This is a genomic window from Variovorax ginsengisoli (assembly GCF_030486595.1).
Taxonomy (GTDB): Bacteria; Pseudomonadota; Gammaproteobacteria; order Burkholderiales; family Burkholderiaceae_C; genus Variovorax; species Variovorax ginsengisoli_B.
In genome coordinates, this window is the sequence record NZ_JAUJZH010000002.1 from 55,375 (window position 1) to 112,276 (window position 56,902).

Sequence of the window (56,902 nt, forward strand, 5' to 3'; positions counted from 1 at the left end):
CGGGGTCCGCTAAGGCGCGAGACCTCGCGAAAGCTTGACGCCACAGGGTGGCGCCGGGGCAGGCTTTGTTCGATCATCGGCCATGCCGAGCGCCTTCGATTTCGAGCATTCGCCCTTTGACTGCCTCACGTCCGAGGAGCGCGATCGGGTGCGTGCCCAGGTCGACATCGCCTACTTTCGCGAAGGCGAGGCGATCCTCGAGGCCGGGATGGCGCCGACCCACCTGTTCGTCGTCATCAAGGGCTTCGTGCAGCAGTTCGAACAAGGTGGCAGCGAAGCGGTGGCGAGCTTCGGCCCGCACGACACCTTCGACGGCCGCAGCCTGCTGTCGGGCCAGGTCGGCGGGCGCTTCGTGGCCGCCGAGGAAGTGCTGGCCTACCAGCTCGCGCGGCAGGTCGTGACCGAGCTGATCGCGCGCAACGCGACCTTCGGCGCCCTGCTGTTCTCCGACCTGTCGAACAAGCTGGCCGCCATCGCCGGCCGCGTCGGCCAGCACGAGCTGCAGTCGCTGGCGCTGGCGCGGGTCGACGCGATCCCGGTGCGGGCGCCGCATTTCGTCGATGCCGACCGCGACGTGCTGTCGGTGGTGCGGCTCTTGCAGGCCGAGCGCAGCACCAACGTGCTGGTGCGCGACCTGTCCGGACCCGCACCGCGGCTGGGCATCTTCACCGTGACGGCCCTGCAGCGTGCGGTGCTGCACGGCACGCCGCTGGACCGGCTGCCGGTGCGCGAGGTCAGCAGCTTCGGCCTGATCACGGTCGACGCGGCGGCCCCGGTCGGCGACGCACTGATCGTCATGGTGCGGCATCGGGTGCACCGCGTGGTCGTGATGGCCGACGACGGAGGCGGCGACGGCGGCCGGGTCGTGGGCGTGCTGGAGGCGCTCGACCTGTTCAGCTTCCTGTCCAATCACTCCTACCTCATCAACCGCGAGATCGTCGAAGCCCAGGACCTGCAGGCACTGGCCCGCGCGAGCGCCCACGTCACGCAGCTGGTGGGCCTGCTGCACGGCGGCGGCACCCGGGTCGGGCAGATCGCCACGCTGGTGCAGGCGCTCAACGGCCAGCTGTTCCAGCGGGCCTGGGAACTGATCGCGCCGCCCGAGCTGGTCGCCAACAGCTGCCTGTTCGTGATGGGCAGCGAGGGCCGCGGCGAGCAGCTGCAGAAGACCGACCAGGACAACGGCCTGCTGCTGCGCGACGGCTACGTGGCGCCGGCCGACCTGGACGCGATCTGCAAGCGCCTGACGCGCGCGCTGATCGAGTTCGGCTGGCCGGAATGCCCCGGCGCCATCATGGTCTCGAACCCGCAGTGGCGCGCCGGCCAGGCCGAATTCGCCGAACGCGCCTGCCAGTGGCTGCTGCAGCCCGACGGCGAGCGGCTGATGGCGCTGGCGATCTTCCTCGATGCCCACGCGGTGGCCGGCGATGCGACGCTGCTGGCCGGCGTGCGGGCCCGGCTGTTCTCGCTGGCCACCGACAACGACGCGATGCTGGCGCGCTTCGCCGCGGCCATCGACGCCTTCGCCGAGGACTCGCATTGGTGGCAGCGCCTGCTGGCCTTCGGCGAACCCGCGGCGCCGCGCCTCGACGTCAAGAAGCAGGGCCTGTTCCCGATCGTGCACGGCGTGCGCAGCCTGGCGCTGCGCGCCGGCCTGGACGCGACCTCCACCGCGGAACGCCTCAACGCCCTGGTCGCGGCCGGCCGGATCGAGCGCGAGTTCGCCGCCGACCTGCTCGAGAGCCTCTACTTCTTCATGGGGCTGCGGCTCAAGGCCGGCCTGGCGGAACAGGCGGCCGGGCATGAAGTGTCGGGGCAGGTCGATCCGGCCCGCATGAGCAGCCTCGAGCGGGACCTGCTCAAGGACACGCTCGAGGTGGTGAAGCGCTTTCGCCGCATGCTGCGCCTGAGCTTCCGGCTGGATGCGCTGTGACCGGCTGGCTCTCCGCGCTCAAGCGCTGGTGGCTGCTGCAGCACCTGGCCGATCCTCGCTTTCGCTTCATGTGGGACCCGCCGCCCGCCGACGAGTGGGTGGCGATCGACTGCGAGACCACCGGCCTCGACACGCGGCGCGACGAGATCGTGGCGATTGCCGCGGTCCGCATCCGTGGCAACTGCGTGGTGTGCAGCGAGCGGCTCGAACTGCTGGTGCGGCCCGAGCGCCGCAGCGTCGCGACCGGCAGCGCGCGCGTGCATCAGCTGCGCGAGCGCGACCTGGCCCAGGGACTGGCGGCCGAGGCCGCCGTGCAGGCGCTGCTGCATTTCATCGGCAGCCGGCCGCTGGTGGGCTACTACCTGGAGTTCGACGTCGCGATGATCGACCGCGTGCTGTTCCCGATGCTGGGCATGGGGCTGCCGCAACCGAAGATCGAGGTCTCGGCGCTCTACTACGACTACGTGAACCGGCGCCGCTCGCCGCACCTGCGCCATGGCGACATCGACCTGCGCTTTGCGGCCATCATGACCGCGCTGGACCTGCCGCAGCGCCCCGCGCACGATGCGCTGGACGATGCGGTGATGGCGGCGCTGGCCTTCGTCAAGCTGCACGCCCTCAGTGCCCCGACGCGCCCGAGGCCCCCAGCCCGGTCTCCGAGCGCACCTGCTGCGCCGGAAACGCCGCCCGCTCCTGCTGCGCCTGGCGGCTTCGGTCGGTGATCGAGAACAGCCAGATGCCGACGAAAGCCAGCGTCATCGAGAACAGCGCCGGCGAGGCATAGGGGAACCAGGCCGAGCCCGCGGGGTGGCCCAGCGTGGCTTCCCAGACCGACGGCGAGACGATGGTCAGCGCCACCGACGACACCAGCCCGAGCGAGCCGCCGACGACCGCGCCGCGCGTCGTGCAATCCTTCCAGAGCACCGACATGAACAGCACCGGGAAATTGGCCGAGGCCGCCACCGCGAAGGCCAGCGACACCATGAACGCGATGTTCTGCTTTTCGAAGGCGATGCCGAGCAGCACCGCGACCACGCCGAGCGCGATCGTGGTGATGCGCGACACCCTGAGTTCGGCGCGGCTGTCGGCCTTGCCCTTCTTGATCAGGGTGGCGTAGAGGTCGTGCGACACCGCCGAGGCACCCGACAGCGTGAGCCCGGCCACCACCGCGAGGATGGTCGCGAAGGCCACCGCCGAGATGAAGCCGTAGAAGACATTGCCGCCGACCGACTTCGCCACCAGCACCGCCGCCATGTTGGCCGCGCCGCCGCCGCCCTTGATGGTGCCGGTCGCGACGTCGGCGAACTCGGGATTGGTCAGCACCAGCGTGATGGCGCCGAAGCCGATGATGAAGATCAGCAGGTAGAAGTAGCCGATCCAGGTGGTGGCCCAGAACACCGACTTGCGCGCCTGCTTGGCATCGGGCACAGTGAAGAAGCGCATCAGGATGTGCGGCAGCCCGGCGGTGCCGAACATCAGCGCGATGCCGAAGGAGATCGCCGAGATCGGGTCCTTCACGAAGCCGCCCGGGCCCATGATGCTGCGTCCGATAGCCGAGGCCTCGAGCGGGCTCTTGCCGCCGTTGGCCGCGATCTGGGTGCGCACCTCGACCGACTTGGCGAACAGCGCCTCGGGGCTGAAGCTGAAGGCCGCCAGCACCATCAGGGCCATGAAGGTCACGCCGGCCAGCAGCAGCACGGCCTTGATGATCTGCACCCAGGTGGTGGCCGTCATGCCGCCGAACAGCACGTAGATCATCATCAGCGCGCCGACGATCACCACCGCGACCCAGTAGTCGAGCCCGAACAGCAGCTTGATGAGCTGGCCGGCGCCGACCATCTGCGCAATCAGGTAGAAGGCCACCACCACCAGCGTGCCCGAAGCCGCGAAGGCGCGGATCGGGCCCGGCTGGAAGCGGTAGCCGGCGACGTCGGCGAAGGTGAACTTGCCGAGGTTGCGCAGGCGCTCGGCCATCAGGAAGGTGATCACCGGCCAGCCGACCAGGAAGCCGATCGAATAGATCAGGCCGTCGTAGCCGGTGGCCATCACGGCGGCCGAGATGCCGAGGAACGAGGCCGCCGACATGTAGTCGCCGGCGATCGCCAGGCCATTCTGGAAGCCCGTGATGCCGCCGCCGGCGGTGTAGAAGTCGGCCGCCGACTTGGTCTTGGAGGCGGCCCACTTGGTGATCCACAAGGTCAGCAGCACGAAGCCCGAGAACATCGCGATCGCGATCCAGTTGGTCGGCTGCTTGGCGGCCTGCCCGACGTCGGCGCCGGCGGCTGCGGCCCAGCCGGAGGCGCTAGCCAGCAGCGCGGCAAGAGCGGCGTGACGCGCTTTCATCGCGTGGCCTCCTGGATGATCTCGGCCGTGAGCCGGTCGAACTCGCCATTGGCACGGCGGATGTAGAAGGCCGTGATCAGGATCGTGAATACGATCACGCCGAGCCCGATCGGGATGCCGATGGTGGTCACGCCGCCACCGATCGGCTGCGCCAGGAAAGGCTTGTTGAACGCGATCAGCGCGATGTAGCCGTAGTACACGACCATCATCAGCGCCGTGAGCCACCAGCCGAAGCGGTTGCGCTTTCGTCGAAGCTCGAGGTACTTGGGGTTGGACTGGATCTTCGTCACCACGGGGTCGCTCATGATTCGTCTCCTGGACTACGGTTCGGCGGATTCTGGGATGCGGCCGGCTTGTGCGGGGTGCGATGCAATGATTCGTCACATTGCGATGCAATGCAGGACGCGAAGGGCGGCGCTATTCCCAGCTGACGTTGGCGGCGAACATGTAGCCGGCGCCATAGACGGTCTTGATGATCGCCGGCTCGTGCGGGTCGCGCTCTATCTTCCGTCGCAGGCGCGAGATGCGCACGTCGATGCTGCGGTCGGTGGGCAGCAGGTCGCGTGCGCCCATCAGCTGCTCGCGCGTGAGGATCTGGTGCGGGCGCTCGACGAAGCAGCGCAGCACCTGAGTCTCTGCCGTGCCCAGCAGGTGCTCGTCGCCGTCGGGCGCGCGCAGCACGTTGGCCGCGCAGTCGATGCGCCAGCCCAGGAAGGTGGCGTAGCGACGCTGGCCGGCGGCCTGGCCCGGCGCCAGGCTGCGCCGGCGCAGGATGCTGCGCACCCGCGCCACCAGCTCGCGCGCCTCGAAGGGCTTGGTGACGTAGTCGTCGCCGCCGAGTTCGAGTCCCATCACGCGGTCGGCCGGATGGCCCCGGCCGGTGAGTATCAGCACGCCCGCGTTCGATGCCGCCTGGATGCGCCGCATGAGATCGATGCCGTCCATGTCGGGCAGGCCGAGATCGACGATGCAGAGGTCGGGCTTCTCGACCTGCAGCCGCCGCAGCACGCTCGCACCGGTGCTGAACCCTTCGCCGTTGAAGCCGAACTCGGCCAGCGTGGCGAGCACCAGCCGCGCCACGGCCGGGTCGTCCTCGATCACGTAGACCAGCGATGGCGGGTTCGCCTCGTCGGCGCCGGCGCGGTGGGTCAGTCCTGCGCCATGGTGTTCGTTCGTCATCGGCCCTCCTCGATCGCTTGCGCGAGCTGTGCGGTGCTGAAAGGCTTGGTGAGCATCGGAAAGTCGACCTGCCGCGAGAGATCTCCTGGCGCATAGCCGCTCATCAGGACCACGGCGCGGGCGCGGCCGCCCTCGCGCGCCGCCCGCGCCACGGCGAGGCCGTCGACACCGCCTCCCATCACCACGTCGGACAGAAGCAGCACGATGTCCGGCGTGTGCTCGAGCAGGCTCAGCGCGTCGGCGCCGCCGTCGGCTTCGAGCACCGAATAGCCCAGCTCCAGCAGGCTGCGCCGGATCACGCGCCGCACCTGGGCGTCGTCGTCCACCAGCAGCGCCAGGCCCATCGACGCGGCCGGTGGCCGGCCGGTCGCGCGGCCGCTGTCGGCTGCGCCGTCCGCCGGCGCGGGCTCGGCCGCCGGCAGCCATACCGACACCGTGGTGCCGCGCCCCGGTGCGCTGCGCACGTCGATGGCGCCGCCCGACTGCTTCACGAAGCCGTAGACCACGGCCATGCCGAGCCCGGTGCCGCTGCCCGGCTGCTTGGTGGTGAAGAAGGGATCGAACAGGTGGGCCAGGGTGTCGGCGTCCATGCCGCTGCCGTCGTCCTCGACTTCGATGCGCACGCAGTCGCCCGCGGACAGCTGCAGCGGCGCCGCCTCCGAGGCGTCGATGCGAACGCGCCGGGCCCGCAGCACGATGTGTCCGTCGGGACCGGTCGCGTCGCGCGCATTCAGCACCAGGTTCACCAGCGCCTGCTCGAGCAAGGTGGCATCGATCCAGGTCCACAGCGGCAGTTCGCCGACATCGACGTCGATGTCGAGCCGCAGGGTCTCGGGCAGCGAGCGCCGCACCAGCCGGGCCACGGTGTCGACCAGCGCGCCAACATGCACCGCCGCCGCCTGCAGCGGTTGGCGCCGGGCGAAGCTCAACAGGCCGCGCACCAGATCGGCCCCGCGGCGCGCGGCGTCGAGCGCCGGATGCACATAGTCGTCCAGCGCCGGATCGCCAGTCCGGGCTTCGGCCAGCGCCGCCAGGTTGCCGATCACGACCGTGAGGATGTTGTTGAAATCGTGCGCCAGGCCCCCGGTGAGACGGCCCAGCGAGTCGAGCTTCTGGGCCCGCGCCAGCAGCGCCTGCGAGCGCCGCTCCTGCGTGATGTCGAAGGTCAGTTCGAAGCAGCCGACGACCCGGCCCTCGGCGCTGCGCTGCGGCACCAGCGAGGTCCGCACCCAGAGGCGGCGCGCGTCGCAGGTCTGGAGCTCGTATTCGAGGCTTTGCGTTTCGCCGGCGAGGGCCCGCAGCACCTGCGGCTTGACCATCGCGTAGACCGCGTCCCCCAGGAAGGCCTTGGCGCTGACGGCCTCCGGGCGCGAGGTGTCGACGCAGAACCAGTCGTGGTAGCCGCGGTTGAGGTAGCGGTAGACCCGCCGGTGGTCGAAGTAGGCCACCAGCGCGGGGATCGAATCCATGATCAGCCGCACCCGCTCCTCGCTGTGCTGCAATTCGGCGGTGCGCGCGGCCACCCGGCCTTCGAGCTCGGCGTTGTGGCGACGGATGATCTGCTCGGCGCGGCGCTGCTCGGTGACATCGGAATAGAGCGTGACGAAGCCGTGGCCCGGCACCGGCTCGCCGCGGATGAGCAGCACCCGCCCGTCGGGGCGCACCCGCTCGATCTGGTGCGGTGCGAAGTGGCGCGCCGCCGCGACGCGTTCGGCCACCAGCTGCTGCGGGTCGCCGGGGCCGTACTCGCCGCGCCGGGCATTGAAGCCGATGAAGCTCTCGAACGGCGCCCCCATGTAGGCCATCTCGTCGGGGAAGCCGAGCAGGCGGACGTAGGCGCGGTTCCAGGCCACCAGGCGCAGGTCGGCGTCGAAGATCGACAGGCCCTGGTCGAGCAGGTCGAGCCCCGCCTGCAGCGTCAGGTAGCGCTCCAGCGTGCGGATCACCCCGGCCACCTTCCCGGGCTGCAAACATTCGTCATTTTTGAGTGTGTCTCCTGCAATGTTCGTCGGACATCCTATGGCTGTTCATTGTTGATGACCTCGCCGGAGGCGCACTTGACAGCCGTCAAATGGGCGGCGCAGTCGAGTGCCGCGGCCGTACATCCCTCGCCACGCACCAGGAGCCCGCCATGGAACAGACCCTTTCCCCCGCCCTTCCCGCCACGCTGTACCCGCCGTCCGAGGCCACCGTGCAACGCGCCCGGATCTCCGGCCGCGCCGCCTACGACCGGCTGGTCGCCGAGGCCGAAGCCGACCCCGACGCGTACTGGGGCCGCCTGGCGCGCGAGCTGATCGCCTGGAAGCAGCCCTTCACGCAGGTGCTCGACCAGCGCCGGGCGCCCTTCTTCGAATGGTTCGCCGACGGCACGCTCAACGCGTCGTACAACTGCCTGGACCGCCAGGTCGAGAACGGCCTGGGCGAGAAGACCGCGATCGTCTTCGAGGCCGACGACGGCGCCGTCACGCGGATCAGCTACCAGGACCTGCTGGCGCGCGTCTGCCGCACAGCCAATGTGCTGAAGTCGCTGGGCGTCGGCCGCGGCGACCGGGTCGTGATCTACATGGCGATGTCGATCGACGGCGTGGTCGCGATGCAGGCCTGCGCGCGCATCGGCGCCATCCATTCGGTGGTCTTCGGCGGCTTCTCGGCGCAATCCCTGCGCGACCGCATCGCCGACACCGGGGCCGTGATGGTGCTCACCGCCGACCAGCAGGTGCGCGGCGGCAAGCAGCTGCCGCTGAAGGCGATCGTCGACGAGGCGCTGGTCCTCGGCGGCTGCGACAGCGTGCGCCATGTGCTCGTCACGCGGCGCACCGGCGGCGCCGTGCCGTTCCAGGCACCGCGCGACCAGTGGATGGCCGATCTCGCGGCCGCGCAGCCCCCGACGTGCGAGCCCGAATGGGTGAACGCCGAGCATCCGCTCTTCCTCTTGTACACCTCGGGCTCGACCGGCAAGCCCAAGGGCGTGCAGCACGCCACCGGCGGCTACCTGCTGCATGCGGCGCTGACCTGCCAGTGGACCTTCGACCTCGGCCCCGAGGACGTCTTCTGGTGCACGGCCGACATCGGCTGGGTCACCGGCCACACCTACATCGCCTACGGCCCGCTGGCGATCGGCGCGACCCAGGTGGTGTTCGAGGGCGTGCCCACCTACCCCGATGCCGGCCGCTTCTGGAAGATGATCCAGGACCACAAGGTCAGCGTGTTCTACACCGCGCCGACCGCGATCCGCTCGCTGATCAAGATGGCCGAGGGCAACGACGCGGTGCACCCGCGCCACTACGACCTGTCGAGCCTGCGCATCCTCGGATCGGTCGGCGAGCCGATCAACCCGGCGGCCTGGGAGTGGTACCACCGCCACGTGGGCGGCGGCCGCTGCCCGGTGCTCGACACCTTCTGGCAGACCGAGACCGGCGGCCACATGATCACGCCGCTGCCGGGTGTCACGCCGCTGGTGCCGGGCTCCTGCACCCTGCCGTTCCCGGGCATCGACGCGGCCGTGGTGGACGAGGCCGGCAACGAGCTGCCCTGGGGCCAGGGCGGCATCCTGGTCGTGCGCAAGCCCTGGCCGTCGATGATCCGCACCATCTGGAACGACCCGGAGCGCTTCAAGGCCAGCTACTACCCCGAGGAGTTCCAGGGCCGCTACTACCTGGCCGGCGACGGCGCGATACGCGACAAGACGACCGGCTACTTCACCATCACCGGGCGCATCGACGACGTGCTCAACGTCAGCGGCCATCGGATGGGCACGATGGAGATCGAATCCGCCCTGGTGGCGATGACCGACCTGGTGGCCGAGGCCGCGGTGGTGGGACGGCCCGACGACACCACGGGCGAGGCGGTGTGCGCCTTCGTGGTGCTGAAGCGGCCGCTGCCCAGCGGCGACGAGGCCCGGCGCATCGCCGACCAGCTGCGCAACTGGGTCGGCAAGGAGATCGGCCCGATCGCCAAGCCGCGCGACATCCGCTTCGGCGACAACCTGCCGAAGACCCGCAGCGGCAAGATCATGCGCCGGCTGCTGCGCACGCTGGCCAAGGGCGAAGCGGTGACACAGGACGTGAGCACGCTCGAAAACCCCGCCGTGCTCGAGCAGCTCGGCCAGCCCTATTGAGCAGGCAGGTACATCGTCGCCTCGACCTCGACCAGCACCTCGTCCCCGGGCAGGAAGCGCGACACCTCGACCACCGTGCTGACCGGCGGCTGGCCCGGGTAGAACAGGCCGCGCACCCGGTTGTAGGGCGCGTAGTCGGGCAGGCGCCGGAAGTACTGCACCAGCTTCACGACGTCGTCCATCGTGCCGCCGTGCTCGGTCGCGATCTGGCGGATGCGCTCGAGCACGAACCAGCTCTGGGCCACGATCGGCGCCTCGAACACGTCGACCGACATCTGGCCGGTGGCGTAGCCGAGCGTTCGCAGGGCGGCGCGCGCCGCGTCGGGGATGTCGTCGTAGCCGGCCACCGCGCGGCGGGTCGACGGGTCGACCGCGACCACGCCGCTCATGAAGACGAAATCCCCGACGCGTTTCGCGGCGGCGTAGTTGGCCATCGGCTTGCCCATGCTCATGGGATGTTCTCCAGGGTACGGCCCGCGCGGATGACGGTGCGGAGTCGGCCATGCGGGTCCAGCAGTTCGTATTCGTCGGTGGCCGCCAGCAGCACCAGGTCGGCCGGGCACCCCGGCGCGATGCGCCCGTCCCAGGGCAGGCCCAAGGCGCGGGCCGGGCTCACGGTGATGGCGTCGAGCCAGTCGGCGGCCGGCGCCAGGTGCGCCATCTGCACGCCGAGGCCGAAGGTCTCGACCAGGTCGTAGCCGCCATAGGGATAGAAGGCGTCCTGCACGTTGTCGGTGGCGAGGCTTGGCCGCAGGCCGTGCGCCGCGGCTTCGCGCAGCCGCGTGATGCCGCGCTGAACCGGCGTGCGGTCCCAGGCGCCCTGCAGGTAGAGGTTGGTGCTCGGCAAGGCGATCAGGTGGATGCCTGCCTGGGCGCACAGCGCGAGCGTGTCGTTGGCGGCGGCGTCGTCCTGCACCGACAGCGAGCAAGCATGGCCGCAGGCGACGCGCCCCTGCAGGCCGCGTGCGATCGTGAGCTGGGCGATGGTGCGCAGGCCGGTCGCTTCGACATCGAGGCCTTCGTCGACGTGGAAGTCCAGCGTCAGTCGATGCTGCTGCGCGAGGTCGAAAACCCGCCCCAGCTTGTGGACGATGCCGTCGTTGCGATACACGAAGGCGCCGAGCACCCCGTCCGCCCGTCGCACCGCCTGCGCGATGCGTTCGCCCGCGTCGGCCTCGGCGAACAGGTCGAGCGGCACCAGCGCGACGAACTGCAGCTCGATGCGGCCACGCCATTCGTCGCGCAGCTGCTCCAACACAGCGAGCGACACCGGCGCCTCGACGCTGCCCCAGTCGAGATGGGTGCGCAGGGCCCGGGTGCCGGCGCGCCAGGCTTCGTCCAGCGCCCGCAGCATGCGGGTGCGCAGCGACTGCGCCGTCCAGCGCGCGCGATGCGCCGCCATGCGCTCGATCGCCGCGAACAGGTTGCCTTCGGCCGCGCCGGCCTCGCGCACCGTGTAGTTCTTGTCGATGTGGGCATGTGCATCGACCATCGCGCTCAATAAGGTGCCGCGCGCCGGCTGGCGGGACGGCACGATGGCCTCGACCTGCGCGCCGGAGAGCGTGACATCGAACACCTCGGCTTCGCCCGCCTGAAACCCCCGCAGGCGCGCCGGGATGCGAACGGCTTCCAGCCTCGAGGGCGCCGTCATCCGCGCGCCGCGCGCGGCAGGCCGCGCAGCCAGCCGAGCCCGGCCGAGGTTCCATCGGCCACGGCGCCGCGGCGCGGCCGGTACTCGCAGCCGACCCAGCCTTGCCAGCCGCATTGCGCCGACACCTCGTCGATGACCTCGAACAGGTAAGGATGATTCAGCTCGCCGATGTCGGGCTCGTTGCGATCGGGCACGCCGGCGATCTGGAAATGGCCGACCCGGCCGGTCGGCAGGTACTTCCGGATCTTCATGGCCACGTCGCCCTCGACGATCTGGCAGTGGTAGAGGTCCATCTGGACCTGCACGTTGAGCGCGCCCACCGCCTCGACGAGCTCGTGCGCGTGGTCCTGCCGGTTCAGGAAGAAGCGCGGGATGTCGCGCGTGTTGATCGGCTCTATCAGCACGTCGCGACCGGCCTTGGCCGCCTCGACGGCAGCCCAGCGCAGGTTCTCGAGGTAGGTCGGCTGCACGGTCTCGCGCTCGACGCCCTCGGGCACCAGCCCGGCCATGACGTGGATGCGCGGGCAGTCGAGCGCCGCCGCGTAGTCGATCGCCTTCAGGATGCCGTCGCGGAACTCGGCCTCGCGCCCGGGCAGGCAGGCCAGGCCGCGCTCGCCGCGCTCCCAGTCGCCGGGCGGGCCGTTGAACAGCACCTGCTTCAGACCGTTGGCGGCCAGCCGCGAGGCCAGCTCCCGCGCTTCGTAGGCATAGGGGAACAGGTACTCCACGGCGGCGAAGCCATCCTTGGCGGCGGCCTCGAAGCGGTCGAGGAAATCGAGCTCCGGATAGAGCATGGAAAGGTTGGCGGCGAAGCGTGGCATGGTTCGATGATAGGGACGGTCAGTGGGACGGCGGCAGTTCGATGCCCGGGAAGATCTTGATCACCGCGCTGTCGTCTTCCTTCGCGAAGCCGGCGGTCGAGGCCTGCATGAACATCTGGTGCGCGGTCGAGGCCAGCGGCAGCGGGAACTTGCTGGCACGCGCCGTGTCGAGCACCAGCCCGAGGTCCTTGACGAAGATGTCGACCGCCGACAGCGGCGTGTAGTCGCCGGCCAGCACGTGGGCCATGCGGTTCTCGAACATCCAGCTGTTGCCGGCGCTGTGGGTGATGACCTCGTACAGCGCGTCCGGGGCCACGCCTTCGCGCAGGCCCAGGGCCATCGCCTCCGCCGCCGCCGCGATGTGCACCCCGGCCAGCAGCTGGTTGATGATCTTGACCTTGCTGCCCGCGCCGGCGCGGTCGCCGAGCCGGTAGACCTTGCCGGCCATGGCGTCGAGCACCGCGTCGGCGCGCGCGTAGGCCTCGGGCCGGGCCGCGCTCATCACGGTCATCTGGCCGCTCGCCGCCTTGGCGGCGCCGCCCGAGATCGGCGCGTCGATGTAGAGGATGCCCAGCGCGCCCAGCCGCTCCTCGAGCGCCATCGACCAGTTGGGGTCGACCGTCGAGCACATCACGAACACGCTGCCGGGTTTCATCGAGGCGGCGGCGCCGCCCTCGCCGAACAGCACCTCCTCGGTCTGCGCGGCGTTGACCACGACCGAGATCACGACCTCGCAGCGGTGCGCGACCTGTGCCGGCGTGGCCCAGGCGACGCCGCCGGCCTCGGCGAAGCGCACCGCCGCGCCGGGACGCGCGTCGCACACGTGCATCTCGTAGCCGCGGTCGCGCAAGGTGGCGGCAATGCCAGCGCCCATGGCGCCCAGGCCGATGAGTCCTGCTCTGTTCATGAGGTGTCCTAGATGGGTTCGCGCAACGCGCGCGCCATCATAGGCGCCCTCCCCGGCCGCTTCAACGCGATCCGAGCGCGTGCCGGGCCGCGCGCACGATGCTCTGCGCATCGACGCCGAAGAACTGCCGCAGGGCCGCGCGGGTGTCGCTGCGGCCGAAGCCGTCGGTGCCGAGCGTGAGGAAGCGCCGGCCCTGGGGCAGGAAGGCGCGGACGCTCTCGGGCACGCTGCGCACGTAGTCGGTCGCGGCGATGATCGGCCCGCTGCCGCCCGCCAGCTGCCGCGCGATGAACGGCGCGCCCGGCTCGGCCTCGCCCGCCAGCGCGCGTTGTTCGCAGACCCGCCCGTCGCGCGCGAGCTCGCTCCAGCTCGTGACACTGAACACCTCGGCGGCAATGCCCTCTTCGGCCAGCATCTGCGCCGCCTTGACGACTTCGGTGAGGATCGCGCCGGAACCGAGCAGCGTGACCTTCGCCTCGGTGGATGCCGGCTGCGCGCCCTTCCATCCATCGAAGCGATAGCAGCCGCGCAGCACATCGGCTTCCGCGCCGGCCGGCAAGTCGGGCTGGGCGTAGTTTTCGTTCATCAGGGTGACGTAGTAGAAGACGTCCTTCTGCTCGACCATCATCTCGCGGATGCCGGCATCGACGATCACCGCCATCTCGCCCGCGAAGGCCGGGTCGTAGGCCTTGCAGTTCGGGATGGTGGCGGCAATGAGATGGCTCGATCCGTCCTGGTGCTGCAAGCCTTCGCCGCCGAGCGTGGTGCGCCCGGAGGTGGCGCCGAGCAGGAAGCCGCGCGGCCGCTGGTCGGCGGCGGCCCAGATCTGGTCGCCGACGCGCTGGAAGCCGAACATCGAGTAGTAGATGTAGAAGGGCAGCATCGCCAGCCCGTGCACGCTGTAGCTGGTGGCGGCGGCGGTCCAGCTGGCGATGGCGCCGGCCTCGCTGATGCCTTCCTCGAGGATCTGGCCGTCGGTCGCCTCGCGGTACGACAGCACCGAGCCGATGTCTTCCGGCGCATAGCGCTGGCCCACGCTCGAATAGATGCCGACCTGCTTGAACAGGTTGGCCATGCCGAAGGTGCGCGCCTCGTCGGCCACGATCGGCACCACGCGCGGGCCGAGCACCTTGTCCTTCATGAGGTTGCCCAGCATGCGCACGAAGGCCATGGTGGTGCTCATCTCCTTGCCGGCGGCCGCGACCGCGAACTGCGCATAGGCCCCGATGTCGGGCTTGGCGACGGTGTCGCAGTCGGTGACGCGGCGCGGCATGCTGCCGCCGAGCGCGGCCCGCTTGGCCAGCAGGTAGCGCATCTCGGCGCTGTCGTCGGCCGGCTTGTAGAAGGCGGCGGTGGTGGCCTGTTCGTCGGTCAGCGGCAGCTTGAAGCGGTCGCGGAAGGCGATCAGGTCGGTGTCGTCGAACTTCTTCTGCGAGTGCGTCGTCATCTTGCCCTGGCCGGCGCTGCCCATGCCGTAGCCCTTCTTGGTGTGGGCCAGGATCACGGTCGGCCGGCCGCGGTGCGCGGCCGCCGCGGCATAGGCGGCGTGGATCTTCACCAGGTCGTGGCCGCCGCGCTTCAGGTGGTCGATCTGCTCGTCGGTCATGCCCTCGGCGAGCCGCGCCAGTTCCGGGTCCTGGCCGAAGAAGGTGTCGCGGTTGTAGCGGCCGTCCTTGGCGGCGAAGGTCTGCATCTGGCCGTCGACCGTGTTCGAGAAGGCCCGCACCAGCGCGCCCGTGAGGTCGCGGGCGAACAGGCCGTCCCAGTCGCTGCCCCAGACCAGCTTGATGACGTTCCAGCCGGCGCCGGCGAACAGCTTCTCGAGTTCGTCGATGATGCGGCCGTTGCCGCGCACCGGGCCGTCCAGGCGCTGCAGGTTGCAGTTGACCACCCAGACCAGGTTGTCGAGCCTCTCGCGGGCGGCGAGCGTCAGCGCGCTCATCGATTCGGGCTCGTCCATCTCGCCGTCGCCGAACACGCCCCAGACTTTCCGCCCCTCGCAATCCAGCAGGTTGCGGTGCGTGAGGTAGCGCATGAAGCGCGCGTGGTAGATCGAGCTGATCGGCCCGATGCCCATCGAGCCGGTCGGAAACTGCCAGAAGTCCGGCATCAGGTACGGGTGCGGGTAGCTGCTGAGGCCGCGTGCGCCCTGGCCTTCGGTGAACGCGGGCGCGGTGAGCTCCTGCCGGTAGTGGCGCAGGTCCTCTTCGCCGAGCCGGCCTTCGAGGAAGGCGCGCGCATACACGCCCGGTGCGCTGTGCGGCTGGAAGAACACGAGGTCGCCACGGTGGGCATCCGTGCGTGCATGGAAGAAATGATTGAAGCCGGTCTCGAACAGGTCCGCCGCGCTGGCGTAGCTGGCGATGTGGCCGCCGAGCTCGCCGTAGGCCTGGTTGGCGCGCACCACCATCGCGAGCGCATTCCAGCGCATCAGCGAGGCCAGCCGCTCCTCCATCGCGAGGTCGCCGGGGAACGCCGGCTGGGCGTCGACCGCGATGGAGTTGACGTAGGGCGTCGACAGGTCCGGCTCCCAGCCGATGCGCTGGGCCCGCGCCAGCCGTGCGAGTTCGTCCAGCATCCAGCGCGCCCGCTCCGGCCCGTGGGCGTCGGCCAGGGCGACGAAGGCGGCCCGCCACTCGGCGGTTTCGACGGGATCGGGATCGTGCAGGGGCATGTCGATCAGGGCGCGCAAGGGGTCGAAGGGGATCGGGGCGTTCATGAACCGCAATCTAGGCCGTTCGCGATGGCATGGGGTGCCGATTCCGTGCCTTTCCGGCCCAGTCCACCGCATAGAATTCTGCATTTTTGCCGCTTGGCAGCATTTCATGCAACTGGACACGATCGACCTGCGCATTCTCGACGAGCTGCAGCGCGACGGCGGCCTGTCCAACGTCGAACTGGCGCGCCGCATCCACCTGTCGCCCTCGCCCTGCCTGGCGCGGGTGAAGGCGCTCGAGGCCGGCGGCGTGATCCAGCGCTACGTGGCCCTGGTCAACGCGGGCGCGCTGGGCCTCGGCCTCAACGTCTTCATCTCGATCAGCCTGAAGACACAAAGCAAGCAGTCGCTGGCCGATTTCGAGCAGCGCATCGCGGAGCACGACGAGGTGATGGAGTGCTACCTCATGACCGGCGACAGCGACTACCTGATCCGGGTCGCCGTGGCCGATATCGCGGCGCTGGAGAAGTTCATCCTCGAACAGCTGACGCCGATCGCCGGCATCGAGAAGATCCGCTCGAGCTTCGCGCTCAAGCAGGTGCGCTACAAGACCGCGCTGCCGCTGCCCCGGCCGCAGGAGCCCGTGCGCGCTCACTGATAATCCGTGCTCGTGCAGGCCCGTGTGACAGCAAGGACGGCGGTTTGGTGGATATCTCTTTCGATCTCATGTTCGGGGCCCTGACGCTGGTCGTGGCGGGCGCCGCCCTCCTCATCGCACCCCGGGAGCGGCGGCTCGAGTTCCTGATGCACATCGCGATGGTCACCGCGCTCACGATCTTCGTGGTGAAGATGAACGCCTGACTATTTCGGCCAGAGCGCCCAGAGCCGCAGGGGCTGGTTGACCCGCGCAGCGACCCGGCCCGCATCGGCGCCGGTGCCGGCGAAATAGTCGGCTCGCACCGCGCCGACGATGGCGCTGCCGGTGTCCTGCGCGACCACCAGCTTGGCCAGCGGCACGGCCGGCCCCGGCGAGGCGAGCCAGACCGGCGTGCCGTACGGGATGCTGTCCCGGTCGACCGCGATCGAGCGGCCGGCCGTGAGCGGCACGCCCTGCGCGCCCACCGGCCCCGAGGCCGCGTCGACTTCATTGAGCGGCTCCTCGCGGAAGAACACGTAGCGGGGATTGCTCCACAGCAGCTGCGACACGCGCTGAGGGTTCTGCGCCACCCACTGCTTGGTGTCGTCCGGCCACAGGCTGACCTTGGTCGCTCCCTGGCTCGACAGCCATTGCTGGACGCTGCGATAGGGTTGCTCGTTGGTGGCCGCGAAGGCCACGCGCACCATGCGCTGCGAACCGTCGGCCTCGGTGATGCGCAGCCGACCCGAGCCCTGGATGTGCAGCATCAGCGCGTCGATGGGATCGGCCAGCCAGGCGATCTCGCGGCCGCGCAGCGCGGCCTGGGCCTGCGGCAGCGTGTCGATCTCCTGGCGGGTGTACCAGGGGCGCTTGGGGACCAGGCCCGCCGGCGCCTGGTAGAGCGGCACCGTGTGGGTCGCCGTCGGCCGCCGCGTGGCATCGAAGACCGGCTCGTAGTAGCTGGTGAGCTTGCCTTCGCTCGGGCCCGCAAGCGACTCGATGCGAAACGGCTGCAGCCGCTGCATCATCCATTCGCGCTGCTGGTCCGGCTCGGCCAGCGCGAGCTGGCGCACCTCGCGGCACAGCGGCGCGATGGCGGCGTTGGGCCGCGCGCAGTTGCTGACCATCGCGACCCAGCCTTCGTGCAGGGCGTCCTCGTTGAAGCCGGGCAGCTCGGACCACGGCACCGGCGTCCAGCGGCTCTTGGGATGGGTGAGCGAGCCGGTCAGGGGACCGAGATCGCGTGGCGGGGCCGCGCTCGGCGTCGCCGTCGGCGTCTCGGGCTGTCGTGTGCTGAAGCTGCAGCCCGCGAGCGTTGCTACGATCGCAAGTCCCGCCAGCCACCGGAGTCCTTTGTTCATGGGTCTGATTTTGCTTGAAGCCCTCGCGGCCGCGATCGCGCTGGTGCTGATCGTCTGGTGGACCATGTTCTCGGGCCGCAAGGGCGGCGAGCTGGACGACCGCGACGATGCCGGCGAGCCCCCAAAAAGGGATTGAATCGCGGTAGTCCGGCGCCGCACACGACTGTGGGTCAGTGCGCCGAATGCTACCAAAAACATAGCATTAGAGCCAGATACGACAAGGGTTTAGAGCGATCCCATCGCCGATGACCGTTACATGCCGACACGGCCGGGTCACCGAATTTGCGCGAATCGCTCCGGATAATGGTTCTTCCTTGTATTGCATCCCCAGAAGGACCGACATGAAAAAACTCGTACTCGCCACCTCCGCCGCCGCCCTCGTTCTCGCAGGTTGCGCCGGAACCGGCATGACCGACACCCAGCGCAACACCGGCATCGGTGCCGGCGTCGGCGCACTGGCGGGCGCGGCGATCGGCTCGGCAACCGGCGGCCGTGCGGGCACCGGCGCCGCGGTGGGTGCGCTCGCCGGTGCGGCCGGCGGCTACCTGTGGTCGCAGCGCATGGAGAACCAGAAGAAGCAGATGGAAGCCGCCACCCGGGGCACCGGCGTGGCCGTCACCCAGACCGCCAGCAACGAGCTCAAGCTGGCGATCCCGAGCGACATCTCCTTCGACGTCGGCCGCGCGGCGATCAAGCCCAACTTCTCGCCGGTGCTCGACCAGTTCGCCAGCGGCCTGCGCAACAACCCGAACGCCGAGGTGCGCATCATCGGCCACACCGACAGCACCGGCACCGATGCCATCAACAACCCGCTGTCGATCGAACGCGCCGCGAGCACGCGCGACTACCTGGTGGCGCGCGGCGTGCCGGCCGGCGCGATCCGCACCGAAGGCCGCGGCTCGCGCGAGCCGGTCGCCGACAACAACACCGAAGCCGGCCGGGCGCAGAACCGCCGCGTCGAGATCTTCGTCGGCGAACGTTCGCAGGGCTGATAGGGTTCAGACCCCACGCAGGAGGTTGGCGAGTTCGACCGCCGACTTGACCTCCATCTTCTCGAACACGCGCGCGCGGTGGACCTCCACCGTGCGCACGCTGATCGCCAACTGATCGGCGATCAGCTTGTTCGGCAGGCCCTCGACCACGCAGCGCATCACGTCGCGCTCGCGCTCCGTCAGCTCGTCGATGCGGCGCTTGAGGAGCTGGCGCGTGCGCCTGGCCTCGACCGCGCGCAGCGACGCCCCGAGCGCGTGCTCGATGCGGTCGACCAGCGCGTTGTCCGAGAACGGCTTCTCGCAGAAATCGAAGGCGCCGCGCTTGACCGCATCGACCGCGGTCGGCACGTCGGCATGGCCGGTCAGGAAGATCACCGGCATGGCGTCGAGCAGGCCGCGCTCGGCCAGGCGGTCAAACAGTACCAGCCCGCTGGTGCCCGGCATGCGCACGTCGAGCAGCAGGCAATGCGGATGGTCGGTCAGCGGCTCCTCGGCCAGGCGGGCCTCGAAGGCTTCGGCGCTGGCGAATTGCTCGCTCACCAGGCGCCGCGATCGCAGCAGCCAGGCCAGGGCCTCGCGCACGCTGGCGTCGTCGTCGACGATGAAGATCAGGGCATCGATCAGGGGTTGCATGGCGTGAAGTGTCAGCTGGCGGTGGCCAGGGTGAATCGGAAGACGGTGCCGCGCGGGCGCTGCGGTTCGTGCATCAGCACGCCGCCGTGCTGCTCGACCACGGTGCGGCACAGGCTCAGGCCCAGGCCCATGCCGTCGGCCCGCGTCGTGAAGAAGGGCGTGAAAAGGCGCGACGCTACTTCGGCGCTGATGCCGCAGCCGAGGTCGGCGACCGAAAATTCAAGCCAGCGGCGCGCGTCCGGGCCCGGACTGCCGCTGGCGCGAACGACCCGCAGGCGCAGCACGCGCTCGCTCAGTTCGGGCATGTCCATCGCCTGCATGCCGTTGCGCGCCAGGTTCAGCAGCACCTGCTCGACCAGCGTGCGGTCGCAGACCACGGCCGGCAGGTTGTCCTCCAGGGCCAGCTCCACGCGCACGCCGAGCTTGCGCGCCTGCAGCCGCACCAGCGGCAGCACCGCGTCGACCAGCGCCTGGGGCGTCACCGACTCGCGCGTGCGGTCGCGCCGGCGCACGAAGTCGTGCACGCTGCGGATCACCTGGCCGGCGCGATCGGCCTGCTCGGCGATCCGGCGCACCGCCATCGCGACCTCCTGCCGGTCGCCGTCTTGCGGCGACCCGTCCGCCCCTAGCAGGTTGAGCGAGCCGCTGGCGTAGCTGGCGATCGCGGCCAGCGGCTGCGTCAGTTCGTGGCTCAGCAGCGAGGCCATCTCGCCCACGGTGGCCAGCCGGGCGCTGGCCTGCAGCCGTTCCTGGCTGGCGCGCGAGAGCTCCTCCACGCGGCGTTGCTCGCTGATGTCGATGAAGGCGCTCATCCAGCCCGACTGCGAGCCTTGCGCATTGATCAGCGGGGCCTCGAAGATCAGCACCGGGAAGCGGCTGCCGTCCTTGCGCATGAAGACCGACTCGAAACCCTCGCGCGGCGGCGTCGCGCCCGCCAGCCGCACCGCCTGCCGGCGCTGGTACTCGTGCGCCAGCTCGGTCGGCCAGTAGGGCACCTCGACGTCGCTGCGCATCAGTTCCTCGGCGCTGAACCCCACCATCTCGCAGAAGGCCGGGTTGACGTAGGTGATGCGGCCCTGCAGGTCGCGCGCGCGCAGGCCGGTGATGACCGAATCCTCCATCGCCTTGCGGAAGGCCAGCGCATCGCCGAGATCGCGCTCGGCCCGCAGGCGCCGCCGGGTGTCGCGCGCCAGCAGCACCAGCACCGACACCAGCGCGATCGAGATCGCCGTGACCAGCGCGGTCAGCATGTTGGGGAACAGGTCCGGCACGGCGCGCCAGCCGTCGATGCGCAGCATCAGGGTGACGCCCGGCAGGTCGATCAGCTGCTGCGAGGTGAAGACCCGCGTGCCGATGCGCCGCGGCGCGCCGATCGCCACCAGCCGGGTGCCGTCGGACTCGGTGAAGGCGACTTCCTGGCCGCGGCTGAGCATCGGCGCCAGCAGTTCGGTGAGCGTATCGCGCAGCGAGTAGGCCGCAACCAGGTAGCCGCCGCCCTCGACCGGAACGCACAGCTCCAGCACCTCGAGGCCGCCGCTGCCCTGCACCGAGGCCACGTAGTGGCTCGGCGAATAGGCCGCCGATCCCAGCTTGCGCGCGGTCGAGCAGGCCTGCTCGACGTCGATCTGCTCGGGGCCGCGCTCGTTGTCGCCGAACACCTTGCGTCGATAGGGCGAATCGACCGCGCCGAGCGGGCGCAGCGCCGGGTCGCGCCATTCGAGACGCAGCCACTCGCGGTGATCGCGCAGCAAGGCCGAGGCCCGGCCCTCCCACTGCTCGCGGTCGACCCCGCCGGCCAGCGAGGCGCGCAAGGTCTGGACGTTGCGCTGCAGGCCGTCGCGCAGGTCGGCCACCGCGTCGGCCGTGTCGCGGTCCAGCACGGTCTGGGTCTGCTCGACCTCGTGCCGGCCGGCCAGCCAGACCACGGTGACCAGCAGCGCCAGCACCAGAATCGCCAGCAGCACCCAGAGGAACCAGCGGCGCCAGAACGAGCGCAGGAAGCGCAGCCGCGCGAAGGCGGGACGCAGGACGCGGGCGGCGGGCAGGGAAGGCGCGGACACTGCGGCTTCAGATGACGCCGTGGGCCAGCGCCGGGAGCTGGGCGCGCGCGGCCTCGAGCTGCGCGGCATCGACATCGAACAGCACCACGGCCTCGCCCTCGGCGTGCTGGGCCGCCACCGTGCCCCAGGGGTCGACCACCATCGACTGGCCCCAGGTCTGGCGGCCGTTCTCGTGCGTGCCGCCTTGCGCCGGCGCCACCACCCAGGCCAGGTTCTCGATCGCCCGGGCCCGCAGCAGCACCTCCCAGTGGGCGGCGCCGGTGGTTCGCGTGAAGGCGCTGGGCACCAGCAGCAGCTCGGCCCCCTGGCGGGCCAGCGCCCGGTAGAGCTCCGGAAACCGCAAGTCATAGCAGACGCTCATGCCGATGCGCCAGGAGTGGCCGTCGCGCGAGGGCAGGTCGAAGCACACCGGCTGGGTGCCCGGTGCGATCACGCGGCGTTCGTCGTAGCGCTCGCGGCCATTGTCGAAAAAGAACAGGTGGATCTTGTCGTAGCGCGCAACGCGCTCGCCGTCCGGCGCGTAGACCAGCGAGCTGTTGAAGACATGCTGGTCGTCGTCGGTCTCGATCGGCAAGGTGCCGCCGACGATCCAAAGCCCGAACTCGCGCGCCGCATCGGCCAGGAAGCTCTGCACCGTGCCGGCCCCCGCGGTCTCGCGCAGCGCCAGCTTGTCGGTGTCGCGGCGGCCCATCATGCAGAAATACTCGGGCAGCACGGCCAGTTCGGCGCCGGCGGCGGCGGCTTCGGCCAGCAGGTCGTGGGCGCGTGCCAGGTTGGCCTCGCGGGCGATGGCCGACACCATCTGGATGGCTGCGACTTTCATGGCTGTGGTCTCCTTCTTCTTGCTAGCGCGGTGCCGGCGGCTCGGCCAGCGCCTCGGGCGTCGTGCGCCGCGGCACGCGGGTGATCTTCGGGTCGGTCCAGGTGCCGTCGATCTGGAACTCCTGCGTGGCCGCCGCGATGAGCGGCCGGCTCAGCACCATCTGCGCCAGGAAGGTGCCGAGTCCGATCGCCGGATTGATCGCGGTCGCCACCAGCGCCGCGGTGCCGGCGCTGATCTCGGGCACCACCACGACCCGGATGCTCTGCGTCTCGCGCGCGATGTCGGCCGAGCCGTCCATCAGCACAGCGGCGTTGACGCCCTTCATCTGCAGGTTGTTGGTGGAGGCCACGCCGTTGGCGATCTTGGCATCGCCGCGCAGGAAGTCGAAGGCAAAGCCGGCGCTGAAGATGTCGCGGAAATCGAGCGTGAGGCGCCGCGGCAAGGCCTGCAGGCTCAGCACGCCGAGCAGCTTGGCGATGCCCGGGTCGGCCTTCAGGAACTGGCCCGATTCGACGTCGATCTGCAGTTGCCCGCCGAGGCTCGGGTAGTCGATCGAGAACGGCGAGCCGGTCCAGTTGACCTGGCCCTCGAGCCGGCCGCGGCCGCGCCGCACCACGTCCTTCATGCCGAAGCGGTTCAACAACCCGCCGGCGTCCGCGATCTCGAGCTTGAAATCCATCGCGGTGCGGCGCTGGTCGCGCCCTGCGCTGGCGCCGGGCGGCGCGGCCCAGCTGCCGTGGGCGTTGAAGGTGGCGTCCGGATTGCTGAGGGTCAGCTTGTTGAGCATCCATTCGCGGCCGGCACCGCCGCGGTTCACGGCATCGATCTCGGCCCGGCCGAGGCGGCGGCCGAAGAGCTCGAAGTCGTCGACCACGATGTCGAGCGCCGGCAGGGTGCTCGGCTGCTCGTCGAGCAGGGACTCGACCGCCGTGGCTTCGCTGCGCGCGATCTTGAGCCGGGCCAGGCGCGCATACAGGCGCCCCGCCTGTGCATGGCGGTACTCGGCATAGCCGCTGAGCTCGACCGCGTCGACATTGGCGCGCCAGAGCTGGCCGTCGCGCGTGCCGCCGAGCACCACGTCGTGCAGCGTACGGCCGCCGAACACCAGCTCCTGGGCCCGCAGCGCGATGGTCGTCGGCAGGTAGGCCAGCGCGTCGTCGCCGCTGTCGACATTCGCCACGGCTTCGGGTGCCTTGCCGGTGGCCGCACTGAACAGCGCCTGCCAGGCACCGAGGTCGAGCCGCTCGAAACGCATGTTGGCGGCGACGCCGCGCTCCGGCGGCGGCGCCGATTCGCCGGCCGCGAGGCCGATGCCGATGGCGCCGCGCAGCACCCGCGCCTCGCGGCCCGAGACGTCGCGCACATAGCTGGCCGAGCCGACCTTGCCCAGCTCGAGCGAGATCTGGTCGTGCAGCTGCGGCGCGGCGCCGGCCCCGCGGGTCTCGCGCAGCACGATCTTCTTCTCGACCCGCAGCGGCATGGCGTCCTGGGCCTCCTTGGCCATTGGCGCAGGCAACTGGAGCCCCAGGCCCTGCAGGCTGCTGGTGAGCAGGAACTCGGGCGTGCCTTCACGCACCGAGAAGCTGGCCGTATAAGGCGCGCTGCCGGTCGCGTTCCTGGCCAGGCGGGCCAGCCAGTCGATCTCGCGCGCCGCCCGCAGGCCTTCGGCGCTGGCCGTGCCCTGGACGCGCAGCTCCAGCTCCTGCTTGCCGGTGAAGCGGCCGCTGCCGTCGATGCGCATGGCGCCACCGAGGCCGCGCGCCTGCACGCCGGCGAGCAAGAACCCGCCTTCGGTGAAATTGAGCGTGCCGCGCGCCTGCGTCAGCGCCGGAGCGCCGGAGGCCAGCTGCAGCTCGTTGTCGGCGAGCGCGATGGCGGCCTGCACCTTGGTCTTGTCCATCGCCTCGAGCGGCAGCTCGAGCCGCAGCTTGTAGTCGGCATTGCCGGTCGCGCGCATGTCCGCCAGCGTCGGGGCGGCCTCGCCGGCGAGCGGTCCGCCGACCCGCAGCACCTCGCCCAGCGGCCCCTTGGCCTGCACATCGAGCTTGAGTACCGGCGCATGGTGCGACATGTCGGCAATCTGCGCCTCGGCCTTCGTGACCTCGACGGCCTGGGCCGCCGCCAGTCGCCCGCGCGCATTGCGCACCAGCATGCCGGCCCGCTCGAACACCAGCTCGCCCGACAGGCCGCTCAGCGCGGGCCAGACCACGGTCGCGCCCGGCGCCGGCGGCACATAGGCGTAGCTGACATCCGCGACCTTCGCGGCGATGCGGAAATCGCCCTGCTTCGGGTCAATGAAGGGCATGTCCCAGAGGTCGCCACGGACCTTGAAGTCGACCGCGCTGGCTTTGCCCTTGGTGACCGCGTCGCGCACGTAGTCGCGGGTGGCCTTCGGGATGTGCAGCGGCAGGTAGCGCCAGACACGGGTGCCGTCGGCGCGCGTGAGCTTGCCCTGCAGGTCGAGCACTCCCGGATAGCGATCGGCGCTGTGCGAGACGGCCGGGTCGCTGGTGCGCCAGCTGGCCTGGGCCTCGCCTTCGGCATCGACGTTGGCGAAACGCAGGTTCGACATCTGTACCTGCACCGCGCCGCGATCGAGCTTCCACTGCAGCTGGGTCGACAGCCGATCGATCGGCACCACGGGCTCCTCGAACACGCCCGGCAGGTCGAGCGCGCCACTGGCGATCGACAGCGTGGCGCTGCCGCCGGCCTGGCTGGCGTCGAAATCGACCGTGGCGCCGCTGACGCCGGGCCTGCCGACCGGCGCGTGCGGCGCCGTGGCGGACGTGCCCGCCGCCCCCGCCGGCGTCGCCGGCGCGGGGACCGGCACGCCGGGCTGAGACGCCACGCTGAAGCCGCTCATGCGGCCCTTCAGCTGGTAGCCGGAGGGTTCGCCGGCGGGGCCCTGCCAGCTGGCCTCGATGTGCTCGACCATGCCACGCGGCTGGTAGGTCTCGAGCTGCTTGCGGAACGCCTCGCCCAAGGGCAGCCGGTCGGCGATCAGCGCCAGCGCCGCGAGGTCGAGCCGGTCGGCCCGCAGGGCGGTGCGCTCCGCCGTGCGTCCCTTGGCGTCCGCGTGCTGGAACCACAGGTTGCCGCCGGGCCAGCGCATGCGGTCCGCGGTGTCGAACTGCAGCCGGGTGGTCGCGAACTCGAGCGTGCCGTCGCCGCGCTTGCCGGTCAGGCGGCCGGTGACGTCGCGCAACACCAGCGGCTCGCGCGCCTTGCCGAGCGACACGTCGATGCGGCTCAGTCCCAGATCGGCCACGCCGCCCGTGATCTCGCCGTCATTGACGTCGGCCCAGAGGCGCAGGCCGCCGGTACCCTGGTGGATCCGGGCGTCGAGGTCGACATAGCCGTCGAGCCGGGTGATGTCGAGGTAGGGAAGGTCGGCATAGAGCTGGCCGTCCCAGGTGCGCCAGTTGCCGCTGCGCACCGACAGCAGCGGCTGTCGGAACTGGCCGCGCAGCGTGAAGCGCTCGCCCCAGCCGGCGGGCGGGGTGGCGTCCAGGCGCATGGCGTGGCGGCGCGCCCCGTTGCGGGCCACGAACTGCACATCGGACAGCAGCAGTGGCGCGGTCTGGCGCCGCTCGTCGGTCCAGCGCACGGTGCCGCCCTGCACGACCAGTTCGCGCTGGGCGAAGAACCAGTCGGCGCCATCGCCGCCGCCGCTGGTGTCGTTCGACATGTGGAGCCCGGCGACGTGGATCTTGCCGAGCGCATCGCGCCGGACGTCGACCTGCGGCCGCTCGATGTAGAGCTGTTCGAAGCTGAGGTTCCAGAGCGAGCGCGGCGACACGCTGGCCACCACCCGCTCGAGCCGCAGCGCCTCCTGGCTGCGCTCGTCCATGAGCACCACGTCTCGCAGCTCGACGGCCGGAAAAAGGCCGCCCGACCGGGCGCTGATCGCGCCGATGCGCACGGGCACGCCGATGGCCCGTGTGGCCTGCGCCTCGAGTGCGCCACGGTAGTTTCCGATTCGCGGCACAATCCAGAGATGTAGGACAACGACTGACAGCGCAAGCAGGAGCCATGCACCGATCAGCAAACCCAACAACGAGCGCGCCGTCGCAGCGGTGATCTTGAGCAGACGTGAAGGGGAAGACGTCGTGTCGTTCATTGAGGATCGCGCTGTGTCAGGAATTATGACCGCCAGCTCCCAGCCGGGTTCCACCGCCGCCGACAGCGCCACGCTTCGGCCGCCACCATCATCCGCTTCGCCGCCCTTGTCGGCATCGTCCCGCTTCATCCAGCGCTTGCGCCGGCGCTACGCTGCCGAGCTGTCGCTGCTGCCGCCGGGCGAACCCTCGCGGCCCCACATGGCCGAAGCGTACCGGGCCCTGCGCGAGCGCGGCGACAGCGTCGCCGACGCCTTGCGCATCGTTCGCCAGCTGGTGATGGAACGCCTCATCACGCTCGACTGCGACCTGCAGGCGCCGCTGGCCGTGGTCACCACCGCGGTCACCCAGCTGGCCGAATTCGCGCTCGATGTCGCCTGCCGGGAGGCCTGCGCCGAGCTCAACGAAGCCCACGGCGCACCGCGCGCGGTCGACGGCCGGCGGGCCCAGCTCTGGGTGGTCGGCATGGGCAAGCTCGGCGCCCGCGAGCTCAACGTGTCGAGCGACATCGACCTGATCTACCTCTACGACCACGACGGCGAGACCGGCGGCAACGCCGAGGGCCGCTCGAGGCTGGCCAACCAGGAATACTTCGCGCGGGCGGTCAAGCGGATCTACGCGCTGGTGGGCGACACCACCGAACATGGCTTCGTGTTCCGGGTCGATCTGGCCCTGCGGCCCAACGGCAATTCGGGGCCGAGCGTGGTCTCGCTCGACGCCCTCGAGGAGTATTTCCAGGTCCAGGGCCGCGAATGGGAGCGCTTCGCCTGGCTCAAGAGCCGGGTGGTCGCGCCCGCCGCGGTGGTGGCCGACGGCTCGGCCCAGGCGCTGCGCAGCGCGGTGCTGCCCTTCGTCTTTCGCCGCTACCTCGACTACAGCGTCTTCGATTCGCTGCGCACGCTGCACCGGCAGATTCGCGAACAGGCGGCACGCCGCAGCGCCGGCCGGCCCGAGCGCGCCAACGACGTCAAGCTGTCGCGCGGCGGCATCCGCGAGATCGAATTCACGGTGCAGTTGCTGCAGGTGGTGCGCGGCGGCCAGTTCCCCGAACTGCGGACCCGGCCGACGCTCGATGCGCTTCAACGGCTGGCACGCGCCGGGCTGATGCCGCAGGAAGCGGCCGACGCGCTGGCTTCGGCCTACGAGTTCCTGCGCCGGGTCGAGCACCGCATCCAGTACCTGGACGACCAGCAGACCCATGTGCTGCCGGTCAACGACGACGACCTGCACTGGATCGCGCTCACTCTCGGCTTCGCCGATTGCTGCGCCTTCCTGGCCCAGCTCGACACCCATCGCGAATTCGTGGCCCAGGAGTTCGACAAGCTGCTGGGCGGCAAGAAACCCTGCAGCGGCTGCAAGGGCGGCGCTTCGACCCCCGCCCCGCTCGACATGAGCGACCTGCTCGAATCGCTGCCGGCACCGTTCGCCGCCCGCATCCAGGCCTGGAACGAGAACCCGCGGGTGCTGGCGCTGCGCGACGACACCCGCGCCCGCCTGCGCCAGCTGGTGCAGCGCACCGCCCTGTGGCTGCGCGAGCCCGACAGCCATGCCCAGGGCCAGATCAGCCGCCACGTCGATGCCGCGCTGCGCTGGGCCGACTGGATCGAGCCGCTGCTGCGCCGCGACAGCTACATCGCGCTGCTGGTCGAGCGGCCCGCGGTGCAAGAGCGCCTGCTGCGCCTGCTCGGCTCGGCCAAATGGCCCGCGAGCTACCTGCTGAAGCACCCCGGCGTGATCGACGAACTGGCCAGCAGCGCCATGCTGTCCGGCCGCTTCGTCGCCGCCGACTTCGAACGCGAGCTCGAAGACCGCCATCGCTCGCTGACGCAGACCGGCGAGGCCGACGAGGAGCGGCTGCTGAACCTGCTGCGCCACGCCCACCACGCGGAGCTGTTCCGTACGCTGGCGCGCGACCTCGATGGCCGCATCACGGTCGAGCAGGTGGCCGACGACCTGAGCGCCCTGGCCGATGCGGTGCTGCGCGTGACCGCGCGCTGGTGCTGGCCCCAGGTGCGCAATCCGCACCGCGACCAGCCGCGCTTCGCGATCATCGGCTACGGCAAGCTCGGCGGCAAGGAGCTCGGCTACGGCAGCGACCTCGACATCGTCTTCGTCTACGACGACGAGGACGAACGTGCCGGCGAAGTCTATGCCGCCTACGTCCGCAAGCTGATCAACTGGCTCACGGTCAAGACCCGCGAGGGCGACCTGTTCGAGATCGACACCGCGCTGCGCCCGAATGGCAATTCAGGCCTGCTGACCACCAGCTTCGACGCCTACGAGAAGTACCAGCTGGGCCGCGGCAGCAACACCGCCTGGACCTGGGAGCACCAGGCCATGACCCGGGCGCGCTGCGTGCTGGGCGAGCCGGCTCACGTCGAGCGTTTCGACCGCATCCGCGAAGCCGTGATCACGGCACCGCGCGACCGCGAGGCCCTCAAGGCCGAGATCGTCGCGATGCGCGCCAAGGTAAGCGCCGCGCGGCCGGTCAAGCCCGATCTCTTCGACGTCAAGCACAGCGCCGGCGGCATGGTCGACGCCGAGTTCGCGGTGCAGTTCCTGGTGCTGTCCGAAGCCAAGGCGCATCCCGAGCTGGTGCCCAACGTCGGCAACATCGCGCTGCTCCAGCGTGCCGAAGCGGCCAAGCTGCTGCCCGCAGGCGTGGGCGAGGCCGCCGCCGCGGCCTACCGGGAACTGCGCCGGGTGCAGCACCGGGCCCGCCTCAACGAGGAGCCGACCCAGGTGCCGATGAGCACCCTGGTGGCCGAACGCGAGGCCATGCTGGCGCTCTGGAAGGCGGTCTTTGGCTAGCCAGCGACACGCTTCAGCGTGGCTCGCGGCGGCGACGCTGGTGCTGCTCGCGGGCTGCGCCAGCGGACCGCGCGGCGGCCGCGACGGTGCCGATGCCAATCCGCCTTCGGGCCTGAACCAGGTCCCGGATGCCGAACCCCGGGTCGAACCGATCCGCGGCAGCGGCGGCACCAGCAAGCCCTACACGGTGCTCGGCCGCTCCTATGTGCCGATCACCGACGACCGGCCCTTCCGCGAAACCGGCCTGGCCTCGTGGTACGGGCGCAAGTTCCACGCCCAATCGACCGCCAGCGGCGAGCCGTACGACATGTACGCGATGACGGCGGCCCACAAGACCTTGCCGCTGCCGAGCTACGCAAGGGTGCGCAACCCGGCCAACGGCCGCGAAGTGATCGTCCGCGTGAACGACCGTGGCCCCTTCCACGACGACCGGGTCATCGACCTGAGCTACACCGCGGCCCTCAAGCTCGACCTGTTGCGCGGGGTCGCGCCGGTGGAGATCGAGCGCCTCACCAACGAGGACATCCGTACCGGTGCCTGGCGCCGCGGCGATGCCCCGGTGCTGGCCCAGCAGGCCGCGCCGATCGCTGCCGTGGCCGCCGCGGACGGTGTCGCGGTGCCCGCGGCGCTGACTGCACCCGTGGTCGCCACCTCGCGCTACGACGCCATGGAAGTCGCGGCGCTGCCGCCGATGACGCCGCTGGCCGCGGCACCCGCCCAGCCGGCCACGCCGGCTCCGCGTACGGCGGCCGCCGGGCCCGGTTTCTGGGTCCAGCTCGGAGCCTTCAGCCAGCGCGAAGGCGCCCAGCGGTTTCAGCAGCAGGTGGCACGCGAGATGCCGCCGCTCGCGAGCACCCTCAATGTGTTCAGCGAGAACGGCACGCACCGCCTGCAGTCAGGCCCCTATGCCTCGCGGGACACGGCCCGCGACGCGGCTGAACAGGTCCGCAACGGCCTGCAGTTGGCGCCGGTGATCGTCGAGCGCCGCTGAGAACCTGTTGCGAGTTCAGGCGCCCTGGTATTCGGGCCTGGGGCCGAGGGAGGCCGCGAGCTCCTTGCGGTAGCGGTTCAGTTCCTGGACCGTCTTGAAGCTGCGGTTCATCAGCAGGCTCAGGTTGTGCAGGATCCGCTCGCCAACCTTGTTCTCCCAGACGGAATCGAACTTGATCTGCTTGTCGAGCCAGTGCTCGAGCCAGTCGGGATCGGGCACCCGGCTCTGGATCGTGTCGTTCGGGAACAGCGCCTTGTTGACGTGCAGGTTGGTGGGATGCAGCGCCTGCGCCGTGCGGCGGGCGCTGGCCATCAACACGCCGACCTTGGTGAAGGCCGAACGGGCCTCGTCGCCGAACTTTTCCATTGCCCGCTTCATGTAGCGCAGGTAGGCGCCGCCGTGGCGCGCCTCGTCCTGGCTAAGCGTGGTGTAGATGTGCTTGATGACCGGCTCGGTGTGCCACTCGGCGGCACGGCGATACCAGTGGTTCAGGCGGATCTCGCCGCAGAAATGCAGCATCAGGGTCTCGAGCGGCGGCGCCGGATCGAAATCGAAGCGCACGTCGTGCAGTTCCTGCTCGGTCGGCGCATGCTGGGGGCTGAAGCGCTTGAGGTATTCCATCAGCACCAGCGAGTGCTTCTGCTCCTCGAAGAACCAGATCGACATGAAGGCAGAAAAGTCGCTGTCATGCCGGTTGTCGCGCAGGAACATCTCGGTGGCCGGCAGCGCCGCCCACTCGGTGATCGCGTTCATCTTGATGGTCTGGGCCTGCTCCTCGGTGAGCCGGCTTGCGTCGAAAGACTGCCAAGGAATATCCTTGTCCATGTCCCAGCGGACAGATTCGAGTTGTCTGAAGAGTTCCGGATAAAGCATCAATGTCTTTCTTAAGCCGACTGATTTTAGTCGGCAGGCTTATCGCGCCTGTGACAAGCGCGCGATGATGTAGGTCCGCGCGCCGCAAACTTGCCCATTCGCGCTGCTTTTCACTCGGGAACACCGCCATGCGAATACCCCTCGGTCTGTTAGTGCCATTTTTCCCGGCCATCGTGCTGGCTGCCGGTCTGCTGCCGACCGGCGCCGCCGCGCAGGGCGCCGCGGCCGGCTGCCCCGCCGTCCTTCAGCACACTTTTCCGCGGCTCCAGGATGAAAAGCCGCAGTCCCTTTGCCAGTACGCGGGCAAGGTCGTGCTGGTGGTCAACACCGCGAGCTTTTGCGGCTTCACGCCCCAGTACAAGGGCCTGGAAGCCCTCGACAGCAAATACCGGTCGCGGGGGCTCGTGGTGCTGGGGTTCCCGTCGAACGATTTCGCCCAGGAAGCCGGCTCGAACAAGGAAATCGCCGACTTCTGCGAAAGCACCTTCGGCGTCAAGTTTCCGATGTTCGCGAAATCGTCGGTGCGGGGGCCTGATGCCAGCCCGCTTTTCAAGCAGCTGGCGCAGCTCTCCGGCACGACGCCGAAATGGAATTTCTACAAATACCTGATCGGCCGCGACGGCAAGGTGGTCGACGCCTACTCCAGCATGACGGCACCGGACGACCGCGCGTTCGTGCGAGAGATCGAGAAGCAGTTGGGGGCGGCGCCGCTGGCGTCGATGAGTTCACAACCGGCGACAACTTCCAACTAGTCACAAACGCTTACGTATCGCCAGGGAACCGGCTCGCCGGTCCGCGCTCATACCGTTTCCGGGCACGAAAAGTCCGGTCGGTTTTTATGTTGCGAGGTCTTCCGGGCGCTTGCCGCCAGGTTGAAATCCCGAGGCGATTCTTCTCCTCCTCCCTCCCTCCCTCCTTCGCGTCGGGGCGCCTCGTAACATTTTTATTGCTCGCCCCCAGGTTGTCCGGCACTTCGTGTCCGGACGCCCCCCCTGCCGGGGGCAACACCAGCGGCCCGGCAAAGCCGGTTCCACGGTGTTTCACCAACGGGCCTGGCTGCGCCGGCCTCGACAATGAAAAAGCCCCGCGTGCGGGGCTTTTTCATTGGAGCCGCTGGGGCTGGTCAGGGTTTTGTTTCAGCGAAGCTGGGGCGCAGCATGAGCTTGTCGAACAGCTTGGCCAGGTTGGCGTGGTCGGCACGCCAGTCGATCTCGGGGAAGCGGTAGTCGAGCCAGCCCAGGACGCAGCCGACGGCGATGTCGGACAGGCTCAGGTGGATGCCGCTGCAGAAGGGCTTGTCGGCCAGGCCCTTGGCCATGGCGGCGATGCCGTTGTTGATCTTGCCGCGCTGGCGGTCCATCCAGGCCTGGCTGCGCTCGCTGTCGGCGCGGTGCACCCAGGTGGCCTCCATCCGCAGCAGCAATCCGGCGTCCATCACGCCGTCGGCCAGCGCTTCCCAGGTCTTGACCTCGGCGCGCTCGCGGCTTTGCTGCGGGATCAGCTTGCCGACCGGCGACAGGGTGTCGAGGTACTCGACGATCACCCGCGAATCGAACATCGCCTCGCTGCCGTCCATGATCAGGCAGGGCACCTTGCCGAGCGGGTTGGAACTGGAAATCGTGGTATCGGCAGACCAGACGTCTTCGATCACGAACTGGTAATCGAGCCGCTTCTCGGCCATGACCACGCGCACCTTGCGCACGTACGGGCTGGCAGCGGATCCGATCAGTTTCATGCAGGCACTCCCCCATCAGGGTCATCGTTGTAGCGCTTTGATTCTAGGGGAATGCGCGTCACGGAATGCTGGGCGGAGCCCGGCGAAATTGCTTCGGCCGCCCCGCAACCTAAAATTCGCCCATGAGTTTCTCCACCGTCTCCGCCCTTTCCCCCCTCGACGGCCGTTATGCGGCCAAGCTCTCGACGCTGCGTCCGCTGATGAGCGAACAGGGCTACATGCACCGGCGCGTGCAGGTCGAGGTGGCCTGGTTCATCGCCCTCTCGGACTGCGGCTTCGCCGAATTCAAGCCCCTCACGGGCGGCGCCCGCAAATACCTGCTCGGCCTGGTGTCCAACTTCTCCGAAGCCGACGCGGTCGCGATCAAGCAGATCGAAAAGACCACCAACCACGATGTGAAAGCGGTCGAGTACTGGATCAAGTCCAAGTTCGAGGCCCGGCCGGAGCTGCTGGCGGCCTCGGAGTTCGTCCATTTCGCCTGCACCAGCGAGGACATCAACAACACCAGCCACGCGTTGCAGATCCAGGCCGCACGCGAAAAGGTCATGCTGCCGGCCATCGACGGCCTGATCGCCACCCTGCGCGACATGGCCGGCAAGTTCGCCGGCGTGTCGATGCTGTCGCGCACCCACGGCCAGACCGCGAGCCCGACCACGGTCGGCAAGGAACTCGCGAACGTCGCGGTGCGCCTCGCCAAGGCACGCGGACAGATCGCCGGCGTGCAGCTGCTGGGCAAGATGAACGGCGCGGTCGGCAACTACAACGCCCACATGGCCGCCTGGCCCGATTTCGACTGGGAAGGCTTCAGCCGCAAGGTGGTCGAGACGCCCGCGCCGCTCGGCCTGGGCCTGAGCTTCCAGCCCTACAGCATCCAGATCGAGCCGCACGACTACATGGCCGAGCTGTTCGACGCCGTGGCGCGCGCCAACACCATCCTGGTCGACTTCTCGCGCGACATCTGGGGCTACGTCAGCCTGGGCTATTTCAAGCAGCGGCTGAAGCCGGGCGAGATCGGCTCCTCGACGATGCCGCACAAGGTCAACCCGATCGATTTCGAGAACGCCGAGGGCAACCTGGGCCTGGCCAACGCGGTGCTGCGCCACCTGAGCGAGAAGCTGCCGATCAGCCGCTGGCAGCGCGACCTGACCGACAGCACGGTGCTGCGCAACATCGGTGTCGCCTTCGGCTACGCCACCCTGGCCTATGCCAGCCTGGCGACCGGGCTGGGCAAGCTCGAGCTCAACGAGGAGGCGCTGGCCCAGGATCTCGACCGCTCGTGGGAAGTGCTGGCGGAGCCGATCCAGACCGTGATGCGCCGCTTCGGCGTGCAGGGCGCCTACGAGCAGCTCAAGGAAGTCACGCGCGGCAAGACGGTCACGGCCGAAGCGCTGCACGGCCTGATCCGCTCGCTCGAGATTCCGCAGGAAGAAAAGGACCGCTTACTGGCCATGACCCCGGCGAGCTATATCGGCAAGGCCGCCGAGCTTGCCCGGCGGGCCTGATGGCGCTCAAGTCCACCATCTTCAAGGCCAGTCTCGCGGTCGCCGACATCGACCACAACTACTACGCCGACCACGCGCTGACGCTGGCGCGCCACCCCAGCGAGACCGACGAGCGGATGATGATCCGGCTGGTCGCGCTGGCACTCAATGCCCACCAGCTGCAGGACGTCTGCAACGGCGACGGCACGCTGGCCTTCGGCGCCGGCCTGTCGAATCCCGACGAGCCCGATGTCTGGCTGCGCGATTTCACCGGCCAGGTGAAGCTCTGGATCGAGGTCGGCCAGCCCGAGGACAAGCCGGTCATCAAGGCCTGCGGCAAGGCCGATGCGGTGATCGTCTACTGCTTCAACCACGCGGCCGAGATCTGGTGGCGCGGCATCGAGAACAAGCTGACCCGGCCGCAGAACCTGCAGGTGTTCCGGGTGCCGACAGCGGCCTCGCAGTCGCTGGCGGCGCTGGCGCAGCGCTCGATGCAACTGCAGGCGACGATACAGGAAGGGACGCTGATGCTGGGCGATAGCACTCGCAGCATTGATATTGAGCCGGTGAGAATGCGCTAGGGTGAGTTGCTCCTCAGTCATGGACTTGGTATGACTCGTCCGGGGATGGGCAATACGCAGGCGTACGTCTCGTTCGTTTGATATCAGCCTCTTGGTCTGGAAGGAGCCTCATTTTTTTCCACATCCTGTTCAAGATGAAGATATCCCCGGCGGCCGGTGCGTCCCTGCCTCGCCGTTCCATAGCGTGACGCGGATCTCGTCGCCATATGCCCGACTTGACTTGCAATTTGTTCCCGGGGAACTCCATCGCTCTTCAGGTCCGCGATAAACAGGCATCGGAAGCAACTTGGGTTAACTAGCGGCCGGAGGGGCCAAAGCTTTTGCGATAAACGTCGACAGAGATTGTTCATGGCAGCTGCCTTGAGATTTACGAAGGGACGTGTCGTCTCTTCTTCTTCGAGCCAGATCTCAAGTTCATCCAAAAAGCTAGTGATCATGAGGCCTTCACGCTTCACAGTCAAAATTCGATGCCTCGGCTCTTTCTCGTTGCCCCTCTCCTTTGCGCAAGCGATTGTCACGGACAAGCTATCTTTAGTAAAATTAAAGACCATAGACGCGAGTTCGCACGGACGGCAGCCCGTCAGGGAAAGGGCTACCAACGCAAAATGCAGATCTCGTCGTGAATTTTTTTTGCTATGCACCAGGAGGCGGCTAACAAAGTCGGGTGGAAGCAAAGGGAGTCTATGGCGACGACGCCCCTGGCCGTATGCGGGTACGCGAATGTAGCGGCTCCCTAAATCATCGTAGAACTCGATCTCAGGTATCGAAATACCTTGAGACAGCGTTTTTCGCCAGCCATCAGCAATCGCCGAGTCTGGATGAAGTGAGTTCAATTCACAGCCCCACCGGACACCGCAAATCCATGCGCGCGCGGAATGAGCGTTCGCCGGCGAAAACGGGCGGCATTCCATGTACCCTCTGAATGCTGCGGCATAGGACCGTTGGGTCGACGAACTTAACATTTTGAGCTTGCTGAAGAGGGCAGTCTGCTCTTCGTCAAAGTGTCCGCGAGGAACGTCTTCCAGCGACAGGAAGTAGAGGGGGCCGGGGGTCTCTGGGGTCTCTGGGGTCTCTGGGGTCTCTGGGGTCTCTGGGGTCTCTTCGGGTCTCATAGTCACTCCTTTTTGAGGACCGAAGACTACCTTCAGATCGCAGGATTCGAACATTTTTTCGAACCCTGACAAATATTGCTTCTCACTCCGAGTTGACCTACTCTCAGTCTGCGCTGAATCGACCGCTCACCCGCTCACCCGCTCACCCGCCTACCCGCCTACCCGCCTACCCGCTCACCGGCTCGCCCGCTTGATTGCTTGACATGAAGATGGCACTTCACCTCTGTTCGGACTCGATCTTCCTATGTGATGCCAGACCATGGTTATCTAAATCGCGACCCCACAGAGCTCTACATCGTCATGCGGAACCTCGACCTTCTTCGGCCCAAGATGTGTGCCAAGATTTTCAAGACAGATGCTCAGAAAACGGCCGTTCAGGCAAGATGCACTGCATATACTCAAACCCTTCGCAGAGCGCAAAAGCTTGGATCAATGGAGTCCCTGCGAATTCCAGCCGACATCGCTTTTTCCGGATTTCCCACGGTGTCGAACTAGAAATTCGACCGCAGCCATCGATTACGATGCCTCTGAGAGAGCGAACCGCAGTCGTCTGAGAGCTTGTAAACCGCAGGCTCAGGTTTTTTGCTTGCCAGAAACCAACCTCTCAATTCAAGAAAGCAATTATCGCAACTACAGCCGCAGGTTCCGTCAGCACTCGTGCGAATACTTTCACACTGCAACGCCGCCCATATTTTCAATGATTTTATGACTCCAAATCTTTACTCGCGCCCACATTTCAGTTCGAGCACGCTAGGAGCATCTCACTGGTGATTTGGACACGGCAAACCTTCGTTCCTAGAATCTGAAATCACCCTCGTCGCAGCAATAACTATCAGGTCAACCTGATAAATCCTAAATCTGGAAGTTCCTAGGGCATCGCTGCGCCGCATTGCCAGCACAACTCGAAGCCGCCCTCGACCAGTTCGCCGCAGCGGCACTCCCAGCGGCGCTGCGGACGGTGCCTGAGCGCATGCAGCAGCCGCTCGGCGAGCGCCAACTGGGCCTCGTCCTCGATCCATATCTCCGGCAGGCACTGGTCGGGCGGCAATTGCCCGGCGGCAGCGCCCAGGTACTCGCGCTGCACCAAGGCGTCGACGCCGTCGTCGCGCAGCATCTGCACCCACAGCGTGGCGAGCGCCAGGTTGGGGGCTTGGGCGAGGCGGCGCATCGGCGGCTCTTCAGCCCGCGGGATCGGGCGGCGGCGGCGCAGCGTCGGCCCGGAGCTGGCTGGCCTCCCGGGCGCGCTCGGCGTACTTGTTGAAGCGCCAGGCGGTGTCCTGCATGGTGATGCGGCGCCAGGTCGAGCGCTTCTCGGCCGGCGTCATCGCCGGCCAGTGCTGGACCTCGTCGAAGCTGCGTCCGCAGCCCTTGCACTGGTCGTCACCCTGGCTGGTGGAGCAGATCGCGATGCAGGGGGTATCGGGCGTGCTCTGGTACCAGGCCAGCCAGGCCGCCCAGGCCTTGGCGGGAAAGCCGACCTCGTCGACCTCGTCCTCGTGGTGGAACACCATCAGCGCGTAGACCTCGGCCAGCGCGCGCAGCTCGGGCGCCAGCGTGACGCCGTCGGGCGAGGGTTTTCTCTCGCGCCAGTAGTTGATGGCGGCCTCGATGTCGGTGATGTGAATGGCGGCCATGGACAGACGAAAAAAGCGAGCGCGAATCATAGTCCGGGCAATGGCCCGCACTCGTTGAAGGAATTGAATGCTATCAAATATATAGCACCATCTTCTCTATTCACGGGTCATCCAGGCCATTTCTCTTTAAAGACCCGGACGAGCCCGGTTGCAACACCCCGCCCTCGATGCTCTAATTCCAGCCACGAAGGGGAGTAGCTCCCACTTGCTCCCGAGGGAGTGGGTTCGCCAGGTCGTCAATACGAAGCAAAAAACTTCCGGCCTGTCGGGCAGCCGCGTGCTGTCATGCAAGACCTTCGATATAAGCCCTCGCGGGTTTGATCGAAGCGTTGCATTTCCTGGAACTCCGTTCTCTCAAGTCAACGCCTCAACCGATCCACGCGAGCGGGAGTGAAACGAAAACAGAGAGGACTTCATGGAGCAATTTCTAACCCCCGAGTTCTGGGTCGCGGTCGGCCAGATCATCATGATCGACATCCTGCTGGGTGGCGACAACGCGGTCGTCATCGCACTGGCCTGCCGCAAGCTGCCGCCTGCCCAGCGCACCAAGGGCATCCTGTGGGGCACCGCGGGCGCCATCGTGCTGCGCGTGGTCCTGATCTTCTTCGCGCTCACGCTGCTGGCGATTCCGTTCCTGAAGCTGGCCGGCGCCATCCTGCTGCTGTGGATCGGCGTCAAGCTGCTGGCGCCCGAGCATGACGACGCCCACGGCAACATCGCCGCCAGCGACAAGCTCTGGGCCGCGGTCAAGACCGTGATCGTGGCCGACCTCGTGATGAGCGTCGACAACGTGATCGCGATCGCAGGCGCCGCGCAGGGCGCCGGCGAAGGCCACCAGATGCCGCTGGTCATCTTCGGCCTGCTCGTGAGCATCCCGATCATCGTCTGGGGCAGCCAGCTGGTCATCAAGCTGATGGACCGCTTCCCGCTGATCATCACCTTGGGCGGCATGCTGCTCGGCTGGATCGCCGGCACCATGGCGGTATCCGATCCGTCCGTGGCCAACCCGGCCGCCTGGACCTGGGTGCCCAAGCTGCCGCAGAGCGACGTGGTGCGCTACGCGGCCGGCGTCATCGGTGCGCTGCTGGTGCTGGTGATCGGCAAGTGGGTGGCCTCGCGGCGCCCGAAGCCGGCCGAAACGGTCGCCGCCTGAAGCGATTTCTTCCGTCGATGTCTCTCCCACTCCAACCACCCCAAGAAGGAGCAACCATGGAAAAGGTCATTCTGTACGTGGACGACGCGGCCTACGCGCGCGAATTCCTCGCCCGGCCTCCTGCCGCGGCCGGCGGCGCCGACGTGAGCGAATGGGTGCTCGTGGCGTGCGCCCCGCGCATGACCCATCGTATCAGCAAGTGGGTCAGCCACAGTGCCCGCGAGAACTGGCGCGCCAAGTGGTTCGCCAAGGTGCAGGAGCAGCTGCTGCCCGTGCTCACGCACGGCGGCACGCCGGTGATGCCGGTGCTGGCCAAGGGGCCGCTCGCCGACCTCACCCAGCGCCTGAAGCTGGAGCACGGCGCGGCGCGGGTGGTCGACGCGCGGCGGCCGAAGCTCGGGGTCGACCTCGAGCCCGTGGCGCCCGATGTCCCGCCGGCCGGCCACTCGGGCTGGGCGCTGCCAGGCGCGATGGTGGGCATGGGCGCGCTGCTGGTGCTGGCCAACGAGCTCTCCGAGTAGCCGGACCGCCTCGCCCGGATGCGACTTCTCATCAGGTGGCTGCTGAGCGCGCTGGCGCTGCTGGCGGTGGCCTATCTCTACAGCGGGGTCCAGGTCAGCACCTACACCTCGGCGCTGCTGGCGGCGGCCGTGATCGGGCTGCTCAACATGTTCGTGCGGCCGGTGCTGGTGGTGCTGACCTTGCCGGTCACGATCGTCACGCTGGGCCTGTTCCTGTTCGTCATCAACGCCCTGCTCTTCTGGGCGGCATCGGGCCTGCTGTCGGGCTTCCATGTCAACAGCTTCTTCGCGGCGCTGGTCGGCTCGCTGATCTATTCGCTGCTCGGCGTGGTGATCGAGTCCGCGCTCGGCGGACTGTTCTCGAAGCAGGCCTGAAGCCCGCGCGCTGCGCGGCCGCTACCTGGGTGGCCGCTTTTCCTCGGCGGCCTCCTCCCTGAGGAGCGCGTCCACCGCACGGGCGCGGGTGTCGATGATCGACGCCTCGTAGTGGTCGATCGGCACCGAGCCGGGCTTGCGGACCAGATCCTGCGCCGCCTTGAATCGATCGCGCGCGGCCGCCAGGTCGAGCGTGGCAACATTGGACTCGGCGTCGGCGCGGATCGCGCTCACCGACTCGTTGTTGGCGCCGTACAGGTTGGCCAGGCTGCGCCAGGCCGTGGCGTCGCGCGGATGGGTCGCGACCCAGTCGCGCAGCGCCGGGATCATCGGTGCCGGGGCGTGGGTGGCGACCGCGGCCTGCGCCGCGAGCAGCAGTTCGGGGCGGTCCTTGACCTTCGGATCGAGCAGCGCCGCGGCCGCCTGCGGCGCGCCCGCGGCAAGTTCGATCTCGGCCGAGAGCAGGCGCGCCAGCCGCGCCGAAGGCGCATCGCCGGCGGTGCGAGCGATCAGCCGCTGGACCAGGGCGCGGGCCGCCTTGAAGTCGCGCAGTTCATTGGCCGACAGCGCGGCCGCGTAGAGAGTGCCGGCCTGCTGCGCCGGCGAACTGCGCGCGAACTCACTGGCCCCGGCCGCATCGACCCATTGGCGCAGCACGTCGACGCCGGGGCGCGTGAACACCCGGGCGCGGGCGGAGATCATGGCGTGGTCCATCAGCAGCGGCAGCGCGGCCGCGTTGCCGGGCTTGAACTGGAACCGGCCCTGCATGTCCGCGATCCGCTCGCTGTTGAGCGGGTGGCTGCGCAGGTAGGGGTAGGAGCCGTTGTCGTTGAGCCGCGCGGCGTATTGCAGCTTCTCGAACATCGCCGCCGCGCCCTGCGGCGCATAGCCTGCCTGGGTCATGACGCCGAAGCCGACCCGATCGGCCTCGCGCTCCATGTCGCGCGAGAAGCTCAGCTGGTTCTGCATGAAGGCCGCCTGGCTGCCCATGATCATGGCCTGGCCGGCATCGCCGCTGCGGCTCTTGCTGGCCGCGATCACCCCGAGGACCATGGCCGCCAGCATCAACGGCAGCTGCTGGCTCTGCTTGGCCATGATGCGCGCGATATGGCGCTGCGTGACGTGCGACAGCTCGTGGCCGAGCACGGTGGCCAGCTCGTCCCGGCTGCCGACCACCGCCAGCAGCCCCAGGTTGAGCCCGAGGTAGCCGCCCGGCAGCGCGAAGGCGTTGATGGTGCGGTCGCGGCCCAGCAGGATGGTCCAGGCGAAGCGCTCGTCGAGTTCGGGCGTGAGCTCGCCGCGCATGCGCGCCGCCGCCAGCAGGCGCTGCCAGATGTCCTGCACGTACTCGACCAGCACCGGGTCGTCGAGGTAGTCCGGGTCGCGGTAGAGCTCGCGGGCGATCTGGTCGCCCAGGTGGCGTTCGGCGGCGGCGGTCATCTCGCCGCCATCGCCCATGCCGGGCAGCAGCTGGGCCTGGGCGCGCAGCGGCAGGGCGACCTGGGCGGCCATCAACAGGCCGGCGCACAGGCCGCGCAGCAAGCGTCTGGCGCGCCCCGCCGCGGTGTGAAGGGGTCGGTCGGTGGGAGTCAAGCGTGGCATTCCTCGTCCATGGCTCGGGCTCGTATGATGCTGCACTCAGCGGAACGTTCACACAATGAGTTCTCTCACCCATTTCGATGCCCAGGGCCAGGCGCACATGGTCGACGTGGCGGCCAAGCCCGCGACCCACCGCGTGGCCGTGGCGACCGGCCGCATCGAGATGATGCCGTCGACCTTGGCGCTGATCGAATCGGGCACGGCAAAGAAGGGCGACGTGCTCGGCATCGCCCGCATCGCCGGCATCCAGGCCGCCAAGAAGACCAGCGACCTGATCCCGCTGTGCCATCCGCTGGCGCTGACCCGCGTGGCGGTGGCCTTTGCGCTGGCCGATGGCGGCGCGCCGCAGGTGGCCTGCACCGCGACCGTCGAGACCGTGGGGCCGACCGGCGTCGAGATGGAAGCGCTGACCGCCGTGCAGGTGGCTCTGCTGACCATCTACGACATGTGCAAGGCGGTCGACCGCGGGATGCGCATCAACGACGTGCACGTGCTGGAGAAGCACGGGGGCAAGTCGGGGAGCTACGTGGCGGGCTGAGGCTGTTCGGGCGCGTCGTCGGCCAGCGGCAGGCCGGCGAGCCAGCGGCCGTATTGGTGCGGGAAGGCCGCCTTGAAGCGCGCGGCCTGGGCGGCCGCCTCGTCCGCCTCGCCCAGCAGCACGGCGCTGTCGATCAGCTTGACGATCACCGACGGCTCGGGCGAGTAGTGCAGCACGCGTTGCGCCAGCGCATGCATCTCGGCTGCGTTGGCGGGGTCGACCGGCGTCAGCGTCAGCCGGGCGAAGGCGACCGGTGCCTCGAAGAGCAGCGAGCGCTGCGCCTGGTCGAGCGGGTGGTCGCGGTAGGCCGGCAGCCGCTGGTCGCGCGCCAGATAGACCTGGCTGTCCGGGTGTAGTCCCAGGCGGCGTAGCCGACCACGGCCAGCAGCGCGAGCGCGCAGGCCATCGGGACGGCACGCGCCGCCAGCGGCAGGACCCGGGGCGATCGCCGGGCCGCCGGTGCCGGTGCCGGCCAGAGGAAACCCAGGCACAGCCCGAAGATGAGCTGGAACGGCCCGAACCACAGCGGGTATTCGAGCAGGCTGTGCAGGACGATGACGGCCAGCAGGCCCCAGGCCATCAGCCGGGCCGGGTCGACCTCGCGCCACGGACGGGCGGCCCTCACCAGCCAGCCCAAGCCGCCGCAGACCAGCAGGGCGGCCGGAATGCCGAGCTCGACCGCGAGGTGCAGCGGCAGGTTGTGGGCGTTGTCGAGGATCTCGACGAAGCGCGGACCGGCATAGAGCGTGCTGTAGTGGGCGAACTTCAACTCGCCCCAGCCCCAGCCGGCCCAGGGATGCAGGGCGATCAGGTCGATGACGTTGCGCCAGAGCACGAGCCGGCTGTGGGCGTCCGGAGCGCCGTCGCGCAGGCACTTCGACCGCGGGGCCGGCGAGGTGGGGCAGGAGCCAGGAGGCTGTGAAATAGGCCAGCACCAGCGAGACGAGAACCAGGGGATGCGGAAGGCGAGCAGGCCGGGCAAGGCCGCGTCGACGCTCGCGCCAGGCCAGGAAGGCCGAGGCGCCGGCGATCAGCAGCAGTTGAAGCAGGCCGGTGCGGGAGGTCGCGGCGGCGGCGGCGACGACCAGCAGCAGGGCGGCCGGTGCCAAAGCGGCGCGGACCCGGCGACCGTGAACCGCGTGCAGCCACAAGGCCGCGATCAGCGCCATGCTGATCAGCGAGGCGAACTGGTTGCGCTGGCGCAGGTTGCCGTAGGCCTGGCCGGGTTCGGGGGCGGTGGTCCAGGGGACCAGGGGCTCGGCGCACCCGTAGTACTGGAGGAGGCCGAGGACGGCGTTGAGAAGGCCGGCGATGAGCAGTGCACAGGCCCAGGGGGCCGGCGAACCGGCGCGCGCCATGCCGGCGCCGAGGCAGGCGGCCAGGCCCACCATTGCCAGGGCGAAGACGGTTGCAGCGGCCAGGGGGATGCCGTGGCCGTGGCCGAGGATGAGCGCGAGGGTGGCTGTGGTGAGCCAGGTGATCTGGGGTCGGGAGGGCAGACGGGTCGGCGCGAGGCCTGCCAGCAGGGCCACGCAAGCCCAGGTCGCCAGTTGCTGCTGGGTGTTGACCGAGGGGCCTTCGGCGCAGGGAAACAGAAAAGGCAGAGCAATCAGCGTGGCGAGCGCGATTTTTCCGGATGCGTTTAAGGCGGTTTCTCTTTTGCAGTCGACTCGGAGACGCGAACTAAAGATCACATGGAGACAGGCAAAAGTTCACAGATTGACCGGTCATGGGCGACGAAAGGAAGCGCGGCGCTGACGGGCGGCGACGTCAAAACAGGCCGGTCAGTGACAATTTGTGACCTAAATCCAGCAATGCCGACAAAGGTCATCACAGTGCAAAACGTTTCCCAATCTCGTTGCCGGTCGACGGGCTTCACGCTCATCGAAGTCATGATTGTGGTGGCGATCATCGGGATTCTGGCCGCCGTGGCGTTGCCCGCGTACAACGACTATGTCCGGCGGGGCCAGATTCCCGAAGCGTTCACGCAGTTGTCGGCCTACCGGGCCAAGATGGAACAGTACTACCAGGACAACAGGAACTATGGGACTGCGGCCAAGTGCGCCGCAGATTCGAGCGCCGACGGTTGGAACTCCTTTGTGCCCGGCAACGCCAAGTATTTCGGCTTCGGCTGCGTGACCAACAACTCCCAGCAGGGCTACACGATCACCGCGACAGGCAACGCGGCCAGCGCGGTGGGCCATGTCTACACGATCGACCACAACGGCGATCGCACGACCACCAAGTTCAAGGGTGCCGACGTGACGGCGACATGCTGGCTCACGAGTTCGGCGACCTGCTGAACCAGCGAGGCCCACGATGCGCCAACGCGGCTTTTCACTGATCGAAATCGTCGTCACCATCGCGGTGCTGGCGCTGATCCTGTTCGCGGCCCTGCCGAGCCTGGGCACATGGCTCGACAACACCCGGATCCGGAACGTGGCCGACTCTTTGCAGAACGGACTTCAAGTGGCTCGTGGCGAAGCGGTTCGCCGAAATGAGAGCGTTTCGTTCTGGCTGGTCAGCCTGGAGGATCCGTCGGTACTGGCGAACGACTGCACACTTTCCGCGAGCAGCGGCTCCTGGGTCGTAAGCGTGTACTCGCCGCTCAAGCACTGCGGTGATCCGCCTTCGACCATATCCTCGCCCAAGCTTGTCACCGGCCGGGCCGTCGGCGACGGCGGCGGCCACGTCGGCGTCGCGGCGGTGCAATCCGACCTCAGCACAGGAGGCGTCAGCGTGACGTTCAACGGCTTCGGGCGCATCGTCAACTCGGATTACATCCGCCAGATCGATGTGACCGGATCTCGTTCCGGCGTGAGCTACAGAGACCTGCGCATTGCCATCACGCCCGCCGGGCAAGTGCGCATGTGCGATCCCAAGGTCTCCGACAGCAACGATCCACGCAAGTGCTGACCCCGACAAACGACATGAAATCCCCCGGAACCCCTTCCCGCGCCACGCGCCGCGCGAACTCCAGAAAGCCCCAAAGCGGCATCGCGCTGATCGAAGTGCTGGTGGCGCTGCTGATCTTCATGTTGGGCGTGCTCGGCCTGGTCGGCCTGCAGACTTCGATGACGCGCGTGCAGACCGAGGCCAAGGTGCGTGCGGATGCGGTCAATCTCGCCAACGACCTGATCGGCCGGATGTGGACGGATCTCAACAATCTCTCCGCCTACAACGGAAGCGGTTGCGCTTCGCAGACTCGCTGCCGCGAGTGGCAGGACAAGGTCGCCGGCGCGCTGCCGGTGGGACAAGGCGCGGTGGCCTTCGATGCCACCTCCGGCAACGTGACCGTGACGATCACCTGGACGACGCCTAGCGGCGAATCGCACAAGTACGTCACCAGCACCACCGTCTCGAAGGCATCGACATAGCATGAAGTCCCTTCGCACTTCCACCAGGCCCGCCCAGCGCGGATTCACATTGGTCGAACTCATGGTCGGCCTGGTGCTGGGGATGCTGACCGTGCTGGTCATCACGCAGGTTCTGTCGACCGCGGAAGGGACGAAGCGTTCGATCACCATGGGCAGCGATGCACAGGTCAATGGGGCGCTGTCGCTGTTCACGCTTCAACGCGAGATCCAGCAAGCCGGGTATGGCGCCACCCAGATCCCGGAGGCTATGGGTTGCCAGATCAAGGGCAAGCGCGAAGGCGCGGCGGCATTCAGCCTCACATTGGCGCCGGTCGTCATCGCGAATGGCGGCGCGACACCCGACAACGACGCACCCGACACGATCACGGTGCTGCAGGCCCGCACCTCCGGCGTGTCGACACCGATGCTGCTGACCGGCAACCACTCGCCCACCGACACGTCCTACGCCGTGGCGTCGTCGTTCGGCGCAGTGGTCAACAACATGATGATTGCGGTGCCCAAGGTGCAGGGCGCCGGGACTTGGTGCACCCTGTTCAACGTGACGAACGATGCGTCAGCGCCCCTGCTGAGCCTCGGCCCCACCCGCATACCCAACGCAACGGGCACCGCCGGTCCGTGGAATCACAGCGAGGTCTACCCCGCCGCGGGCTATGCGCTTGGCGACTCGCTCCTGAACATGGGCTCCCTGGTCTCGCGCACCTATTCCATCAGCAATGCACACAGCCTCGCGGTCGCCGAACTCTCCGCCACCAGTGGCATCGTTGGCGCCGCGCAGGAACTCTATCCGCAAATCGTCAACCTGCAGGCCTTCTACGGCAAGGACACCAACAGCGACGGCGTCGTCGACCTATACGACGCCACCACACCCTTGACGAACGACGGCTGGAAGCAGGTGCTGGCCATTCGCATCGCCGTCGTGGCGCGCAGCAACCAGTTCGAAAAGGAAGAAGTCACCACCAGCGCGCCGCTCTGGGACGTCGGCAGCACGGCGACGTTCAACGACGTCACCACCGCCACCTGCGGCAGCAGCAAGTGCATCTCTCTCAAGGTCGACCAGATCGATCAGTGGAAGCACTACCGCTACAAGATCTTCGACACCATCGTGCCGCTGCGCAATGTGCTCTGGAATTCCTAGATGACTCCCATGACCCAGCGACCGCCATCGTTTCGCCGCATCGTTCGCGTACGCGCCCAGCGCGGCGTGTCGCTGCTGTTCGCGCTTCTCACCCTGGTTGCGCTGATGCTTTCGGCCCTCGCCCTGGTTCGATCCGTCGACACCAGTTCGCTGATGCTCGGGAACGTCGGCTTCAAACAGGATGCCACAGCGGCTGCGGATCAGGCGACACGTGAGGTGATCACCTGGCTCAGCGCCAATAAGTTCAACCTGAATTCGAACGTCCCCACGAAGGGCTACTTCGCCAGCAACCAGGAATTCGAAGACGACGGCACCACGGTCAAGCCACCGCTGGATGTCACCGGGCGCCAGCTCGAGGGAACGGCCGATCGCCAGTTGATCGACTGGGACGGAAACAATTGCCAGGGCGTGATTTCCGGCACCTACACCGGCTGCACAATCAATCCCATCGCAGGCACCGACGTCGGTGGCAACAAGGTCAGCTACGTCGTGCTGCGCCTTTGCTCGAAGGCCGGCGACTACACCACGGATTCGACCATCAACTGCGCCAAGTACTTCGGTGCGGGAAGCTCGACCACCCAGGACCACGGCGACCTCAACTACACCACGCGGCCCGAATTGCGTGCAGCGGCGTCCCCCTACTACCGCATCCTGGTGCGCGTATCCGGTGCTCGCAACACCACGAGCTTCACCGAAACCATCGTGCACTTCTGACCAGAAACGCAACAAGACGCCACTGGACGAGGAATCTTCCCATGAACATGCCACCCATTCGATCCCGCTCGCGACGAGGCGAAGGCCTCGTTGCCCGCGTCCTCTCTCTGCTGCCGATCATCGCGGCAATGATCATCGCGGTGCCGCTGTCGACGGCGAAGGCGGACACCGACATCTCGAATCAACCTCTCGCCACCCGTCCCAGCGTCTCGGCGAAGCCCAACCTGCTGTTCATCCTGGACGACTCGGGCTCCATGAACCTGAGCTACATGCCCGATGATCTCGGAGCGACCGGATCCAGTGATAGCCCCAACTCCACCTGGCGCGGCTATCGCTCGGCACAGTGCAACGGGCTGGCGTTCGACCCGACACTCGAGTACCCGCCTCCCCTCATGGCGGATGGCGTCACCACCTATGCCAATGCCTCGTTCACCGCCGCGCCTTTCGACGGCTATGTCGTGGGGTCGCCGCCGACCGATCTTTCGAACAGCGTCTATTACAACTACAAGGGGACCCAGCCCCGGATGGGTTGGGTGTACACCAGCGCCGGCCCCGTCAACAACACCTTCCTGCAGGAGTGCAAGACCAGCACCACCAGCTCCACCGCGGCCAACGCGCTGTTCGAGCCGGTCACGGTGACGAGCACTTCGGCCGAGGCCCAGAAATACGCCAACTGGTACTCCTACTACCGCAAGCGCTACTTGCTGATGCGCACGTCGATGGGACGCGCCATTTCGAAGCTGGACGCGAGCTACCGGGTCGGCTTTTCCAGGATCAACAAGGACACGGTGACGAACGGCGACGACTTCCGGGACGTGAAGGATTTCAACACGCAGCAGAAGATCGACTTCTACGGCAGCCTCTATGGTGCGACGCCCAGCGGAAATACGCCGCTGCGCAAGGCGCTTTCGAAAGCCGGGCGTTACTTCGCCAACAAGGTATCGGGCCAGGCCTACGACCCGGTCCAGTACTCTTGCCAGCGAAACTTCGCCCTGCTCTCGACCGACGGCTACTGGAACAGCAGCTACGGCGTCGACCTGGCGGGCAACAACGTCGGCCAGCAGGACGGTGCCGAGGCCCGGCCCATGCGCGATGGAAGCGCGGTCGTCGACACCACCGTGGTGACGCATACCGCGTCGGCCACGCGGAATTCGACCGTTACAACCACAAAGTCACGCACGGCCACACGCGAAACCGTGACGGTCGCTTCCACCGCCGGCACCGGCTCGTGCAACAACAACCGCTATTTGGTCCGAACCGAGACGCAAACACGCAGTGACACGGAGACCTCGACGGCCACGACGCCTCAAACCGGGACGGCGACCTATACGACGACCACCATCATGACGGACGGTGTTCTCACCTCCGGGCCGACCGACGGGAGCGTCACCACCTCGAACTGGATCAACGTTCCGCCGACGACGACGACAGGCCCCACGGCAGTGATCGGCGCGTGGTCGACCCCTGTAGTAACAACAGCCTGCCAGAGAAACGCAGGAGACGGAAAAGCTGTGACCACGGACACCGTCCCGAACTTCGGCAATACCGTGAATGCGACGACCTACTCTACGCTCACGATAGGCGCTTACACCACCAGCGCCCCCGTCACGACCACAACGACCCCCGGCGGCACGCCCAACACGCTCGCCGACGTCGCCCAGTACTACTACGCGACCGACCTTCGCACCAGCACGCTGGGCAATTGCACGGCCAGCAATGGCGAGAACGTCTGCGTCAACACGGTGCCTTCGACCGACAGCGATCCGGCCAACTGGCAGCACATGAACACCTACACGATCGGTCTGGGTGTCAGCGGCACGATCCAGTACGACCGGAACTACTTGACCCAGACCGTGGGTGCCTTCGCCGACATCAAGAGCGGCGCCGCCAACTGGCCGCAACCCGAAGGCTACAACTCCACCGGCAGCGGCGGCGACGCCACCAACGTCGACGATCTGTGGCACGCCGCCGTGAACGGGCGCGGCCGCTACTACTCGGCGTTGAACGCCAGCGACCTCTCGGCGGCCATCAGCGGCGTGGTGGAGTCGCTGACACCCGTGACGGGCGCATCGGCCGCGGCGGCGACGAGTTCGGTCGATCTGGTGTCGGGTGATGACAACCAGATCTATCGGGCCAGCTACACCACGCGGGAGTGGACCGGAGACCTGCAGGCCTACGCCTTCAACGGCACCTCAGGGGTCATCGCATCGACGTATACCTGGTCCGCTCAGCAAAAACTTGACGCAGCCACCCCATCGGGTCGCACGATCTATTTCAATGGGACCGGCGGGCTCCAGGCGTTCACTTACGACAACCTCAGCGCTGACCAGAAGACCTATTTCAGCGGCTTCTGCTCCAAGCCCGGGATGTGCACCGACGTGACCGCCGCGGCTGAAGTCACGCTGGCCAATTCGGGCACGAACCTGGTCAACTATCTGCGCGGCGAGAAGACCTACGACACGACCTCGACCATCGCGAAGCTCTATCGCGGCCGCGCCCATGTGCTGGGCGACGTGATCAATGGCGCTCCCGTACGGGTCGGCAAGCCGCCATTCACCTATGCGGACGCCGGCTACGCGGACTTCGTGACGACCAACGCCAACCGGTCGCCAGTCGTGTACGTCGCGGCAAACGACGGCATGCTCCATGCAATCTCGGCAGCCACGGATGGCACTGGGGGCCAGGAACTCTGGGCCTTCGTCCCGACGGCCGTGATGCCCAAGCTGTATAAGCTCGCCGACAAGAACTACTCCGTCAACCACCAGTACTTCGTCGACGGGCCGCCCATCATGGCGGACATCAAGGTCGGCAGCACCTGGAAGACCATCATGGTCGGCGGCCTTGGCGGCGGCGGCGGCTCCTACTATGCGCTGGACATCACGGTTCCCAACCGGCCTGTGCTGCTTTGGGAGTTCACCAACGCCAATCTGGGTCTGACCTACGGAAATCCGGTGATCGGCAAGCGCGCCGATGGAACTTGGGTGGTCGCATTCGCCTCGGGCTACAACAACTCCGGCGGCGATGGCCAGGGCCATCTGTATGTGCTGAATGCCAACAGCGGTGAGGTCCTGCTCGATATGGCCACCGGAGTCGGCACCAGTGCAAGCCCGAGCGGGTTGACCAAGATCAACGCGTGGGTCACGGGCCGCACGAACAACACCATCGAGCGCATCTATGGCGGCGACCTGGAAGGCAATCTGTGGCGCTTCGACATCGACAACATGGTGTTGCCCCACCAGGCGGCTGTTCGACTGGCGAAGTTCCAGATCGACGCCTCCACGCCCCAGCCGATCACGACCAAGCCGGAATTGGTGGAGATCTCCAACAAGCCGGTGATCATCGTCGGTACGGGGCGGTATCTGGGCGTCACCGACATCGACAACACGAGCCAGCAGAGCATCTACGCCGTCAAAGATCCAATGACCGCGACGGGCTGGGGTGACGTGCGAGCCGATACGACCAATTTCGTGCAGCAGACGATCACGCTCAGCGGCTCGACCGCAAGCATTACGGACCTGCCGGTCGATTGGACAACGAAGGCCGGTTGGTGGGTGGACTTCAAGCATTCGCGCGAACGCGTGACGACCAACATGGCGTTGCTCTCGGACACGCTCATGGTCGGTACGGCCATTCCGAGCGGAGATGCCTGTACGTCGGGCGGGTCGTCGTGGTTCTACAGCCTGGACGCGGCCAACGGTGGTGTTGTCAACACCAATTCTGTAGGAGAGCAATGGAGCGCCACATCGCTCATCGCCGGCCAGACCTTGGTGCGAGACGCCCGCGGCAATATCCGCAATCTCGTGCAGAACACGGACGGCACGATCACGCAGAAGGAGATCTCCGGATCCACCTCGGGTCTCGGGAGTGCGCGTCGCACCTCCTGGCGTGAATTGATGGATTGAGATGCTTGCCAGCGCTACGGTCCTGCCCACGGAGGGGCAGGATCTTTCGCTCAGAAGGCGGACCGACATGCGGGACGCGCTGCTGCTGTGCGTAGGCGTTTCCCTGGCGATTCACCTCTTCGCGTTGTCGCTTCGAGTGCCCATGCACCGCGCAGGCCAGCCGTCTCCAACGCGCGTCGCGGCTCCCGAACCATTGCGCGCCCGCCTGATTCAAGGCCGCGCAGAGGATCGGCTCGCCCTCGCAGCCGAACAGGCCGATGCGGCACCCAGGGCGGCGACGACCCCAGCCGACTCATCGGCCGGGCCCAACTCAGAGCCCGCTTCGCGCCGTGTGAGCAGGAATTCCGAACCTTGGTCAGCAGAGCCCACCGCTTCTGCGCAGCCACGACTGGAGGCGCCGGCCACATCCAAGGATTCCGCTGCCGCCCCGCTGAACAGCATTCGGGATGAATACCTGCCCCGGTCGCAACTGACCGTCGCGCCAGTCGCACAGACGCCCGCCATCCTGCTTCCGCCGCTGGGGCAAGACGATGCCACTCGACGCACCGGCGTGCTTTCGCTTTTCATTGACGCAGAAGGTCGCGTACGACGGGTCGAAGCCCACGAGCCCCTGATGCCCGAACCCTTCGAGCAGGCCGCACGGGAAGCATTCATGGGGGTTCGGTTCTCTCCCGGTGAACGGGATGGGCAAGCAGTGAAATCCAGGATACGAGTGGAGGTTGTGTTCGACGGGGCATCGCTGGCGACTCCGTAGATGTGAGACGCGAACACTACCGACTGGTTGCGCCAAGATCTATCGCGCATTCGACTTTGCTTTCAGTGCCTTGCGCGCCGCCTTTCGCAGGACCTTTTGCAGCGATTCGCAGGCGGCATCGACGTCTTGCATCCGGCGCTCGAACTCCGCATTGACCGCCGCCACGAGGGCGCCCAGTTCGGTCGGCGTGGCGCTGAATTCGTCATGCTCGCACAGGTGAAAGGGGCGGATGAAACGCTCGATGCAGACGCTGGCACGGTACACGTCTTTCAGGTCGCCCAATCGGTCGCCGATGTCGATGGAGCGGCTTTGGGCGGGCGTGGCGGGGAAAGTGCGCGGGTGCGCGAGAGGGTTTTGCCATGATGGCCTCCAAGCGGTGCGGTTTGCTACAACCGCCGCCCCCAACGCCAATTGGTGGCGGCGACTCGAACAGGTTGGCGTACAGGGCACCGCTTGCGCGAACCGGCGAGCCTTGCGGCTCCCCGTCCGAGCCGCCAAAAAATGGAGGCACGAACGACAAAGCCGCAGACCCTCTGCGGTAAAGACTGCGGCTTATGTCGCAGCGGTGCTTTGGGACGCCAATCCCGATCACGCCTCTTTTTGACGTGACGGCCGCAGTACAGCGACGAGGCTTGGCCGATGCAGCGGGCTCAGGCGCGCACGACGTTGGACGCCCGCTCCAGATAGACACCCCGCGTATCGACGATCAGCTTGGCGTTCGCCTGGATCATCGGGTAGTCGAACACATCATGATTCGTTGCCACCAACACCACGTCGAAGGAGGCCACGGACTCGGGCGTGAGGTCAACGCTCGCGAGGTCGAAGTGATGCTCGCGCATGGTCGGGAACACGGGCACCCACGGGTCCGCGTAAGCCACGATCGCACCGCGTGCCTCGAGCAATTCCATGAGCACGACGGCCGGCGACTCGCGCATGTCGTCGACGTTCTTCTTGTAGGCGATGCCGAGGACCAGGATGCGGCTGCCCTTCACGGCGCGTTCGCGTTCGTTGAGCGCGTCATTCACCTTCTGGACCACCCACTGCGGCATGTCGCTGTTGACCTGGCCCGCGAGTTCGATGAAGCGGGTGTTGACGCCGTACTCTCGCGCCTTCCAGCTCAGGTAGAAAGGGTCGATCGGGATGCAATGGCCACCGAGGCCCGGGCCTGGGTAGTAGGGGACGAAGCCGAAGGGCTTGGTTGCAGCGGCGCGGATGACCTCGTAGATGTCGATGCCCATGCGATCGGCGATGATCTTCATTTCGTTGACGAGTCCGATATTCACCGCACGATGAATGTTCTCGAGCAGCTTTGTCATTTCCGCGGCTCGCGTGGAGCTCACGGGGACGACCTTGTCGATCACGCGGCTGTAGAGCGCCACGCCGGCAGCCAAGCATGCCGGTGTGGAACCGCCAATGACCTTGGGGATGGTCTGGGTCCTGAAATGTGGATTGCCCGGGTCTTCGCGCTCGGGCGAGAAGACGAGAAAGATGTCCTCCCCGACCTTGAAGCCGCGCGATTCGATGCGCGGCCGCAGTTCCTCTTCCGTGGTGCCGGGGTACGTCGTGCTTTCGAGCGAGATCAATTGGCCAGCCCGAAGATGGGGCACCAGCGCTTCCGTAGTGCCGATCACGAAGCGCATATCGGGTTCACGATGTGCGTTGAGCGGTGTCGGAACACATATGATCAGCGCGTCGACTTCGCTCGCACGAGAGAAGTCAGCGGTCGCTGAGAACCCCAGACTGCATCCATGCTGCACCGCCGCGTCGCCAATGTGCTTGATGTAGCTTCGGCCTTCGCCGATGGCACGAATCTTCGACTCGTCGACGTCAAAGCCCAAGACGCGGATGCCGGTTTCGGCAAAGCGCAGCGCGAGGGGCAGCCCGACATAGCCCAACCCGATCACGCCCACAGCGCGCACATTGGCCTGCTTCAAATCAATACTCCTTGGGAATTACCCGTTTGATGAAACACCCTGGCAATGAACCTTTGACAGTGGCGAATCGTACACCGCGGATTCTCCTTGTTACACGCAATCTGCCGCCACTGGTCGGCGGCATGGAGCGGCTCAATTGGCACATCGCGCAAGAGCTTTCGCGCTACGCGCAGGTGCGTGTGCTTGGGCCGAAAGGAAGCGCGTCGCTGGCTCCGGAAGGGGTCGCGATCGACGAGGCCACCAGCGTGAAGATGGGGCCGTTCCTGCTCCAGGCCTTCTTCAGGTGTTTGCGGATCGCGCGGCGCTGGCGCCCCGACATCATCATGGCCGGCAGCGGCCTGACAGCCCCCATCGCCGTGATCGTGGCCAAGCTCTGCGGCGCCAGGGCGGTTGTATATGCACACGGGCTCGACCTGACGGTCGACCATGCGGTCTACAGGCACGTGTGGCTGCCTTTGATCGCGCGGGCGGACACGGTCATCGTCAACAGTTCGGCGACGCGCGAACTGGCCCTCCGCGCGGGTGTTCGGGGCGACCGGATCCGGATCGTCCATCCCGGCGTCGAGTTGCCCGCCATCTCGGAACCGGGCGACCTGCAGGATCTGGCGGAGTTCAGGCGCAAGCACGATCTCGGACCTGGGAAGCTGCTCATCTCCGTGGGCCGACTGACGCCGAGAAAAGGCATTCTGGAATTCGTGCGGGACGTGCTGCCGGGCATCGTCGCGCACGTGCCGCAGTGCACCCTCGTCATCGTCGGCGACGCACCGGTTCACGCCCTGGCCGCGGCAAGCCAGAGCGTCGAAAGCATCCAGGCCGTCGCGCGCGAGGCGCGCGTGGGGGTGAACATCCGCTTCCTCGGCAAGATCACCGACGATGAACTGTCGATGGTCTACAGGATCGCGAACCTGCATGTCTTCCCCGTCCAACTGCGGCCCAACGACCCGGAGGGCTTCGGCATGGTCGCCATCGAGGCGGCTGCACGCGGCGTCGCCACCGTCGCTTACCGGGTGGGCGGCGTGCCGGATGCGGTGGCCGAGGATCGGTCGGGCCGTCTGATTGAACCGGGAGACTCCCCGGCCTTCGCCGCGGCGACCATCGCACTGCTCGATCATCCGCTGTCGTCAGAGGACACCAAGGCCTTTGCGCGCCGCTTTGCGTGGGATCGAATCGGAAGGCAGCTGGCTGCTGCCATCGGGCTGGATGTTCCTATCGAAGACCGTGCATCCTCGCCATGGGTGAACGAAGAAAAGCTCGTGCCCTAGCGGGGCGCCTTGGCCGTGCAAAGATGGTAGACCTGATACTGCCATTCGAGCGGCCAGATCGCGAGGGCGGCCGCTTGCGCGGCGCGAATGGGCACATGGCGCCAACCTCTAGAAGAAATCCATGACCACGACAGCACGTGCAGGTCGCGCCACCGACGCTCGACATGAAGGCCGCAGCGTTCGAACAGCGCCGCCCAATTGCTCAAGCTGTGCATCACTTCCTTCGCGGCGACCTGATGCGTTCCACCGTAGAAGCCGAGGCGACGTGTCAGAAAGTCGTCATTGGGGACCAGAATCACGAACCTGGCATTCGGCTTTCCGACGCGGACCATCTCCTTAATCGCGGCTTCCTGGTCAACGAAATGCTCGAGCGATCCCAGACACGTCACCACGTCAAAGGACGCGTCCTCGAAGGGCAGCTTCTCGGCGGGCTGCGCGAAGAAGGTGCCCTCGGGCATGGCCTGCCTGCATGCACCGATCGCGCGCTCTGACAGGTCGATGCCCGACGGTTTCGCCCCATGCTTGCTGCAGACCGAGAGCCAAAGACCCAGACCGCAAGCGACATCCAGAACGCGGTCGTTCGAGGCGATGCCGATGCGCACAGCAAGTCTTTCGTAGTGCGGTGACGAGGATTCGTCCCGGCTCACATCCTTGTAGTAGACCGTGTTGTAGAACGTTCGAATGTTCTCGATCTCCGCATTCTTCTCTTGCATTTCTATTTTTGCCTCTTGGATTGGGGTCAAGCTTCCGCTGCATCAATTAGAAGACTTCGCGCCTCCGCGTGACGCCCTCGACTCAAGCACTGAGATATATCCTGACACGACGTTTGGCTGCAAACGCGCCTAGCGGGCTCATGACTGCCAGTCGCCTACAGAATCGCGAACCTTCACGTATTCCCCGTTCAACTTTGGCCCAACGACTCGGGGGTTTCGGCATGGTCGGTTTCTTTATGCCACCTACATCGGGTCCGCGACAGTCGTCGTCACCGACGTCACTCGGCGTCCTGTCTCCTTTGCTTGCAGCACTCGCTGATACAGATCCAGATAGGCGTTGGCAGCAGTGACCGGTCCGAAACGTTCGACGGCACGCTGGCGCCCCGCCTGCCCCATCGTGATAGCTACGTCGGGGCGCTCCACAAGCCGCATGCAAGCATCCGCGACAGATTGCACATCTTCAACGGTACAAAGCTGCCCGGTCACGTTGTGCTTCACTACATCTCGAATGCCTGTTACGTCGAATGCGACGACGGGCCGGCCGCAAGCCATTGCTTCGAGCGCCGTGTAGCCAAAGCCCTCGTGTCGACTCAGGCAGACAGTGACGGCACTCTCTTGATAGAGCCTGACTAGTTCGGCCTCCGAGAGTCTGGGCCAGACTTTGACGTTTCTGCCCAACCGCTCAAGTCCCGAAGATTGAGCCCGTCGGCCTGCAACGATGTGCAGTTCGACTGATGGATCAAGTCGCTGGTGCAGCGCCTGCAAGAGGTCCGCCCCTTTGCGAGAAGACATATTGCCCACCCAGAGCACACGACGCGAAGCGCTAGTCGAAACCGGCAAAGGGCAATACTGCTCTGTATCAAGCCAGTTCTCAATGACGCGAATTCGACCTCCTAGTTGAAATTCCCTGTCAATTTCAGCAACGGCGGAATCCGAAACTCCGGTGATAGCGTCTGCGCATGCGAACGACCTCTTCTCGAATGAGCCGATCCAGTAGTTGTGGTATAGCGCCTGCAGCGGCCCCTTCCAGCTTGGGTATCCTGTCCTTCTCACGCAGTGGTGTGCCGTGACCACAAGAGGCACACCATGCCCTCCAAAGGCGAAAGCGCTCCAGCTATTGGCGTGAATCAGGTCTGTGCCCTCAGGAGGTTGCACGTTCCGGAGCCGCCAAGGCATGAATTCATGCTTCAGTCTGAACCAGGAGACTTCGACCTTGCAACCAGCGGTCGAAAGCAGGTCGGCCAAACGCTCGACAAAGACATCGCTTCCACTGTCGGATCGAATGCATGGCAACCAGATTTTCATGTTTTCCTCCGGGACGCCGCAGCACGTTGCAACGCTCTTGCCGTCACCACAGCGGCATCGTTCCAGCTGGTCGCCTGGTGAGGTGGCGGGGGCGCCATATCCAGCGCCTTCAACAGACCCTCGGCGATCTCCGAAGCACTCGTGCCGACGAACACTCCCGAGGGGCCAGCC

Annotated in this window: 50 protein-coding genes and 2 pseudogenes (2 of these 52 running past the window's edge); 25 read left to right on the forward strand and 27 right to left on the reverse strand. The window is 67.4% G+C overall.

All coding sequences use genetic code 11. The features are described from left to right. From QZH52_RS02845 to QZH52_RS02855, 3 genes are all read left to right on the forward strand, one after another. Positions 1-13: the end of a TetR family transcriptional regulator C-terminal domain-containing protein gene (locus tag QZH52_RS02845; protein ID WP_286519790.1), read on the forward strand. The gene continues 653 nt to the left of window position 1, outside the view; 13 of the gene's 666 nt are visible here — the last part of the coding sequence; its start codon lies beyond the left edge, outside the window; it ends in the stop codon at positions 11-13. Between the two features lie 69 nt (positions 14-82). Continuing rightward, complete coding sequence (locus QZH52_RS02850; RefSeq protein ID WP_301803499.1) at positions 83-1,933, forward strand: putative nucleotidyltransferase substrate binding domain-containing protein; 1,851 nt, start codon at positions 83-85, stop codon at positions 1,931-1,933. Next, positions 1,930-2,655, forward strand: a complete 726-nt coding sequence (locus tag QZH52_RS02855) for a 3'-5' exonuclease (protein ID WP_301803502.1) — start codon at positions 1,930-1,932, stop codon at positions 2,653-2,655. The genes QZH52_RS02850 and QZH52_RS02855 overlap by 4 nt, the downstream gene beginning before the upstream one ends. Here the strand turns inward: QZH52_RS02855 and QZH52_RS02860 are convergent. The 4 genes from QZH52_RS02860 to QZH52_RS02875 form a co-directional block, all read right to left on the reverse strand. Further along, a complete protein-coding gene (locus QZH52_RS02860) occupies positions 2,552-4,276 on the reverse strand; it encodes a cation acetate symporter (RefSeq protein ID WP_301803506.1) in 1,725 nt (574 codons plus the stop codon). The genes QZH52_RS02855 and QZH52_RS02860 overlap by 104 nt on opposite strands. After that, a complete protein-coding gene (locus QZH52_RS02865; RefSeq protein WP_286519785.1) occupies positions 4,273-4,581 on the reverse strand; it encodes a DUF485 domain-containing protein in 309 nt (102 codons plus the stop codon). The genes QZH52_RS02860 and QZH52_RS02865 overlap by 4 nt, the downstream gene beginning before the upstream one ends. Positions 4,582-4,693: 112 nt before the next feature. Further along, positions 4,694-5,455, reverse strand: a complete 762-nt coding sequence (locus QZH52_RS02870) for a response regulator transcription factor (RefSeq protein ID WP_301803508.1) — start codon at positions 5,453-5,455, stop codon at positions 4,694-4,696. Then, entirely contained in the window at positions 5,452-7,425 is a 1,974-nt protein-coding gene (locus QZH52_RS02875; RefSeq protein ID WP_301803511.1) for a hybrid sensor histidine kinase/response regulator, read from the reverse strand. The genes QZH52_RS02870 and QZH52_RS02875 overlap by 4 nt, the downstream gene beginning before the upstream one ends. A gap of 161 nt (positions 7,426-7,586) precedes the next feature. Between QZH52_RS02875 and acs the strand changes: the two genes are divergently transcribed. Beyond that, positions 7,587-9,572, forward strand: coding sequence for an acetate--CoA ligase (gene acs / locus QZH52_RS02880; RefSeq protein WP_301803513.1), 1,986 nt, complete (start codon positions 7,587-7,589; stop codon positions 9,570-9,572). Here the strand turns inward: acs and QZH52_RS02885 are convergent. The 5 genes from QZH52_RS02885 to mdeB form a co-directional block, all read right to left on the reverse strand. After that, on the reverse strand, positions 9,566-10,024 hold the full coding sequence (locus QZH52_RS02885) for a RidA family protein (protein WP_301803514.1): 459 nt from the start codon (positions 10,022-10,024) through the stop codon (positions 9,566-9,568). The genes acs and QZH52_RS02885 overlap by 7 nt on opposite strands. Next, on the reverse strand, positions 10,021-11,223 hold the full coding sequence (locus QZH52_RS02890; RefSeq protein WP_301803515.1) for an amidohydrolase family protein: 1,203 nt from the start codon (positions 11,221-11,223) through the stop codon (positions 10,021-10,023). Before QZH52_RS02890 ends, QZH52_RS02885 begins: the two co-directional genes overlap by 4 nt. Beyond that, on the reverse strand, positions 11,220-12,044 hold the full coding sequence (gene otnI, locus QZH52_RS02895) for a 2-oxo-tetronate isomerase (RefSeq protein WP_286533416.1): 825 nt from the start codon (positions 12,042-12,044) through the stop codon (positions 11,220-11,222). Before otnI ends, QZH52_RS02890 begins: the two co-directional genes overlap by 4 nt. Before the next feature lie 19 nt (positions 12,045-12,063). After that, a complete protein-coding gene (ltnD, locus tag QZH52_RS02900; protein WP_286533415.1) occupies positions 12,064-12,951 on the reverse strand; it encodes an L-threonate dehydrogenase in 888 nt (295 codons plus the stop codon). Between the two features lie 61 nt (positions 12,952-13,012). Beyond that, on the reverse strand, positions 13,013-15,670 hold the full coding sequence (gene mdeB, locus QZH52_RS02905; RefSeq protein WP_301803519.1) for an alpha-ketoglutarate dehydrogenase: 2,658 nt from the start codon (positions 15,668-15,670) through the stop codon (positions 13,013-13,015). Positions 15,671-15,776: 106 nt separating this feature from the next. On the opposite strand from mdeB, the gene QZH52_RS02910 reads away from it, so the two are divergent. Together QZH52_RS02910 and QZH52_RS02915 are read left to right on the forward strand one after the other, a co-directional pair. After that, the gene (locus tag QZH52_RS02910) at positions 15,777-16,265 is read left to right on the forward strand and encodes an Lrp/AsnC family transcriptional regulator (protein ID WP_286509673.1); all 489 of its coding nucleotides are present in this window, start codon (positions 15,777-15,779) and stop codon (positions 16,263-16,265) included. Between the two features lie 47 nt (positions 16,266-16,312). Continuing rightward, entirely contained in the window at positions 16,313-16,468 is a 156-nt protein-coding gene (locus tag QZH52_RS02915) for a hypothetical protein (protein WP_286519775.1), read from the forward strand. Here the strand turns inward: QZH52_RS02915 and mltA are convergent, their stop codons facing one another. Further along, complete coding sequence (gene mltA / locus QZH52_RS02920) at positions 16,469-17,605, reverse strand: murein transglycosylase A (protein WP_301803522.1); 1,137 nt, start codon at positions 17,603-17,605, stop codon at positions 16,469-16,471. Between mltA and QZH52_RS02925 the strand changes: the two genes are divergently transcribed. Both QZH52_RS02925 and QZH52_RS02930 read left to right on the forward strand, forming a co-directional pair. Beyond that, positions 17,604-17,741, forward strand: a complete 138-nt coding sequence (locus QZH52_RS02925) for a hypothetical protein (protein ID WP_301803523.1) — start codon at positions 17,604-17,606, stop codon at positions 17,739-17,741. The two genes, mltA and QZH52_RS02925, sit on opposite strands and share 2 nt — an antisense overlap. A gap of 205 nt (positions 17,742-17,946) precedes the next feature. Then, entirely contained in the window at positions 17,947-18,597 is a 651-nt protein-coding gene (locus QZH52_RS02930) for a YiaD family glycine zipper/OmpA-like lipoprotein (RefSeq protein ID WP_301803524.1), read from the forward strand. Between the two features lie 6 nt (positions 18,598-18,603). Here QZH52_RS02930 and QZH52_RS02935 read toward each other — a convergent pair whose 3' ends face one another. The 4 genes from QZH52_RS02935 to QZH52_RS02950 are packed head-to-tail and all read right to left on the reverse strand — an operon-like array spanning position 18,604 to position 26,233. Beyond that, entirely contained in the window at positions 18,604-19,230 is a 627-nt protein-coding gene (locus tag QZH52_RS02935; RefSeq protein ID WP_286509668.1) for a response regulator transcription factor, read from the reverse strand. An 11-nt stretch (positions 19,231-19,241) separates the two neighbouring features. After that, the gene (locus tag QZH52_RS02940; RefSeq protein WP_301803527.1) at positions 19,242-21,359 is read right to left on the reverse strand and encodes a two-component system sensor histidine kinase NtrB; all 2,118 of its coding nucleotides are present in this window, start codon (positions 21,357-21,359) and stop codon (positions 19,242-19,244) included. Then, positions 21,298-22,113 carry a carbon-nitrogen hydrolase family protein gene (locus QZH52_RS02945; protein WP_301803529.1) on the reverse strand — a complete coding sequence of 272 codons (816 nt, stop codon included), beginning with the start codon at positions 22,111-22,113 and terminating at the stop codon, positions 21,298-21,300. The genes QZH52_RS02940 and QZH52_RS02945 overlap by 62 nt, the downstream gene beginning before the upstream one ends. Before the next feature lie 22 nt (positions 22,114-22,135). Further along, entirely contained in the window at positions 22,136-26,233 is a 4,098-nt protein-coding gene (locus QZH52_RS02950; RefSeq protein WP_436411526.1) for a YhdP family protein, read from the reverse strand. A 25-nt stretch (positions 26,234-26,258) separates the two neighbouring features. Here QZH52_RS02950 and glnE point away from each other — a divergent pair, with 25 nt between their 5' ends. Further along, positions 26,259-29,042, forward strand: a complete 2,784-nt coding sequence (gene glnE, locus QZH52_RS02955; protein WP_301803532.1) for a bifunctional [glutamate--ammonia ligase]-adenylyl-L-tyrosine phosphorylase/[glutamate--ammonia-ligase] adenylyltransferase — start codon at positions 26,259-26,261, stop codon at positions 29,040-29,042. Next, positions 29,035-30,033, forward strand: coding sequence for a septal ring lytic transglycosylase RlpA family protein (locus QZH52_RS02960; protein WP_301803534.1), 999 nt, complete (start codon positions 29,035-29,037; stop codon positions 30,031-30,033). Before glnE ends, QZH52_RS02960 begins: the two co-directional genes overlap by 8 nt. A gap of 15 nt (positions 30,034-30,048) precedes the next feature. Here the strand turns inward: QZH52_RS02960 and QZH52_RS02965 are convergent, their stop codons facing one another. Next, complete coding sequence (locus QZH52_RS02965; protein WP_286519763.1) at positions 30,049-30,906, reverse strand: ferritin family protein; 858 nt, start codon at positions 30,904-30,906, stop codon at positions 30,049-30,051. Between the two features lie 128 nt (positions 30,907-31,034). Here QZH52_RS02965 and QZH52_RS02970 point away from each other — a divergent pair, with 128 nt between their 5' ends. After that, complete coding sequence (locus QZH52_RS02970; RefSeq protein ID WP_301803538.1) at positions 31,035-31,658, forward strand: glutathione peroxidase; 624 nt, start codon at positions 31,035-31,037, stop codon at positions 31,656-31,658. Between the two features lie 371 nt (positions 31,659-32,029). Here QZH52_RS02970 and QZH52_RS02975 read toward each other — a convergent pair whose 3' ends face one another. After that, a complete protein-coding gene (locus QZH52_RS02975) occupies positions 32,030-32,641 on the reverse strand; it encodes a glutathione S-transferase N-terminal domain-containing protein (RefSeq protein ID WP_286509661.1) in 612 nt (203 codons plus the stop codon). Between the two features lie 122 nt (positions 32,642-32,763). Between QZH52_RS02975 and purB the strand changes: the two genes are divergently transcribed. Continuing rightward, positions 32,764-34,143 carry an adenylosuccinate lyase gene (purB, locus tag QZH52_RS02980; RefSeq protein ID WP_301803544.1) on the forward strand — a complete coding sequence of 460 codons (1,380 nt, stop codon included), beginning with the start codon at positions 32,764-32,766 and terminating at the stop codon, positions 34,141-34,143. Further along, on the forward strand, positions 34,143-34,703 hold the full coding sequence (locus QZH52_RS02985) for a YaeQ family protein (RefSeq protein ID WP_301803547.1): 561 nt from the start codon (positions 34,143-34,145) through the stop codon (positions 34,701-34,703). Before purB ends, QZH52_RS02985 begins: the two co-directional genes overlap by 1 nt. 83 nt (positions 34,704-34,786) lie before the next feature. Here QZH52_RS02985 and QZH52_RS02990 read toward each other — a convergent pair whose 3' ends face one another. The 3 genes from QZH52_RS02990 to QZH52_RS03000 all read right to left on the reverse strand — a co-directional run bounded on the left by QZH52_RS02990 (position 34,787) and on the right by QZH52_RS03000 (position 37,449). Beyond that, positions 34,787-35,815 (reverse strand): site-specific integrase, encoded by a 1,029-nt coding sequence (locus QZH52_RS02990; protein ID WP_301803550.1) that lies wholly within the window; start codon positions 35,813-35,815, stop codon positions 34,787-34,789. 868 nt (positions 35,816-36,683) lie between these two features. Then, positions 36,684-36,983, reverse strand: coding sequence for a DUF2007 domain-containing protein (locus QZH52_RS02995; RefSeq protein ID WP_301803552.1), 300 nt, complete (start codon positions 36,981-36,983; stop codon positions 36,684-36,686). 10 nt (positions 36,984-36,993) lie between these two features. Then, complete coding sequence (locus tag QZH52_RS03000) at positions 36,994-37,449, reverse strand: DUF3717 domain-containing protein (RefSeq protein WP_301803556.1); 456 nt, start codon at positions 37,447-37,449, stop codon at positions 36,994-36,996. A gap of 415 nt (positions 37,450-37,864) precedes the next feature. Between QZH52_RS03000 and QZH52_RS03005 the strand changes: the two genes are divergently transcribed. Genes QZH52_RS03005 through QZH52_RS03015 form a run of 3 tightly spaced genes read left to right on the forward strand, consistent with a single transcriptional unit; the run spans position 37,865 to position 39,498 of the window. Next, entirely contained in the window at positions 37,865-38,602 is a 738-nt protein-coding gene (locus QZH52_RS03005) for a TerC family protein (RefSeq protein WP_301803559.1), read from the forward strand. Between the two features lie 56 nt (positions 38,603-38,658). Beyond that, a complete protein-coding gene (locus QZH52_RS03010; RefSeq protein WP_301803562.1) occupies positions 38,659-39,123 on the forward strand; it encodes a hypothetical protein in 465 nt (154 codons plus the stop codon). Between the two features lie 18 nt (positions 39,124-39,141). Further along, positions 39,142-39,498, forward strand: a complete 357-nt coding sequence (locus QZH52_RS03015) for a phage holin family protein (RefSeq protein WP_301803564.1) — start codon at positions 39,142-39,144, stop codon at positions 39,496-39,498. Between the two features lie 21 nt (positions 39,499-39,519). On the opposite strand, the gene QZH52_RS03020 is transcribed toward QZH52_RS03015, so the two are convergent. Further along, a complete protein-coding gene (locus QZH52_RS03020) occupies positions 39,520-41,100 on the reverse strand; it encodes a M48 family metalloprotease (RefSeq protein WP_436411527.1) in 1,581 nt (526 codons plus the stop codon). A 55-nt stretch (positions 41,101-41,155) separates the two neighbouring features. On the opposite strand from QZH52_RS03020, the gene moaC reads away from it, so the two are divergent. Next, the gene (gene moaC / locus QZH52_RS03025) at positions 41,156-41,635 is read left to right on the forward strand and encodes a cyclic pyranopterin monophosphate synthase MoaC (RefSeq protein WP_301803569.1); all 480 of its coding nucleotides are present in this window, start codon (positions 41,156-41,158) and stop codon (positions 41,633-41,635) included. Here the strand turns inward: moaC and QZH52_RS03035 are convergent. Together QZH52_RS03035 and QZH52_RS03040 are read right to left on the reverse strand one after the other, a co-directional pair. Further along, a pseudogene (locus tag QZH52_RS03035) lies at positions 41,620-42,470 on the reverse strand (PglL family O-oligosaccharyltransferase). The gene moaC and the pseudogene QZH52_RS03035 sit on opposite strands and share 16 nt — an antisense overlap. 340 nt (positions 42,471-42,810) lie before the next feature. After that, a pseudogene (locus QZH52_RS03040) lies at positions 42,811-43,026 on the reverse strand (pilin glycosylation ligase domain-containing protein); the annotation flags it as partial. A 303-nt stretch (positions 43,027-43,329) separates the two neighbouring features. On the opposite strand from QZH52_RS03040, the gene QZH52_RS03045 reads away from it, so the two are divergent. The 7 genes from QZH52_RS03045 (at position 43,330) to QZH52_RS38595 (ending at position 51,517) form a co-directional block, all read left to right on the forward strand. Beyond that, positions 43,330-43,938, forward strand: coding sequence for a type IV pilin protein (locus tag QZH52_RS03045; protein WP_366919258.1), 609 nt, complete (start codon positions 43,330-43,332; stop codon positions 43,936-43,938). 16 nt (positions 43,939-43,954) lie between these two features. After that, entirely contained in the window at positions 43,955-44,551 is a 597-nt protein-coding gene (locus tag QZH52_RS03050; RefSeq protein ID WP_301803574.1) for a GspH/FimT family pseudopilin, read from the forward strand. A gap of 14 nt (positions 44,552-44,565) precedes the next feature. Then, on the forward strand, positions 44,566-45,012 hold the full coding sequence (gene pilV / locus QZH52_RS03055) for a type IV pilus modification protein PilV (protein WP_301803576.1): 447 nt from the start codon (positions 44,566-44,568) through the stop codon (positions 45,010-45,012). Between the two features lies 1 nt (position 45,013). Continuing rightward, on the forward strand, positions 45,014-46,147 hold the full coding sequence (locus tag QZH52_RS03060; RefSeq protein ID WP_301803579.1) for a PilW family protein: 1,134 nt from the start codon (positions 45,014-45,016) through the stop codon (positions 46,145-46,147). A gap of 66 nt (positions 46,148-46,213) precedes the next feature. Beyond that, entirely contained in the window at positions 46,214-46,861 is a 648-nt protein-coding gene (locus QZH52_RS03065; RefSeq protein WP_301803582.1) for a pilus assembly protein PilX, read from the forward strand. A gap of 41 nt (positions 46,862-46,902) precedes the next feature. Further along, positions 46,903-50,763, forward strand: coding sequence for a pilus assembly protein (locus tag QZH52_RS03070; protein WP_301803585.1), 3,861 nt, complete (start codon positions 46,903-46,905; stop codon positions 50,761-50,763). A 142-nt stretch (positions 50,764-50,905) separates the two neighbouring features. Continuing rightward, positions 50,906-51,517, forward strand: a complete 612-nt coding sequence (locus QZH52_RS38595) for an energy transducer TonB (protein WP_366919264.1) — start codon at positions 50,906-50,908, stop codon at positions 51,515-51,517. A gap of 39 nt (positions 51,518-51,556) precedes the next feature. On the opposite strand, the gene QZH52_RS03075 is transcribed toward QZH52_RS38595, so the two are convergent. Together QZH52_RS03075 and QZH52_RS03080 are read right to left on the reverse strand one after the other, a co-directional pair. Beyond that, a complete protein-coding gene (locus QZH52_RS03075; protein WP_301803587.1) occupies positions 51,557-51,922 on the reverse strand; it encodes a hypothetical protein in 366 nt (121 codons plus the stop codon). 245 nt (positions 51,923-52,167) lie between these two features. Then, the gene (locus QZH52_RS03080; RefSeq protein ID WP_301803588.1) at positions 52,168-53,451 is read right to left on the reverse strand and encodes a nucleotide sugar dehydrogenase; all 1,284 of its coding nucleotides are present in this window, start codon (positions 53,449-53,451) and stop codon (positions 52,168-52,170) included. Positions 53,452-53,573: 122 nt separating this feature from the next. Between QZH52_RS03080 and QZH52_RS03085 the strand changes: the two genes are divergently transcribed. Continuing rightward, a complete protein-coding gene (locus QZH52_RS03085; RefSeq protein WP_301803591.1) occupies positions 53,574-54,713 on the forward strand; it encodes a glycosyltransferase family 4 protein in 1,140 nt (379 codons plus the stop codon). Here QZH52_RS03085 and QZH52_RS03090 read toward each other — a convergent pair. The 3 genes from QZH52_RS03090 to QZH52_RS03100 all read right to left on the reverse strand — a co-directional run. Then, a complete protein-coding gene (locus QZH52_RS03090; RefSeq protein ID WP_301803594.1) occupies positions 54,710-55,456 on the reverse strand; it encodes a class I SAM-dependent methyltransferase in 747 nt (248 codons plus the stop codon). The two genes, QZH52_RS03085 and QZH52_RS03090, sit on opposite strands and share 4 nt — an antisense overlap. A 213-nt stretch (positions 55,457-55,669) precedes the next feature. Next, positions 55,670-56,731 (reverse strand): glycosyltransferase family 4 protein, encoded by a 1,062-nt coding sequence (locus tag QZH52_RS03095; RefSeq protein ID WP_301803596.1) that lies wholly within the window; start codon positions 56,729-56,731, stop codon positions 55,670-55,672. After that, positions 56,728-56,902, reverse strand: the 3' portion of a protein-coding gene (locus tag QZH52_RS03100; RefSeq protein ID WP_301803599.1) for a glycosyltransferase family 4 protein. The gene runs 905 nt beyond the window's last position; the window shows 175 of its 1,080 coding nt (coding positions 906-1,080); its start codon lies off the right edge, out of view; its stop codon occupies positions 56,728-56,730. The genes QZH52_RS03095 and QZH52_RS03100 overlap by 4 nt, the downstream gene beginning before the upstream one ends.

Bases quoted from the DNA above. Each gene is read 5' to 3' on its own strand.
- QZH52_RS02990 (WP_301803550.1), bottom strand. From the start codon at position 35,815: ATGAGACCCGAAGAGACCCCAGAGACCCCAGAGACCCCAGAGACCCCA.
- QZH52_RS02950 (WP_436411526.1), bottom strand. From the start codon at position 26,233: ATGAACGACACGACGTCTTCCCCTTCACGTCTGCTCAAGATCACCGCT.
- QZH52_RS03015 (WP_301803564.1), top strand. From the start codon at position 39,142: ATGCGACTTCTCATCAGGTGGCTGCTGAGCGCGCTGGCGCTGCTGGCG.
- QZH52_RS03060 (WP_301803579.1), top strand. From the start codon at position 45,014: ATGAAGTCCCTTCGCACTTCCACCAGGCCCGCCCAGCGCGGATTCACA.
- QZH52_RS02885 (WP_301803514.1), bottom strand. From the start codon at position 10,024: ATGAGCATGGGCAAGCCGATGGCCAACTACGCCGCCGCGAAACGCGTC.
- QZH52_RS03095 (WP_301803596.1), bottom strand. From the start codon at position 56,731: ATGAAAATCTGGTTGCCATGCATTCGATCCGACAGTGGAAGCGATGTC.
- purB (WP_301803544.1), top strand. From the start codon at position 32,764: ATGAGTTTCTCCACCGTCTCCGCCCTTTCCCCCCTCGACGGCCGTTAT.
- otnI (WP_286533416.1), bottom strand. From the start codon at position 12,044: ATGCCACGCTTCGCCGCCAACCTTTCCATGCTCTATCCGGAGCTCGAT.
- QZH52_RS02985 (WP_301803547.1), top strand. From the start codon at position 34,143: ATGGCGCTCAAGTCCACCATCTTCAAGGCCAGTCTCGCGGTCGCCGAC.
- QZH52_RS03020 (WP_436411527.1), bottom strand. From the start codon at position 41,100: ATGCCACGCTTGACTCCCACCGACCGACCCCTTCACACCGCGGCGGGG.
- acs (WP_301803513.1), top strand. From the start codon at position 7,587: ATGGAACAGACCCTTTCCCCCGCCCTTCCCGCCACGCTGTACCCGCCG.
- QZH52_RS02890 (WP_301803515.1), bottom strand. From the start codon at position 11,223: ATGACGGCGCCCTCGAGGCTGGAAGCCGTTCGCATCCCGGCGCGCCTG.
- QZH52_RS02910 (WP_286509673.1), top strand. From the start codon at position 15,777: ATGCAACTGGACACGATCGACCTGCGCATTCTCGACGAGCTGCAGCGC.
- QZH52_RS02995 (WP_301803552.1), bottom strand. From the start codon at position 36,983: ATGCGCCGCCTCGCCCAAGCCCCCAACCTGGCGCTCGCCACGCTGTGG.
- QZH52_RS03050 (WP_301803574.1), top strand. From the start codon at position 43,955: ATGCGCCAACGCGGCTTTTCACTGATCGAAATCGTCGTCACCATCGCG.
- QZH52_RS03005 (WP_301803559.1), top strand. From the start codon at position 37,865: ATGGAGCAATTTCTAACCCCCGAGTTCTGGGTCGCGGTCGGCCAGATC.
- QZH52_RS02935 (WP_286509668.1), bottom strand. From the start codon at position 19,230: ATGCAACCCCTGATCGATGCCCTGATCTTCATCGTCGACGACGACGCC.
- QZH52_RS02925 (WP_301803523.1), top strand. From the start codon at position 17,604: ATGGGTCTGATTTTGCTTGAAGCCCTCGCGGCCGCGATCGCGCTGGTG.
- QZH52_RS38595 (WP_366919264.1), top strand. From the start codon at position 50,906: ATGCACCGCGCAGGCCAGCCGTCTCCAACGCGCGTCGCGGCTCCCGAA.
- glnE (WP_301803532.1), top strand. From the start codon at position 26,259: ATGACCGCCAGCTCCCAGCCGGGTTCCACCGCCGCCGACAGCGCCACG.
- ltnD (WP_286533415.1), bottom strand. From the start codon at position 12,951: ATGAACAGAGCAGGACTCATCGGCCTGGGCGCCATGGGCGCTGGCATT.
- moaC (WP_301803569.1), top strand. From the start codon at position 41,156: ATGAGTTCTCTCACCCATTTCGATGCCCAGGGCCAGGCGCACATGGTC.
- QZH52_RS02850 (WP_301803499.1), top strand. From the start codon at position 83: ATGCCGAGCGCCTTCGATTTCGAGCATTCGCCCTTTGACTGCCTCACG.
- QZH52_RS02860 (WP_301803506.1), bottom strand. From the start codon at position 4,276: ATGAAAGCGCGTCACGCCGCTCTTGCCGCGCTGCTGGCTAGCGCCTCC.
- QZH52_RS02930 (WP_301803524.1), top strand. From the start codon at position 17,947: ATGAAAAAACTCGTACTCGCCACCTCCGCCGCCGCCCTCGTTCTCGCA.
- mdeB (WP_301803519.1), bottom strand. From the start codon at position 15,670: ATGAACGCCCCGATCCCCTTCGACCCCTTGCGCGCCCTGATCGACATG.
- QZH52_RS02970 (WP_301803538.1), top strand. From the start codon at position 31,035: ATGCGAATACCCCTCGGTCTGTTAGTGCCATTTTTCCCGGCCATCGTG.
- QZH52_RS02940 (WP_301803527.1), bottom strand. From the start codon at position 21,359: ATGCCGCGCAGCTCGAGGCCGCGCGCGCCCAGCTCCCGGCGCTGGCCC.
- QZH52_RS02965 (WP_286519763.1), bottom strand. From the start codon at position 30,906: ATGCTTTATCCGGAACTCTTCAGACAACTCGAATCTGTCCGCTGGGAC.
- QZH52_RS03010 (WP_301803562.1), top strand. From the start codon at position 38,659: ATGGAAAAGGTCATTCTGTACGTGGACGACGCGGCCTACGCGCGCGAA.
- QZH52_RS02945 (WP_301803529.1), bottom strand. From the start codon at position 22,113: ATGAAAGTCGCAGCCATCCAGATGGTGTCGGCCATCGCCCGCGAGGCC.
- QZH52_RS03085 (WP_301803591.1), top strand. From the start codon at position 53,574: ATGGAGCGGCTCAATTGGCACATCGCGCAAGAGCTTTCGCGCTACGCG.
- mltA (WP_301803522.1), bottom strand. From the start codon at position 17,605: ATGAACAAAGGACTCCGGTGGCTGGCGGGACTTGCGATCGTAGCAACG.
- QZH52_RS02870 (WP_301803508.1), bottom strand. From the start codon at position 5,455: ATGACGAACGAACACCATGGCGCAGGACTGACCCACCGCGCCGGCGCC.
- QZH52_RS02975 (WP_286509661.1), bottom strand. From the start codon at position 32,641: ATGAAACTGATCGGATCCGCTGCCAGCCCGTACGTGCGCAAGGTGCGC.
- QZH52_RS03000 (WP_301803556.1), bottom strand. From the start codon at position 37,449: ATGGCCGCCATTCACATCACCGACATCGAGGCCGCCATCAACTACTGG.
- QZH52_RS03070 (WP_301803585.1), top strand. From the start codon at position 46,903: ATGAACATGCCACCCATTCGATCCCGCTCGCGACGAGGCGAAGGCCTC.
- QZH52_RS02865 (WP_286519785.1), bottom strand. From the start codon at position 4,581: ATGAGCGACCCCGTGGTGACGAAGATCCAGTCCAACCCCAAGTACCTC.
- pilV (WP_301803576.1), top strand. From the start codon at position 44,566: ATGAAATCCCCCGGAACCCCTTCCCGCGCCACGCGCCGCGCGAACTCC.
- QZH52_RS03045 (WP_366919258.1), top strand. From the start codon at position 43,330: ATGGAGACAGGCAAAAGTTCACAGATTGACCGGTCATGGGCGACGAAA.